45 protein-coding genes, 1 tRNA gene and 2 pseudogenes (2 of these 48 cut by a window edge) are annotated in these 57,671 nt (G+C 68.6%); 21 read left to right on the forward strand and 27 right to left on the reverse strand.

The window, feature by feature from the left end; all coding sequences use genetic code 11:
* A protein-coding gene (locus ACZ9GM_RS13115) for an acetyl-CoA C-acyltransferase (protein ID WP_291473938.1) crosses the window boundary here: on the forward strand, positions 1-676 show its 3' portion. Its footprint begins 515 nt before the window's first position; the window shows 676 of its 1,191 coding nt (coding positions 516-1,191); its start codon lies off the left edge, out of view; the stop codon is at positions 674-676.
* Positions 677-686: 10 nt separating this feature from the next.
* Positions 687-1,316 carry a TetR family transcriptional regulator gene (locus ACZ9GM_RS13120; protein ID WP_476038093.1) on the forward strand — a complete coding sequence of 210 codons (630 nt, stop codon included), beginning with the start codon at positions 687-689 and terminating at the stop codon, positions 1,314-1,316.
* 41 nt (positions 1,317-1,357) lie between these two features.
* Here ACZ9GM_RS13120 and ACZ9GM_RS13125 read toward each other — a convergent pair whose 3' ends face one another.
* The 6 genes and pseudogenes from ACZ9GM_RS13125 to ACZ9GM_RS13150 all read right to left on the reverse strand — a co-directional run bounded on the left by ACZ9GM_RS13125 (position 1,358) and on the right by ACZ9GM_RS13150 (position 8,017).
* Positions 1,358-2,461: a zinc-binding dehydrogenase gene (locus tag ACZ9GM_RS13125; RefSeq protein ID WP_476038094.1), complete on the reverse strand. Its 1,104-nt coding sequence runs from the start codon at positions 2,459-2,461 to the stop codon at positions 1,358-1,360.
* Positions 2,458-3,174, reverse strand: a complete 717-nt coding sequence (locus ACZ9GM_RS13130) for a phosphonatase-like hydrolase (protein WP_476038095.1) — start codon at positions 3,172-3,174, stop codon at positions 2,458-2,460. Before ACZ9GM_RS13130 ends, ACZ9GM_RS13125 begins: the two co-directional genes overlap by 4 nt.
* Before the next feature lie 47 nt (positions 3,175-3,221).
* Positions 3,222-4,880 (reverse strand): phosphonate ABC transporter, permease protein PhnE, encoded by a 1,659-nt coding sequence (gene phnE / locus ACZ9GM_RS13135; protein ID WP_476038364.1) that lies wholly within the window; start codon positions 4,878-4,880, stop codon positions 3,222-3,224.
* An 89-nt stretch (positions 4,881-4,969) separates the two neighbouring features.
* Complete coding sequence (gene phnC, locus ACZ9GM_RS13140) at positions 4,970-5,791, reverse strand: phosphonate ABC transporter ATP-binding protein (protein ID WP_476038365.1); 822 nt, start codon at positions 5,789-5,791, stop codon at positions 4,970-4,972.
* Between the two features lie 18 nt (positions 5,792-5,809).
* A pseudogene (locus tag ACZ9GM_RS13145) lies at positions 5,810-6,743 on the reverse strand (phosphate/phosphite/phosphonate ABC transporter substrate-binding protein).
* Between the two features lie 143 nt (positions 6,744-6,886).
* Positions 6,887-8,017, reverse strand: a complete 1,131-nt coding sequence (locus ACZ9GM_RS13150) for a TIGR03364 family FAD-dependent oxidoreductase (protein ID WP_291473933.1) — start codon at positions 8,015-8,017, stop codon at positions 6,887-6,889.
* A 246-nt stretch (positions 8,018-8,263) separates the two neighbouring features.
* On the opposite strand from ACZ9GM_RS13150, the gene ACZ9GM_RS13155 reads away from it, so the two are divergent.
* A complete protein-coding gene (locus ACZ9GM_RS13155) occupies positions 8,264-9,019 on the forward strand; it encodes a GntR family transcriptional regulator (protein ID WP_476038096.1) in 756 nt (251 codons plus the stop codon).
* A 69-nt stretch (positions 9,020-9,088) separates the two neighbouring features.
* Positions 9,089-10,201 (forward strand): alkene reductase, encoded by a 1,113-nt coding sequence (locus ACZ9GM_RS13160; RefSeq protein ID WP_291473931.1) that lies wholly within the window; start codon positions 9,089-9,091, stop codon positions 10,199-10,201.
* A 206-nt stretch (positions 10,202-10,407) separates the two neighbouring features.
* Here ACZ9GM_RS13160 and ACZ9GM_RS13165 read toward each other — a convergent pair whose 3' ends face one another.
* Together ACZ9GM_RS13165 and ACZ9GM_RS13170 are read right to left on the reverse strand one after the other, a co-directional pair.
* A complete protein-coding gene (locus ACZ9GM_RS13165; RefSeq protein WP_476038097.1) occupies positions 10,408-12,756 on the reverse strand; it encodes a heavy metal translocating P-type ATPase in 2,349 nt (782 codons plus the stop codon).
* A 24-nt stretch (positions 12,757-12,780) separates the two neighbouring features.
* Positions 12,781-12,984 (reverse strand): heavy-metal-associated domain-containing protein, encoded by a 204-nt coding sequence (locus ACZ9GM_RS13170; RefSeq protein WP_066585109.1) that lies wholly within the window; start codon positions 12,982-12,984, stop codon positions 12,781-12,783.
* 617 nt (positions 12,985-13,601) lie between these two features.
* On the opposite strand from ACZ9GM_RS13170, the gene ACZ9GM_RS13175 reads away from it, so the two are divergent.
* Positions 13,602-14,219 carry a YdhK family protein gene (locus ACZ9GM_RS13175; RefSeq protein WP_476038098.1) on the forward strand — a complete coding sequence of 206 codons (618 nt, stop codon included), beginning with the start codon at positions 13,602-13,604 and terminating at the stop codon, positions 14,217-14,219.
* 591 nt (positions 14,220-14,810) lie between these two features.
* On the opposite strand, the gene ACZ9GM_RS13180 is transcribed toward ACZ9GM_RS13175, so the two are convergent.
* Entirely contained in the window at positions 14,811-15,563 is a 753-nt protein-coding gene (locus ACZ9GM_RS13180) for a decaprenylphospho-beta-D-erythro-pentofuranosid-2-ulose 2-reductase (RefSeq protein ID WP_476038099.1), read from the reverse strand.
* 12 nt (positions 15,564-15,575) lie between these two features.
* Positions 15,576-16,991, reverse strand: coding sequence for an FAD-binding oxidoreductase (locus ACZ9GM_RS13185; RefSeq protein WP_476038100.1), 1,416 nt, complete (start codon positions 16,989-16,991; stop codon positions 15,576-15,578).
* Between the two features lie 126 nt (positions 16,992-17,117).
* Here ACZ9GM_RS13185 and ACZ9GM_RS13190 point away from each other — a divergent pair, with 126 nt between their 5' ends.
* A complete protein-coding gene (locus tag ACZ9GM_RS13190) occupies positions 17,118-19,148 on the forward strand; it encodes a hypothetical protein (protein WP_476038101.1) in 2,031 nt (676 codons plus the stop codon).
* Between the two features lie 315 nt (positions 19,149-19,463).
* Here ACZ9GM_RS13190 and ACZ9GM_RS13195 read toward each other — a convergent pair whose 3' ends face one another.
* Positions 19,464-19,832 (reverse strand): hypothetical protein, encoded by a 369-nt coding sequence (locus ACZ9GM_RS13195; protein ID WP_476038102.1) that lies wholly within the window; start codon positions 19,830-19,832, stop codon positions 19,464-19,466.
* 89 nt (positions 19,833-19,921) lie between these two features.
* Here ACZ9GM_RS13195 and ACZ9GM_RS13200 point away from each other — a divergent pair, with 89 nt between their 5' ends.
* The 5 genes from ACZ9GM_RS13200 (at position 19,922) to ACZ9GM_RS13220 (ending at position 23,525) form a co-directional block, all read left to right on the forward strand.
* Positions 19,922-20,470: a hypothetical protein gene (locus ACZ9GM_RS13200; protein WP_476038103.1), complete on the forward strand. Its 549-nt coding sequence runs from the start codon at positions 19,922-19,924 to the stop codon at positions 20,468-20,470.
* Positions 20,467-21,126, forward strand: coding sequence for an N-acetylglucosamine-6-phosphate deacetylase (locus ACZ9GM_RS13205; protein ID WP_476038104.1), 660 nt, complete (start codon positions 20,467-20,469; stop codon positions 21,124-21,126). Before ACZ9GM_RS13200 ends, ACZ9GM_RS13205 begins: the two co-directional genes overlap by 4 nt.
* Before the next feature lie 65 nt (positions 21,127-21,191).
* On the forward strand, positions 21,192-22,376 hold the full coding sequence (locus ACZ9GM_RS13210) for a hypothetical protein (protein ID WP_291473922.1): 1,185 nt from the start codon (positions 21,192-21,194) through the stop codon (positions 22,374-22,376).
* A 110-nt stretch (positions 22,377-22,486) separates the two neighbouring features.
* Positions 22,487-23,080: a GtrA family protein gene (locus ACZ9GM_RS13215; RefSeq protein ID WP_291473921.1), complete on the forward strand. Its 594-nt coding sequence runs from the start codon at positions 22,487-22,489 to the stop codon at positions 23,078-23,080.
* A gap of 1 nt (position 23,081) precedes the next feature.
* Positions 23,082-23,525, forward strand: a complete 444-nt coding sequence (locus tag ACZ9GM_RS13220) for a GtrA family protein (RefSeq protein ID WP_291473920.1) — start codon at positions 23,082-23,084, stop codon at positions 23,523-23,525.
* A gap of 13 nt (positions 23,526-23,538) precedes the next feature.
* On the opposite strand, the gene ACZ9GM_RS13225 is transcribed toward ACZ9GM_RS13220, so the two are convergent.
* Both ACZ9GM_RS13225 and glfT1 read right to left on the reverse strand, forming a co-directional pair.
* Positions 23,539-24,477 carry a hypothetical protein gene (locus ACZ9GM_RS13225; protein ID WP_476038105.1) on the reverse strand — a complete coding sequence of 313 codons (939 nt, stop codon included), beginning with the start codon at positions 24,475-24,477 and terminating at the stop codon, positions 23,539-23,541.
* A 194-nt stretch (positions 24,478-24,671) separates the two neighbouring features.
* Positions 24,672-25,589 (reverse strand): galactofuranosyltransferase GlfT1, encoded by a 918-nt coding sequence (gene glfT1, locus ACZ9GM_RS13230; protein WP_476038106.1) that lies wholly within the window; start codon positions 25,587-25,589, stop codon positions 24,672-24,674.
* 143 nt (positions 25,590-25,732) lie between these two features.
* On the opposite strand from glfT1, the gene ACZ9GM_RS13235 reads away from it, so the two are divergent.
* Complete coding sequence (locus tag ACZ9GM_RS13235; protein WP_291473917.1) at positions 25,733-26,935, forward strand: SAM-dependent methyltransferase; 1,203 nt, start codon at positions 25,733-25,735, stop codon at positions 26,933-26,935.
* A gap of 17 nt (positions 26,936-26,952) precedes the next feature.
* Here the strand turns inward: ACZ9GM_RS13235 and wzt are convergent, their stop codons facing one another.
* On the reverse strand, positions 26,953-27,741 hold the full coding sequence (gene wzt, locus ACZ9GM_RS13240; RefSeq protein WP_291473916.1) for a galactan export ABC transporter ATP-binding subunit Wzt/RfbE: 789 nt from the start codon (positions 27,739-27,741) through the stop codon (positions 26,953-26,955).
* Between the two features lie 20 nt (positions 27,742-27,761).
* Complete coding sequence (wzm, locus tag ACZ9GM_RS13245) at positions 27,762-28,634, reverse strand: galactan export ABC transporter permease subunit Wzm/RfbD (RefSeq protein ID WP_291473976.1); 873 nt, start codon at positions 28,632-28,634, stop codon at positions 27,762-27,764.
* A 246-nt stretch (positions 28,635-28,880) separates the two neighbouring features.
* Here wzm and ACZ9GM_RS13250 point away from each other — a divergent pair, with 246 nt between their 5' ends.
* The gene (locus tag ACZ9GM_RS13250) at positions 28,881-30,197 is read left to right on the forward strand and encodes an aminotransferase class V-fold PLP-dependent enzyme (RefSeq protein WP_291473915.1); all 1,317 of its coding nucleotides are present in this window, start codon (positions 28,881-28,883) and stop codon (positions 30,195-30,197) included.
* Positions 30,198-30,203: 6 nt separating this feature from the next.
* Here the strand turns inward: ACZ9GM_RS13250 and ACZ9GM_RS13255 are convergent, their stop codons facing one another.
* Positions 30,204-30,422 carry a hypothetical protein gene (locus ACZ9GM_RS13255; RefSeq protein ID WP_476038107.1) on the reverse strand — a complete coding sequence of 73 codons (219 nt, stop codon included), beginning with the start codon at positions 30,420-30,422 and terminating at the stop codon, positions 30,204-30,206.
* A gap of 437 nt (positions 30,423-30,859) precedes the next feature.
* Between ACZ9GM_RS13255 and ACZ9GM_RS13260 the strand changes: the two genes are divergently transcribed.
* Positions 30,860-32,092 carry a hypothetical protein gene (locus ACZ9GM_RS13260; RefSeq protein ID WP_476038108.1) on the forward strand — a complete coding sequence of 411 codons (1,233 nt, stop codon included), beginning with the start codon at positions 30,860-30,862 and terminating at the stop codon, positions 32,090-32,092.
* On the opposite strand, the gene ACZ9GM_RS13265 is transcribed toward ACZ9GM_RS13260, so the two are convergent.
* The gene (locus ACZ9GM_RS13265; RefSeq protein ID WP_476038109.1) at positions 32,061-33,044 is read right to left on the reverse strand and encodes an NAD(P)H-quinone oxidoreductase; all 984 of its coding nucleotides are present in this window, start codon (positions 33,042-33,044) and stop codon (positions 32,061-32,063) included. The two genes, ACZ9GM_RS13260 and ACZ9GM_RS13265, sit on opposite strands and share 32 nt — an antisense overlap.
* A gap of 141 nt (positions 33,045-33,185) precedes the next feature.
* Here ACZ9GM_RS13265 and ACZ9GM_RS13270 point away from each other — a divergent pair.
* Positions 33,186-33,270 (forward strand) — tRNA-Ser (locus ACZ9GM_RS13270).
* Positions 33,271-33,496: 226 nt separating this feature from the next.
* Here the strand turns inward: ACZ9GM_RS13270 and ACZ9GM_RS13275 are convergent.
* Positions 33,497-34,156: a L,D-transpeptidase gene (locus tag ACZ9GM_RS13275; RefSeq protein WP_291473911.1), complete on the reverse strand. Its 660-nt coding sequence runs from the start codon at positions 34,154-34,156 to the stop codon at positions 33,497-33,499.
* 58 nt (positions 34,157-34,214) lie between these two features.
* Positions 34,215-34,931 (reverse strand): hypothetical protein, encoded by a 717-nt coding sequence (locus ACZ9GM_RS13280; protein ID WP_476038110.1) that lies wholly within the window; start codon positions 34,929-34,931, stop codon positions 34,215-34,217.
* Between the two features lie 399 nt (positions 34,932-35,330).
* Between ACZ9GM_RS13280 and gltB the strand changes: the two genes are divergently transcribed.
* The 5 genes from gltB (at position 35,331) to ACZ9GM_RS13305 (ending at position 43,571) form a co-directional block, all read left to right on the forward strand.
* Positions 35,331-39,959: a glutamate synthase large subunit gene (gene gltB / locus ACZ9GM_RS13285; RefSeq protein WP_291473975.1), complete on the forward strand. Its 4,629-nt coding sequence runs from the start codon at positions 35,331-35,333 to the stop codon at positions 39,957-39,959.
* 2 nt (positions 39,960-39,961) lie between these two features.
* Positions 39,962-41,515, forward strand: coding sequence for a glutamate synthase subunit beta (locus ACZ9GM_RS13290; protein WP_291473909.1), 1,554 nt, complete (start codon positions 39,962-39,964; stop codon positions 41,513-41,515).
* 115 nt (positions 41,516-41,630) lie between these two features.
* Positions 41,631-42,281, forward strand: a complete 651-nt coding sequence (locus ACZ9GM_RS13295) for a LysE family translocator (RefSeq protein ID WP_291473908.1) — start codon at positions 41,631-41,633, stop codon at positions 42,279-42,281.
* A gap of 76 nt (positions 42,282-42,357) precedes the next feature.
* On the forward strand, positions 42,358-42,672 hold the full coding sequence (locus ACZ9GM_RS13300; RefSeq protein ID WP_291473907.1) for an RNA-binding S4 domain-containing protein: 315 nt from the start codon (positions 42,358-42,360) through the stop codon (positions 42,670-42,672).
* A complete protein-coding gene (locus ACZ9GM_RS13305; protein ID WP_291473906.1) occupies positions 42,672-43,571 on the forward strand; it encodes a VOC family protein in 900 nt (299 codons plus the stop codon). Before ACZ9GM_RS13300 ends, ACZ9GM_RS13305 begins: the two co-directional genes overlap by 1 nt.
* Before the next feature lie 143 nt (positions 43,572-43,714).
* Here the strand turns inward: ACZ9GM_RS13305 and ACZ9GM_RS13310 are convergent, their stop codons facing one another.
* The 8 genes from ACZ9GM_RS13310 to ACZ9GM_RS13345 form a co-directional block, all read right to left on the reverse strand.
* A complete protein-coding gene (locus ACZ9GM_RS13310; protein ID WP_291473905.1) occupies positions 43,715-45,004 on the reverse strand; it encodes a glycoside hydrolase family 25 protein in 1,290 nt (429 codons plus the stop codon).
* 221 nt (positions 45,005-45,225) lie between these two features.
* Positions 45,226-45,639, reverse strand: a complete 414-nt coding sequence (locus tag ACZ9GM_RS13315) for a hypothetical protein (RefSeq protein WP_291473904.1) — start codon at positions 45,637-45,639, stop codon at positions 45,226-45,228.
* Positions 45,640-45,802: 163 nt separating this feature from the next.
* Positions 45,803-46,993: a PrsW family intramembrane metalloprotease gene (locus ACZ9GM_RS13320; protein WP_291473903.1), complete on the reverse strand. Its 1,191-nt coding sequence runs from the start codon at positions 46,991-46,993 to the stop codon at positions 45,803-45,805.
* Positions 46,990-47,838 (reverse strand): hypothetical protein, encoded by an 849-nt coding sequence (locus tag ACZ9GM_RS13325; protein WP_291473902.1) that lies wholly within the window; start codon positions 47,836-47,838, stop codon positions 46,990-46,992. Before ACZ9GM_RS13325 ends, ACZ9GM_RS13320 begins: the two co-directional genes overlap by 4 nt.
* Positions 47,839-47,943: 105 nt before the next feature.
* The gene (locus tag ACZ9GM_RS13330; protein ID WP_476038111.1) at positions 47,944-50,025 is read right to left on the reverse strand and encodes a M13 family metallopeptidase; all 2,082 of its coding nucleotides are present in this window, start codon (positions 50,023-50,025) and stop codon (positions 47,944-47,946) included.
* Between the two features lie 57 nt (positions 50,026-50,082).
* Entirely contained in the window at positions 50,083-53,562 is a 3,480-nt protein-coding gene (locus tag ACZ9GM_RS13335; protein WP_291473900.1) for an arabinosyltransferase domain-containing protein, read from the reverse strand.
* Positions 53,563-53,618: 56 nt separating this feature from the next.
* Positions 53,619-55,691 carry a galactan 5-O-arabinofuranosyltransferase gene (locus ACZ9GM_RS13340; protein WP_291473899.1) on the reverse strand — a complete coding sequence of 691 codons (2,073 nt, stop codon included), beginning with the start codon at positions 55,689-55,691 and terminating at the stop codon, positions 53,619-53,621.
* Positions 55,692-55,873: 182 nt separating this feature from the next.
* Positions 55,874-57,229 (reverse strand): NYN domain-containing protein, encoded by a 1,356-nt coding sequence (locus ACZ9GM_RS13345; protein WP_291473898.1) that lies wholly within the window; start codon positions 57,227-57,229, stop codon positions 55,874-55,876.
* 191 nt (positions 57,230-57,420) lie between these two features.
* On the opposite strand from ACZ9GM_RS13345, the pseudogene ACZ9GM_RS13350 reads away from it, so the two are divergent.
* A pseudogene (locus ACZ9GM_RS13350) lies at positions 57,421-57,671 on the forward strand (GntR family transcriptional regulator); its annotated part runs 150 nt beyond the window's last position; the annotation flags it as partial.

Here is a 57,671-nt window from a genome sequence, read left to right on the forward strand (position 1 = left end):
GGAGTCCCAGCGTCGTACCGCCGCCGCCCAGGAGGCCGGTTACTTCGACGACGAAATCGTCCCTTTCACCGCCATCAAGCTTGTCGCCGGTGAGGACGGTCAGCCGGTCGAGCAGAAGGTCACCCTGACCCTCGACGAGGGCAACCGCCCTTCGACCACCGCGGAGGGGCTGGCCAAGCTCAAGGCTGTCCTGCCGGACTCCGACGGCCACGCCGCGACGATCTCCGCCGGTAACGCCTCGCAGCTCTCCGACGGTGCCGCCGCCGTCGTCCTCATGGAGAAGGAGGAGGCCGCCCGCCGCGGTCTCGAGCCGTTGGGCACCTACCGCGGCATCGCCGTCGCCGGCTGTGAGCCCGACGAGATGGGTATCGGCCCGGTCTTCGCCATCCCGAAGCTGCTGGAGCAGCACGGTCTCACCATCGACGACATCGACCTGTGGGAGCTCAACGAGGCCTTCGCCTCCCAGACGCTGTACTGCCGCGACACCCTCGGCATCGACCCGGAGAAGTTCAACGTCAACGGCGGTGCGATCTCCATCGGTCACCCCTACGGTATGAGCGGCGCCCGCATGGTCGGTCACGCCCTTCTGGAGGGGCGTCGCCGCGGTTCTCGCTACGTCGTCATCACCATGTGCATCGGTGGCGGAATGGGCGCGGCCGGGCTCTTCGAGCTGTAGAGTCCCGTCCATGGCTGACGGAGCAGGAACTCCCGGCGTCCGTGACACGGCACGGGCGCAGATCCTCGACGCCGCGGCCGTGGTCTTCCAGTCCCAGGGGTTCGAACGGACCACCGTGGACGATATCGCCGACCGGATCGGCGCGACCAAGGGGCGGATCTACTACTACTTCCGCTCCAAGTTCGACATCTACCTCGCCGTCTACGAGGCGGGGATGAACGGGGCCTTCCGCTCCGTCCAGCCGCTTTCCGAGGGGCCCGGCACCGGACGGGACCGGCTCACCGCCATGTCGGTCGGGCACCTGGTGAACCTCATGACCGATCTCGGCTACCACGACGTCATCTCCCAGGGCGTCATCGCCGGCCGCTCCACCGCGCTCAAGGAGCACCAGCGTCAGGCTCTCATCGAGCTCAACGAGGTCCGCACCCGCTACGAAGGACTGTTCCGTGGCGTCGTCACCGACGGGATGGCGGACGGATCACTGTGCGACGGGGACGCCCGGCTGGCCACCCGGTTCCTGCTGAGCAGCCTCAACAGCACCGCGATGTGGTTCCGCGTCCGCGAGAACCAGGACGCCGCGGAGATCCGTGACCTGGCGGAACAGATTGCCGACCAGGCCATCGGGGGTCTGGCGTCCTGAGTGGCAGTCTACGCAGCCGGGGTGTGGCCCTGCTTTCCGGTTCAGGGCAGCAGCACGGTGCGCAGCGTGCCGTCGGATGGGCCGGTGAACACCGCGCCGAGAGAGTCCGTCCCGTCCAGACCGTCCAGCCGCCGCGGTGCTGAGAGCATCCGTTCCCAGGGCAGGGTCGGGTGCGGGGCAGCGTCCAGGTCCACCAGCAGGTCCACGGCGCGGGCGAGGTGCCGGAGTTCGTAGTTGTGCACCCCGGTGACGGTGTTCCACCCCCGGACCAGGCGCTCCGGATCCAGATTCACCGTCCCGGCGGGGCTCACGCTGCCGGCCAGTACGGCGGTGCCACCCGTCGCCAGGGCATCGACGCAGGTCCGCACCCCTGCCGGTGCGCCGGAGAGTTCCAGGGAGACATCCACGGCACCGATTGCGGCTCTGATTGCGGAACCGGTGAAAGTACCGGCGTCCTCCCCGGGGCGCAGCGCCCGGTCAGCGCCCGCGGTGAGGGCCAGTTCCCGGGCCGTGTCCGCCGGGTCGACCGCGATGACCTCGGCCGCACCGGCATACCGGGCGGCGGCCACCGCCGTGATCCCGAGCATGCCGACACCGTTGACGAGGACGCTGCGTCCGGCCAGCGGACCGGCCTTCTCCAGCATCGCCATGACTGTCGCGACCGCACAGCCGGCGGTGGCGGCCCGGTCGTCCGGCAGGTCGTCCGGCACGGTCACCACGGCCAGACCGGCCGGGAGCAGCAGGTGGGTCGACCAGGTGCCGGAGAGCGGCCAGTCGCCGTCGAAGGACTCATGGCCGACCTTGCGGACCCGCTCACATTTGGCGGTGAGGCCCCGGCGGCAGGTCGCGCACTCCCCGCAGGAGGCGGTGACGCCGAAGACCACCCGGTCACCGGGGGTCAGCGGGGTGCCGTCGACGGTGGTCCCGCCGTCCGTCGCCACCACTGTCGCGGTGCCCTCGTGGCCGAGGACGGAGGGGCAGGCGGCGGGGCGTCGGCCGAGGACGCTGTGCCGGTCGGAGCCGCACACCGTCGCCGCCCGGACCCGCACCAGGGTCTCACCTGGTCCGGGGGTCGGCAACGGGACGCTGACCCGCTCGAACCGGGTGCCGCCCCGCCACACCGTGGCCGTCGCGGTATCAGTCACGCGTGGGCACCCGTGCCGGCCGTGGGAATCAGGCCGGGCAGGTCGGCCACGGAATCCAGGACCAGGTCCACGCCCTCATCCGTGAAGTCCGCGTCGGTGAGGTGCCCGGTGAGCACACCGACGGAGGTGACCCTGGCGGCCTGCGCCGACCGGACGTCGGAGGCGGTGTCGCCGACACTGACCACGGCGTCCGGGTCGGAGACCCCGACCTTCGCCATGACCGCCCGGATGAGGTGGGGCTCGGGGCGTCCGGCGGGGACCTCGTCACCGGCGGCGGTGGCGTCGATGAGCCCGTTGTCCACCCAACCCAGGGTGCCTAGGATGAGGTCGGTGATCTCACGGGAGAACCCCGTGGTCAGTGCGGTCCGGATGCCGCGGTCGTGCAGGATGCGCAGGGCGTCCTCCACACCGGGCAGCGGCACCGGGGGGTGCTGCGTGTAGGTGTCGGCGAGCTCGGCGCGGAACCAGGTCCAGGCCTCCTCGACGGTCTCCTCCTCGGTCCCGACACCGCCGATACGCAGCAGGTTTTCGATGGCCCAGTGCTTCTCGGTGCCCATCCAGCGCTGGAACTCCTCATCGGAGTAGACGGCGCCGGCCCGTTCGGTCGCCTCCCGCAGGACGCGGTACACCTCGTCGCGGTCGTCGATCGTGGTACCGGCCATGTCGAAGACGGCGAGGGCGGGGACGCTGGTCAGGGGTGTAGTGGAGATCACGGGGAAGATCCTTTCAGGAAACAGGGACAGAGGAACAGGGGACGGGGTCAGCGGACGATCCGGCGCAGCCACAGGGACAGCACCTCGACGGCGAGGACGACCGCGACCATGAGCAGGAGGATCATCGTGACGACATCGAACTGGTTGACCCGGGCCGCATTGAGCAGCAGGAAGCCGATGCCGCCGGCGCCGACGACGCCCAGCAGGGTGGCGGAGCGGATATTGGTGTCCAACAGGTACATGGTGTGCGCGACGATGGCCGGTGCCGCCTGGCGCAGCGTCGCACCGAGGAAGACCTGGGTGCCGGTCGCGCCGGTGGCCCGCACGGCGTCCTGCACGTCGGTGTCGGTCTCCTCGAGGGAGTCCGCGACGAGCTTCGAGAGCAGGCCGAGGGCGCCGACGGCCAGCGCCAGGGTGCCGGCCACCGCGCCGAGTCCGGAGATGACGACGAAGATGATCGCCAGGATCAGCTCGGGGATGCCGCGGAAGACGACGATGAGGACGCGGGCGACCGTACGCACCGCCCGGTTGGTCGTCACATTGGACGCCGCAAGGATGCCCAGCGGCAGCGCCGGGATCGCACCGAGCACCGTGGCGGCCAGGGCGATCTTCACGGTGACGCCGAGTTCGGTGAGCATGGCGTCCATCGCCCCACCGGAGGACGGCGGGAAGAACAGGGCGAGGGTGTCCGGCAGGTTCAGCAGGCCGTTCCACAGCGAGGACGCGGAGATGTCGACCTGCCGGACAGCCGCGACGGTGATGACGAGGACCACGGCGATGCTGGTGAACCGGCGGATCCGGTCGGCGGTCCACGGCGGGGTGAGCCGCTCAGGGGCGCCCTCTGCGGCGTCCTGCTGTGCCTGCTGTGCCTGCTGTGCCTTCTGTGTCCTCGTGGCGTTCTGCGGCATGTCGGAGGCGGCACTGGAACGCCACAGCCGGTCGGCCCAGGAGGTCCGGCCGGCGCTGCCACCGGTGCGGCCGAGCAGGGCGGCACGGGCAGCGCCGGAGATGAGCTCCAGGACCACACAGGCCAGCAGCACGATCAGGGCGAGGGCCATGCCCCGCTGGTAGTCGAGGGAACGCAGGGCGTCCGCGATGGCCAGGCCGATCCCGCCGACCCCGACGTAGCCCAGCAGCACCGAGGTGCGCAGGTTGATGTCGAAGCGGTGCAGGGCGGTGGCGATGAGCTGGGGCAGCAGAGGCTGCGGCAGAGCGGCGAGGAACTGCTGGCCACGGGTGCCGCCGGCGGCCTCGACGGACTGCCGGGGGCCGTCGTCGAGCTCCTCCAGGGCGTCGGCGTAGAGCTTGCCGATCATGCCCACCGAGTGGATGCCCATGGCGAGCACACCGGCCGCCGCGCCGAGGCCGAAGACGCGGAGGAAGAAGATCGCCAGCACGATGTCCGGGACGGCACGGGCCAGGACGATGATGGTCCGGGCGGTGCTGCGTGAGACCTTCCCCCGGGTGGTGGAGGACGCCGCGGCGAGCGCCACCGGCACCGAGAGCAGTACCGACAGGGCGGTGGCGAGGAAGACGACGGCGAGGGTCTCGGCGAGCAGGCTGGCGGTCTCCCCGAACGGCGGGAAGTCCAGCGGGAACATCCGCCGCACGAAGGTCACCGCGTTGTCGAGGGACTGTGCGATCGTCGCCAGGTTGATGCCCAGTGAGCTGACCGACCACAGGCCGGCGACCAGCAGCAGGACCATGGCCACACCGCCGGCCACGTTCGAGGGACGCGGCGCCGGGCGCGGCGGGAGTTCGGGGAGGGCGTCGGCGGGGCGCGGGGCGGTGAGCGTCACCGGACGACCTCCTCCGGCACCGCCGCCGGGGTGACCGCGGAGTAGATCTTCTCCGCCTCCTCGGCCTGCAGTCCGCCGGTGTGCCGGTCGAGGACGAGCCGGCCGGCACGCAGACCGATGATCCGGTCGGAGAAGTCGATGGCGAGCTGGACCTGGTGCAGGGAGCACAGGACGGTGAGGTTGTCCTCGACACAGATCTCCCGCAGCAGCGTCATCACCGATTCCGCGGAGACCGGGTCGAGGGAGGCGACCGGCTCATCGGCGAGCATGATGCGCGGCTTCTGCATGAGGGCGCGGGCGATGGCCACGCGCTGCTGCTGGCCGCCGGAGAGGGTGTCGGCGCGCTGGAAGGCGCGGTCGGCGAGGCCGACACGCTCCAGGTTGGCCAGGGCCTCCCGGCGGATCTGCTTCGGGTACATCATCAGGCTGATGCGGGGGCCGCGCAGCGAGCCGAGGCGTCCGGTGCAGACGTTCTCCAGCACGGACATCGGGCCGATGAGGTTGAAGTGCTGGGAGATGACGCCGACGTCGCGGCGCAGGGCGCGCAGCCCCTTGCAGTCGAGGTCGGCGAGGTCGGAGCCGAGGACGCGGATGCTGCCGGCGTCCAGGGTCTCGGTGCCGTTGACGTGCCGGAGCAGGGTGGATTTGCCGGAGCCGGAGAGCCCGAGCAGGGTGGTGATCTCGCCGGTACGGACACCGACGGTGACGTCGTCGAGACCGCGGACGGTGGGAGTGTACTGGCGGATGACGTTGTCGAGCTGGACGGCGTAGATGCCGTCGATCTCGCGCTGGAGTTCAGGCGTGGTGTTCACTGTGATGTCCTCTGGTGGCGTCCGTTATCCGATGTTCTTGCAGGCGTCGGCGTCGGTGCCGGCACAGATCTCACGGATGGAGTCGAAGTCGGCGTCGGTGACCGGGCGGTAGCCCCACTCGATCTCCTCGGGGAGGGTGCACTCCTCCTCCGAGTCGCAGATTCCCTCGGCGACCAGGGCGGGCTTGTTGGCCTTGGTCTGCAGGGCCTCGGTGATCGTGGCGATCACGTCGTCGTCGAGGCTGACGTGGTTCACGGCGATCGGGTCCTCGGTGATCGGGTCGGAGGTCCAGACCGGAGTCAGTTCGCCCTCCTTCACCTGCCCGCCGGACTCGAGGGTGGAGAGCATGGTGTCATGGGCGAAGGCGGCGTCGCACTCGCCGTTCCTCAGGGCGAGGAGGGAGGCGTCGTGGCCGCCGGTGAGCTTGCCGGTGACGTCCTCGTCGAGGGTGAGGCCGGCGTCCTTCAGGCCCTTCATCGGCACGAGGTAGCCGGAGGTGGAGGCGGCGTCGACCAGGCAGACGGTCTTGCCCTTGAGATCCTCGAGGCCTTTGATGTCGGAGCCGGCGCGGGTGTAGGCGAGTGCCTGGTAGGCGGGGGCCTCGTTCTCGTCGTGGGTGGGGGACGCCACGGGTGTGAGGTCGATGCCGGAGTCCTTGGCGATGACGTAGGAGAAGGGGCCGTAGGAGGCGATGTCGATCTGGCCGGGCGCGCTGACCCTCGATGACGGCGGCGTAGTCGGAGGCGTTCTGGAACTCCACGGTCCGGCCGGTCTCCTTCTCCAGGAGGGCGACGAGGTTCGCGTAGTCACTGTTCACGGAGGAGGAGGATTCCGCGGGCACGGCGGCGAAGGTGATCGCCCCGTCGGCGTCATCGGAAGAACCCCCGCAGGCGGCGAGGGCGGGCACGGTGGCGGCGGTGAGGAGCGCAGCGGCTGCGGCGCGGGTGTGGCGGAGCATGGCAGTCGGGGACCTTTCGGGTGGGGGTCGGGGTGTCCGGATGACCGGGGTTCCGGCATCTATTGTCGGCGGCGGCGAACAGCCTGTCTATACAAGAATGAAGAGTTCACCGAAGTGTCGCCGGGAGGACGGATGGCGGTCGTTCAGAAACCGGAGAGGGACTCTCCGGCGAGTGCGAGCTCGGCGACGCCGAAGGACAGTGTCATGCCGATACCGGAGGTGACCACGAGGACGGTCGTGTGCTCGTCCGGGTGCTCCAGTACGAGGTTGGTGTCGGGACTGTCGGCGTAGCGGCCCAGCCAGCGCTGTCGGACGCGCGGGGTGCCGAGGCCCAGCAGATCGGATGCCCGGTCCAGCAGGAGGCCGGCGATGTCCTCGTCGATGAAGGGCTCCGGGCTCAATGAGTAGGCGTGGCTGTCGCCGATGAACAGGTGGTCGGCAGTGCCGGTGGCCATGAGGTTGGCGACGCAGTCGACGAGGCCGGGTTCTCGGACGGCCAGTTCCTCGCGCAGGGCGGGGGCTGAGGGCATCGCGGCGAAGCCGTCGTAGCGGGCCAGGGAGGTGCCGGAGAGCATCGCCAGGTCGGCGGGGACCCCGGCCGGGCGGTCCACCAGGGACATCGCCAGCGAGCAGACCCTGACCTGCCGCTTCTCGGCGAGGTCGGGGAAGAGGGCGGCGAGCCGGTAGCCGGGACAGACGACAACTCGCCCGGCGTGGAAGTCTCCCCGGTTGGTGACCACGGTCCCGTCGGCGACCTCGGTGACCTGGGTGTTCCAGGTGAACTCCACGCCCTGCCCGGCCAGCCACCGGGCGAGGGCGGGGGCGACCTCCCGCGGGTTGACCCGGGCGTCCTGTGGAAGGACCGCACCGGCGACGGTGTCGAGGTCGGGGTTGCCGAGGGCGACCGCGACGGCATCCCCGGTCAGCAGGGTGACCTGGTCGGTGCCGCGGTGGGCGGCGAACTCGCGCAGGATGTCCGCCTCGGTCTCCGTGACGGCGGGGATGGTGGTGCCGGATTCGGCGATCCAGAAGCCGGCGTCCGCGGCGGCGGCGAGCCAACTGGCGCGGGATCTGGCGGCGACCGGCTGGACGATGTCGGCCTGGCCGGTGAAGCAGGCGTGGCCGAAGTTCTGGATGGAGGACCCGACCGGCCGGTCGGCGCTGTCGATGACGCGGACGGTGCGTCCGTCACGGTGGGCGTGCCACGCGGTGGCGAGACCGAGGATGCCGGAACCGACGACGATGAGGTCGGTGCGGGGTGCTGTGCTGTGCATGGACCCATGCCACCACGCGCCTCCGAGGTCCGCAACACTTGTATATACATTTGCCGCGAGATTCACGGGAAGTTCATGCTCCCGTCATGGTCGGGTCGGCTGGACGCCCGCGGGAAGTGGTGAACTGCGCTAGCCTGTATGGACAGCAAGGACGACCAAGGGCAACAGGAACAACCGGAACAACCGGCCAGCACGGACGGCACAGGCGACCCTGTACGACGCACCCGATGAAGGAGTGACCTGGCCATGACCACCACCCGCCAGCAGCACCAGGAGATCGCCGACTACCTGCGCGCCGCGATCTCGGGCGGGGAATTCGCCACCGGGGACGCCCTGCCCACCGAGTCGGACCTCTGTGCCCGGTTCGGATCCTCCCGGGGGCCGGTCCGGCAGGCTATCGCCACCCTGCGGGCCGAGGGGCTGCTCTCCTCGGGTCAGGGGCGTCGCACCACCGTGCTGGACACCGTCCCGGCGCAGTCCTTCGACGGCGTCATCTCCTACACCCAGTGGTGCCGGCAGTGTGGGTTCGTCCCGGGGCAGGACACCCGGAGTGTCTCCCGTCACCCGGCGGACGCCTCCCTGGCCGCCGGATTGGAGATCGCGGTGGGGGACGCGGTGGTCTCGGTGTTCCGGCTGAGGTTGAAGGACGGTGACCCCGCCATGGTCGAGCGACTAAACTATCCGCTGGATGTGGGCGTGCACCTGCTCACCTTTGACACGGACTCCGGGTCGATCTACCAGCGGCTGCTGGATTCGGGTGTGGACATCGACCACGTCACCCGTACCATCGACGCGGTCGGTGCGGACCCCGGCGACGCCGAACTGCTCGGTGTGGCCGAGGGGTCGCCGCTGCTCCGGGTCCGACGGCGGGCCTTCACCCGCGCCGGGACGCCGGTGGAATGCTCCGACGACCGCTATCTGCCCGGGACCGCGAGCTTCATCCTCAACTCCACCCGCGGGAACATCTCCCCGTTGTCCATGGTGCCTTCCCCGGCGGAGTGACTCCGGCCGAGGGACGGGGTCCCGGAGTAGGCCGGGAATGCCGCCGGCCGTCGCCGGGTTGGACGGGGAATGACATCTCTCTTCGACCCGCTGAATGCGGGAGCACTGCAACTGGACAACCGCGTCACCATGGCCGCACTCACCCGGCAACGCGCCGGAGAGGACGGTGTCCCCACCGACCTTCACGCGACGTACTACAGCCAGCGGGCCTCCGCCGGCCTCGTCGTGACCGAGGGGACCTTCCCCGCGTTCAGTAACCGGGCCTTCCCGGGACAGGCCGGGATCGCGACTGACGGGCAGGCCGCCGGCTGGGCCACGGTCGCAGAGGCGGTGCACGCCGCCGGCGGGACCCTCGTCATGCAGATCATGCACGGCGGCCGTACCAGCCACCCCGACCTCCTGCGCGGCGGTGAACCCGAGGCGCCCAGTGCGCTGGGTACCGGTGCGCCGGTCCGCGGCTTCTCCGGCAAGCTCGACGGTGTGGTGCCCCGTGAACTGGGCCTTGAGGAGATCCCGCGGATCATCGCGGAGTTCGTCGCCGGTGCGCGGCGGGCGGTCGATGCCGGAGTGGACGGCGTGGAGATCCACGGTGCGAACGGTTATCTGCTGCACGAGTTCACCGCGGCATCCTCCAACCACCGGACCGACGTCTACGGCGGGTCCCCGGAGAACCGGGCCCGACTGACCGTCGAGGTGGTGCGGGCCGTCGCCGAGGAGATCGGTGCGCAGCGGACTGCGCTGCGCATCTCCCCGGAGCACGGCGTCCAGGGGGTGCCGGAGGACGACCGGGCCGATGTCCTGGCGACCTACGGCGCCCTCATCGACGGCCTGCCCGAGATCGCCTACCTCTCGGTGCTGCACGCCGACATCGACGGTGACCTGGTCGCGCACCTGCGCGAGCGCTTCGGCGGCGCCTTCCTGCTCAACAGTGGTTTCGGACGCGTCACGGAGCTGCCGGAGGCGCGGCACATCGTCGAGGACGATCTGGCGGACGCCGTCGTCGTCGGCCGTGAGCTCATCGCCAACCCGGACCTCGTCCGCCGGTGGCAGGAGGGTCTGGAGCTCAACACGCCCGACCAGCCCACCTTCTACGTCGGTGGGGAGCACGGGTACACGGACTACCCGTTCGCTGGGTCGTCGGAGGCCTCGGAGGCCGCGTCCCTGTCGCCCACCGAGGCCTAGGCGCTCCGGCGTCCCTGCCCGTTCGGCGAGGACACTGGACCGGCCCTGAAAAGTGTTACCACGCCGGTGGTCCGTAAAGTGACATTGTCCCAGGTCGCGAAAAGTGTTACCAGTCGGAACCGGTAACACTTCCGGAGCCTGGCACGGAGCCCGGCCGGAAAGTCGGAGAGAACGGATAACCCCTTATCCATTACTCTCGTCGTCGATCAGGAACGGCTCGAGCGGAAACCGCGCAGCCGCAGCGAGTTCGAGACCACGAATACCGAGGAGAACGCCATCGCCACACCGGCGAGCATCGGGTTCAGCAGTCCGAACGCCGCGACCGGGATGAGGGCCACGTTGTAGGCGAAGGCCCAGAACAGGTTCCCGTGGATGGTGCGCAGCGTACGCCGTGACAGCCGGACGGCGTCCACCGCGGAGCGCAGGTCGTTGTTCATCAGGGTGATGTCACTGGCCTCGATCGCCACATCCGTGCCCGCACCCATCGCCAGGCCCAGGTCGGCCTTGGCCAGCGCGGCGGCGTCATTGACACCGTCACCGACCATGGCCACATTCCTGCCGGCGTCCTGCAGCGAGGAGATCTTCTGGACCTTCTGCTCCGGGCGCACCCCGGCGATGACATTGTCCGGGTCGATGCCGACCTCGGCGGCGACGACCTTCGCCGCACCGGCATTGTCGCCGGTGAGCAGGTACGGGGTCAGACCCAGATCGCGGAAGGCGGCGACGGCGTCGGCCGAGTCCTCCTTCACGGTGTCCCGCACGGTGACGACACCGGCCGGCTCACCGTCGACGGTGACGAGCACCGGGGTGGCACCGTCGTCCTGCGCGCCGGTGAAGGCCTCACGCAGCTCAGCCGGCAGATCGTCGGCGGACGCCGGGCGCCCGACCTCGACAGTGCGTCCTTCCACGGTTCCGGTGACGCCGTGACCTGCGGTGGACGCGAAGTCGGTGACCTCAGGGATCTCGCCCTGCTCTGCCGCGACGGTGACGATCGCCTTCGCGATCGGGTGCTCGGAGCCGGACTCCACTGCGGCTGCAAGGCGCAGGGTCTCGTCGGGACCCGTGACCCCGGTGACCGCCATGACGCCCGTGGTGACGGTGCCGGTCTTGTCCATGACGACCGTGTCGACACGCCGGGTGGATTCCAGCACCTCCGGCCCCTTGATGAGCAGCCCGAGCTGGGCGCCGCGACCGGTACCGACGAGCAGTGCGGTCGGCGTGGCCAGGCCCAGTGCGCACGGGCAGGCGATGATGAGCACGGCGACGGCGGCGGTGAAGGCGTTGGTGACATCGCCCTCGACGATGAGGTGGGTAATGAGCGTGAGGACCGCGATGACCATCACGACCGGCACGAAGACCTGCGAGATCCTGTCGACCAGACGCTGCACCGGGGCCTTGGTGGCCTGCGCGTCGGAGACGAGCTTCGCCATCTGCGCCAGGGTGGAGTCTTCACCGGTGCGGGTCACATTCACGAGCAGGCGCCCCGAAGTGTTCACTGTCGCACCGGTGACCTTCGACCCGACGGTGACCTCGACCGGCACCGATTCGCCGGTGAGCATGGATTCGTCGACTGCCGAGGTGCCGTCGGTGACCTCACCGTCGGCGGCGATCTTCTCGCCGGGACGCACCACCACGATGTCGCCGACCTTCACCTGGTTCACGGGGACGCGGATCTCCGCGCCGTCGCGGAGCACCGCGGCGTCCTTCGCACCCATGTCGAGCAGGGCGCGCAGTGCCTCGGAAGAGCGTCCCTTCGCCCGGGTCTCGAACCAACGTCCGAGCAGCAGGAAGACGATGACCACGCCGACGGACTCGAGGTAGATCTCGTCCATGCCGCTATGGGCACCGGAATCGACGGCGGGGAAGAGGTGCATCTCCATCGTCATGCCAGTCATACCGGCGTTGCCGAGGAAGAGTGCCCACAGGCTCCACAGGTAGGCGGCGGTCGTGCCGAGGGACACCAGCGTGTCCATCGTGAAGGAGACGTGCCGCAGGTTGACCAGCGTGGCGCGGTGGAACGGGGCGCCGCCCCAGAAGTAGACCGGGGAGATCAGGGTCAGGGCGGCCCACTGCCAGTTGTCGAACTGGAGGGCGGGGACCATGCTGATCAGCACGACGGGGAAGGCGAGGATCGCCGAGAGGATCGTGCGGTGGAGCAGGTCGGCGGCCTCGGCGTCGCGGGCGGCGTCCACCTTGGCCTGGCCGGTCTGTGGGCCACTCTTCGGGGAGGACGCCGCGCCTACGTTGTCCGTGTCTGTGTCGCTCTCATCGGCTGAGCTGTCGGCCATGGTGAAGGCGTCGTAGCCGGTGTTCCGGACCGTCTGGATGACCGCATCGGGGTCGGTCTTCGACGGGTCGTAGTCCACCTTGGCGGATTCGGTTGCGAAGTTGACGGTGGCGTCCACCCCGTCCATCCGGTTGAGCTTGCGCTCGATGCGGGCGGAGCAGGAGGTGCAGGTCATCCCGGTGACGCCGAGGTCGAGCTGCACAAGGTTGACCGGGTCGACCGGGTTGACCGGGTCGACCGGAGGGGTGGTCCCTACCTGCTGTGTCATTGCTGGTCAGTCCTTTGTGGGGTGTTACTTGACGATGTCGTAGCCGGCTTCGTCGACGGCGGCGGCGACCTGCTCGTCGGTGAAGCCTTCGCCGGTGACGACGACGGCGCCGGTGGCCGGGGTGGCCTCGACAGCGGTGACGCCCTCGATGGTGCCGACCTCCTTCTCGACAGCCGCCTTGCAGTGTCCGCAGCTCATGCCGGTGACGGTGTAGTTCTTCGTGGCCATGGTGGTGATCCTTCCGTGTTGTGTGGCGTGCGCGGGGCCCGTGTGGTCCTGCCGTTCGTCCGATTCCGACGATATACCCCTAGGGGGTATATTTCAAGGGCGTCGGGAGGGGTGGGGGTGCCGACGGGCAGAGGTGACGCGCAATGATGGGGGACGTGCGGGGCGCCGCGTTCCGCACCTGACTTCTGAATCTTTCAGACGAGAGGAACATCATGTACGGCGAACCTGCATCTGCCGTTCGCACGACACGCTCCGGATCCGCGCAGAGCGCCCGCAGGCGACACGGCCTGCGTCGCAGGGTGGCCGCTGTCTCGGCTGCCACACTGCTCGCAGTCGGTGGAGCGACCGCCGTCGCGCCGTCCGCTGCCGCCCAGGGCCTTCCGGAACCCATCCAGACCTCGTACGACGCTCTGCCTCCGAGCGCGCAGTCGATCGTCGGCAGCATCGTCTGGAGTGGCCCGCTCGCCCTGGCGGCGCTCTACTATTTCGTCTGGTGCCCGATCGTCAACAGTGACAATCCCACTCCCGGCGTCTGCTCGTTCTGACGGCTTTCCCGGGTGGGAGGGGGAGTCTCTGAGGGGTGCCTCAATACCCCGCGGGGGTATACCATCGGCGGCATGAAGATCTCACGTACCCCTGCCCTGGCATCGCTGGTTCTGGCGTCCGCCCTCACTCTCGCGGCCTGCGGAGACGATTCCGACAGTGGACATGACGGCCACGAGGGTCACGACATGGCGGACATGACCGGCATGACCACCGAGGACGCTGACGACGGTGGCATGGGTGACATGCACGACCACGCCATGGACGGCGGTGAGGCGCCGGCCGGTATCGAGGACGCAGTGAATCCGATGTATCCGGTCGGTACCGAGGTGACCGTGCTGGCCGATCACATGGAGGGGATGGAAGGCGCGACCGGCACTGTGACCGGCGCCTACTCGACCACGGCCTATTCGGTGAGCTACACGCCGACCGACGGCGGCGCACCGGTGAGTGACCACCGCTGGGTCGTCCAGGAGGAGCTGGAGAACCCCGGTGACGCCCCGCTCGCCGACGGCACCGAGGTCACACTCGCCGCCGACCATATGAGCGGAATGGAGGGAGCGACCGCCACCATCGACTCCTCGACGCAGGAGACCGTCTACATGGTGGACATCACCACCGATGACGGGATGACGATGACGAACCACAAGTGGGTCACCGAGAGCGAGCTCGCCCCGGCGGACGCGGAGTAGCGCGGAGTAGCGCGGAGCAGGGGCCGTCCCCTCGCCTCTTCCCCTCCTTCCGCCTGATGTCCGCAACTCACCCTCACCAGCAGGATGAGCAGCGATTTCTGCTCCGGTGAGGGTGAGTTGCGGGATGTGGAGGAGGCGCATGTCGAGAAAGCACCCCCACCGGCAGCTGAACAGAGTTACGGCACCGCCAGCTTTCCCGTGTATTCGATCGGATAAGGATGTTGGAGGAGAACGCGGCGTCCCCATTCGCGGACGCGGCGAGGTCGGGCTCGATGTGGTCGCTGGTTCGATCAGGAAGTCCAAGCAGTTTGTCCGACCGAGGACCGTCGATCTCGTGGAACGTGGGCTGGTGGAGCAGACTTCCGGAAAGCCGCTGCGGTTCCGGTTGACCGGACAAGAGCGGGAATCGCTGGGGCTCTCAGACGAAGAGTGACCCTGCATGTCGGGAAAGCACTCTCACAGGCAGCCGCCGGGGGGTCGCCGGGGGTTCGACGACTGGTGAGGGTGCTGATTCGACGGTGCTGATTCGACGGTGCTGATTCGACGAGGGGGCGGGCGGGGCGTGGTGCCCCGCCCAGACCGGGTACCGCCCTAGATCGGGAGTTTGCGCACCACGAACTGCGGCAGGTTCTTCAGGATCAGCATCACCCAGCGGAACAGCGGGTGGATCCAGATGACGGTCTTCTTGCCGTCCACGCCGGCGGCGATGGCCTTTGCGGCGTCCTCCTTGTCGACGGTGAGCGGGGCATCGTCCAGCCCGGCCGTCATATTGGTGCGCACCTGACCGGGGCGCACGGTGAGCACGCGCACGCCGGTGCCGCGCAGGGCCTCACCGAGCATGCGGTAGAAGCCGTCCACGCCGGCCTTGGTGGAGCCGTAGACGAAGTTCGAGCGGCGGACCATCTCGCCGGCGACGGAGGAGAAGACCACGATCTGACCGTGGCCCTGCTTCTTCATCCGGTCGGCGAGCAGCACGCCCACCGAGACCGCACCGGTGTAGTTGACCTGCGCGGCGAGGACGGCCTGCTTCTGGTTCTGCCACTGCACCTCGTTGTCACCGAGGACGCCGAAGGCGACGATGGCCAGGTCGATGTCACCCTCGATGGAGTCGATGATCTCCTCGTGGGTGTCGAAGGCGGTGGCGTCGAACCCGACGGTCTCGACCGCGGACGCACCGGCGGCCTCACACCGGGCGATCGGGGAGGACATGTCCTCACCGGCACGGGCGGCGAGCACGACGCGGGCCGGGCCACGCGACAGGAACTGCTCGACGACGGCGAGGCCCATGTCGGACGCACCGCCGAGCAGGAGGATGGACTGGGGCTTACCCACAGCGTTGATCATGGAAAAAGTCTCCTAGTTGAGCTCGAGGCGGCGGGACATGTCGGACGCGAAGACGCCCGTCGGGTCGATGGACCGGCGGGTCTCCAGCCAGCCCGGAAGGCCCGGGTACATCCGGTGGAAGTTCTCCGCGGTGGTGCGGGACTCCTTTGCCAGGTAGAGGCGTCCGCCGAACTCCATGACCTGTCTGTCGAGACGGTCGAGGAAGTCGCCCAGGCCCGGACGGATCGGGAAGTCGACGCAGACGTTCCAGCCCGGCATCGGGTAGCTCAGCGGGGCGCGGTTGCCCGGGCCGAAGAGCTTGAAGACGTTCAGTGCCGAGTAGTGGCCGGAGGACTGGATGTCCTTGATGATCTGCTTGAACGGCTCGACGGCCTCCACCGGCACCACGAACTGGTACTGCAGGAAGCCCTTGGAGCCGTAGCCGCGGTTCCACTCACCGATGAGGTCGAGCGGCTGGTAGAACTGCGTGAGGTTCTCGATCTGGTTCCGTGCCGGCTTGCCCATGGCGTAGTAGGCCATACCCACCGCCGACAGCGTCAGCTTGTTGAGCGTGAAGGACGGGAAGATGTCCGGCACGGTCATGAGCTGGGGGGCGTTGAACTTCAGCGGGTCCTTGGCCAGCTTCGGGGCGAACTCCTTGAGCTGGTCGAGGGTGGCCAGCGAACCACGGGAGATCGTGGAGCGTCCCAGCTTCGGCTCCGGCGAGATGCAGTCGAACCACGCCGAGGAGTAGGTGTAGTTGACTTCGGAGCCGTCCGAGTGCGCGGCGATGGTCTCGTCGAGGGTGTTCGTCCGGTCGACGTCGCAGAGGAAGTACGCCGTCTCGGTCTTCGTCATCTCGATGGTGGCGCGCAGGATGACACCGGTCAGGCCCATGCCGCCGACGGTCGCCCAGAACAGGGTGCCGTCCGGGTCGTCGGAGGAGCCTTCCGGCTCCAGGTGCAGGACGCGACCGTCGGCGACCAGCAGCTCTATCGAGCGGACGTGGTTGCCGAAGGAACCGGCGGAGTGGTGGTTCTTGCCGTGGATGTCCGGGCCGATCGCGCCACCGATGGTGACCTGGCGGGTACCGGGCAGGACGGGGACCCACAGGCCGTAGGGCAGCGCGGCCTTCATGAGCTGGTCGAGGGTCACGCCGGCGTCCACGTCGACGATGGCGGTGTCCGGGTCGATCGAGTGGATCGTGTTCAGCGCCTGCATGTCGATGACGAGACCACCGCCGTTCATGGCGGGGTCGCCGTAGGAGCGGCCCATGCCGCGGGCGATGACGCCGCGCTTGAGGTGGTCGGGCTTGTCGGCGTTACTGTCGGCGACCTGTGCGACGGCGGCGGCGATGACGTCGACGTCCGGGGTGGACAGGACCTCTGCGGTGGTGGGGGCGGTGCGTCCCCAACCGGTGAGAGACCGGGTGTGCGTCTGCAATTCCATGCGGACCACACTACAGCCGGGACCGGACGCCTCAGGGACTCTTCCCGGCGGACGGGTGCGGATAGTGACGCATCTTTCACTGCCGTTGATGTACGGATGCCACCACAGGTATGCCATAGTAAGGACATGCTTGGTTATGGCGGCCTCAGTCGTGCTGAGGGTAGGGTTGCCCGGATCGCCCACGAATGGGAGACGCTGCGTGCGGCACATGCACGCGGCGAGATCCCGGTCCCGGTGCTTCTCAGGCGCTTCACCGCCATGGCCGACGAACTGGCCTCCGTCGAGGCCTCACCGCAGCATCCCTCGCTCACTGCGGCCCGAGAATCGGCGGCTGACCTGCGGCACCGCATCATTGTGCACACGGTCACCCTCGCGCCGCGTCCGCTGGTGCTGCCCGGTGTCACGCCGTTGCCGCCTGCCGGGCACCCGGTCAGTGGACTGCCGGAGTTGTGGCACCGGCACCGGCATGATCCGGTGCGGCGTCCGTCCCACCAGGACGCCGTGGGTCATCCCGGGCCTGACGGTGCACCGCTCGACGGGGAAGGCGGACGGCTGACCGATGAGTTCCGCGGCCACTGGGTGGATGTCCCCCTGGCCGCCGCCGCGGATCCGGAGACGTCGCTGGCCGAGATCGACTCCCTCACCGACCGCAGCGTGGCCGTGCTGCGCCGGTACGGGGCGGAGACCGTGGAGATCGCCGGGCTGCGCTCCCGGGTCCTGCTCGCGACGGGACGCCTGGAACAGGCCCGTGAACTGCTGGAACTGGTGGGGGAGACTTCGTGCGGGGCGGAGGAACTGGCGGTGGTCAGGGGGACCGTCGCGCTGCTGCGCGGGGACCTGGACACCCTGCTGCGGGTGCTGTGCCACGGGGAGGACACCGGCCGGGCCGATTCCGTGCAGTGGACGCTGCTCACCGCTGCCTCGCTGGTCCCGCTGGCGCACATGGTCGACACCACCACCACGGTCGACCGGATCGCCGGCATCGTCGCCACCGCCACCGGTGTGCCTGAACTGGTGCCCGCCCTGCTGCATGTCGCCGGCTACCTCGCCCTCGCGGGCGCTCCCGAAACCGCCCTGTCGCTGCTGGTGCGCACCGTCGACGTCGTCGACCCGCCGGCGGTGGCCGCCCCGGTACTGCGCGCGGTGGTCGAGACCGGCTGGTCCGCGGATTCCGCCTCCGATCTGGGAGGACGCCGCCTCGTGACCGGTGGCCCGACGGTCCGCGAGCTGGCCGACGAGCTGTCGGAGCAGCTGCGTGAGCAGGCGGTACGCTGTGATACCCGCAACGGCCGGGCGATGTGGACGACGTTGGTGCCGGAGACCCTGGAGTACCCGGTCCCGCTCATCGACGCCGCCGACCTCGCCGGCATCCCCGCCCTGCGCGGTCTGGCCCTGCCGGCGGCCCTGCCCACCGCCTTTCCCTCTGATCCGGCGGATCTGGCGGAACTGCCCGGTGTCGGACCGGTGGACCTGGCGTCCTTCGATGCGACGGACGCACTGTGCGCCACCGTGATGTACACCCTGCTCGGGCTGACGGACGCCGCGGACTGCGTCGTCGACCGGATGCGCGTCCTCACCGCCGATGACGGTGACCCGGTGGTGCTCGATGTCGCCGCGGAGTTCGTCCGTCGTTCCGACTGCGCCGCAGGCCACGGAGTGGGCTGCTTCGCCTGTGCCCGCCAGATCGCCCCCTCCTCCAGCGGACTGCTCGCCGAGGTCGACCGCATGGTGCGGGAGTGCGCCTGCGCCGGTACCGCCCACGACGCCCCGGGCCGGGTACGGAACATGACCCGGCTCCGGTCGGGATCCCACCCCCTGGTCAGACGCCTGATCGACCTCGACATCCTGCTCTCCGGTGCACTCCCGACCCGCCCGTCGGTGGAGTACGCGGTGCAGGGGCTGTGGGCCGTGCTGCGGCTGCTGCCCCGGGCCGTCCCGCTGACCGGTGGTGCCCTGGTCGGGGCGGTGACCGGGGAAAACGATGATGAACCCGGTGTCGGGCCGGGGCATCGTGGACGCCACCGTCATCACGGCGGTGACGGCATCCGCCCGGTCCCTGCCCGCCCCGCCCTCGGCGTCCCCGCTGGGTCTGGTCGACCATGTCGCCGACCTCGCGGATCTCGCCGACGCCCTGGTCGTCGCCGGTGCCTGCCATGAGGCGTGCGCGGTCTCCGCCGCGGGACTGGCCGCGGTCGGCGGTAACTGGGTGGACACCGGCGTGGCGTCCGGCTGCGCCCCCGGGGAGGCAGGGGCGGACGACGACGGTCCGGTGCGTCTGCTGCGCGCCCGTTCAGCGGCCCTGTCGGCACTGGGGAACACCACCGGTGCGGACCGCTGCGCCGAGGCCGCCGCGAAGGCCGCGGAGTACCGCGGGCGCTGGCGGCTGGCCGAAGCCTGTCGTGGGGAGGCGGCGACGAGGCGCAGCTAGAACGCCAGAGCGTCGGAGTTCTAGAGCACTAGAGCGCTAGAGCGCTAGAGCCCCATGATCTCGCGGATCTCCTCGGGCAGTTCGCCCACACAGGTGATCTGCGGCTTACCGGCCTCCTTGTGCTCCCGCAGTGCCGCATTGACGATCGAGCGGCTGGTGGAGTCCAGGATCGGCAGTTCCTGGGCGATGAGCCGGCCCATGAACTCGTTGACCGGCGCCTCGATGTGCCGCGCCGCCTCGTAGTGGGCCTCCGGGTCGGTGCCGCCGACCACCGCGGTCTGTGCCATGGAACCGCGTTCGCCGGCGGGCCTGCCGTCGTTGGCCTTGGCGATGTTGCGCCGCATCCGGTCCTTCAGCTTGTCCTTCCCACCGCTGCCGTCGCCGTTGCTGCCTGTGTTTCTCCTGCCGAACATGCAGCTCAGCCTACTCCGGCGCGTACGGCCAGGGAACCTGCAGCGGAACCGGCATTGCGCGGTCAGGTGCGTCCTCTACGCTGGGCTCCATGAGTGCCGCACCAGACCTGAACCGAACGCCCGATCTCACCGTTCTGGGAACGACGACCGTCGGCTACTACCTCGCCCATGACCTCGTCACGACGCCGTGGAAGCGACGACTCGTCAGCCTCGGGGTCCTGGCCGCCGGCGGTGGGACCGCTGTCGCGACGAACCAGGTGCCCCTCCCTGTTCCGCAGCAGGCCGGCACGGGTGCTCCGGCCGCCACCGGTCACGGTGAGACCCCGGCCGCGGGGGCGGGACTGCGGAAGCACCTCGTCCCGGTGACCGTCGGCATTGTGGCGGTCGTCGTAGGGTCCTGGTTCAATGCCAGGGTCGACCGTGTGGCCACCGGCGTCATCACCCGGACCCTCGGCCGGCTCCCGCTGCTCGGGGGCATCTTCCGCCGCCTGCCGTTCACTGTCTGGGGCATCGCCCAGGTAGGTGCCGTCGCCGTCGTGGCGAGACTGTCGGAGCAGAACCCCGCCGTCGCCGCCGACTCCGGTGCCACCACCGGTGCGAAGACACCGGTGACCTCGACCGCGAAGGACGCGAAGTGACCGCTGCCGAGACCGCTCCCGTTACCACGGAGACCGGCACCCGACCACAGGATCCGCCGGTGCTCGTCGCCGCGACCGTCGGTGAGGTCACCGCGGTCTGGCAGGTCGAGGTCGACGCCCGCGTCGTGCTCGGCGAATTCTCCGGCGCCTGGCTCGTCGACGCCGACGGTATCCGTGGATTCGCCGCCGACGCCGACTGGATCGACCGGCGCGGGTCCCGTGACGGGATGCTGGAACTTCTGCTCGCCCGCCCGACCGTCGTCGTCGGCGAGGGCGGGGAACCGCTCACCGGGGACGCGGCCCGCGACTCCTTCGGTTTCCCCACCGACACCGCCGGGACACTGCGGACCGTCGACGTGGCCGCCACGGTGGCTCAGGCCGCTGAGGCCGTCGAGGAGAACAAGGCCACCTTCGCCGAGGCCAACCCCGGCAAGCGGCAGCCTGGCTGGGGCGGTGCCTGGGCGGATGCCGACTTCACTCCGCAACCCGGCCGTGCCCCCGAGGGCATCACCGGGGACACCGCCGAGGCCGTCGTCCGTGCCATGGCGGCGGCCCGTGGCCTGCGCGATCTGGTGCAGAGCTGGAACGCCCTGGACAAGCTCCGGGTGCAGCGTCTCGGCGGCGAGTTGCGTGCGCTGCCGCTGGTCATGAACTGATACGGCCTCAGAAATCGGTCCGCCGTCCCCGGCGAGCTGTCGCGGACGGCGCTACGCTGGGTCGCATGAATGCCCAGCACCTGCCGCAGCGTCGGGGATCCGGACGGGGAGTCGTCCGCGACACCACCCCGTCCGGCGACCCCGGCGGCCTCGCCGCGGTGCTCGAACTGCCGGGGATCGCCCATGCCGCTCGACCCGTCCCACCGGCGGACGCCGCCGACCATGAACTGACCCTCCTGCTCCTGGCCGAGCACCACGTCCCCGGTCTCGGCTGGTTCACCCGTGCGCTCGGACTCAACGGTGCTCTCTCCGTCGCCGAGACCGTCCGTGCGGTCCTGTTGTCCCTGGACTGGCCCGGGGCGTCCACCATGCTCAACGGCGCCGACGGTTCCGAGGCTGCCGACCGGTTGCCGGCGATCACCACCTGGTCCCTGCAGGCCCGGCGCAACGACCGGCTGCGTGTCTACTCCCGCACCGCCGGTCCGATCGGCACGCCGCTGCGTGAGGCACTGGGTCGCGACGGTACCGGCATCCTCGTCGTCGACGGGTACACCGTCACCGTCACCACGGCCGGTGCGATGCCCCGTGACGACCACACCCCCGACGCGGTCTGCCTCGCCGGTGGTTTCGCGCCCGACGGGGACGCCCCGGCTGATCCTGAGTCCTTCCCCGTCCCCGGCACAGTGGACCACCCCGTCGGACTACCGCGCGACGTCGACCTCGCCGCGGTGAATGTCGCCCTGACCGGTGAGGAGACCGTCGCCGAGATCCTCGGTGAGCTCGGCCCGGAGCTGCGTGCCCTGCTGCTCAGTGGGGACCTGTACGAGTTCACCCCGCTGCTCCAGGCCCTCGATCTGGGGCGTCCGGCCCAGGTGGGGGAGGCGACGCGCCGGGTGCTGTCGGGCTTCCCCGTCGAGACGACCCCGGTAGGACGCGCCGCCGCCTGGTCGCGGGTCGTGGCTCTGTCGACTCTGTCGGACCGGGAGACCGTCGACGAGGTCACCGCGATGCTCATGGCGGCTCTCGGATTCACCCGGGCGGACGCCGGCCTCGGTGCCACCGACGACCACCGGTCCTGCGACCCGTTGAGCGCCGAGGAGATCCGTGACCTGTCACGGGAGTCCGGTCATCTGCTTGCGACCTGCGGTGCCGACGTGTGGGAGGGGACCGCGTCCGCCGTCATCCCGCTGGTGCCGAAATGCAGTCTCGTCGACCGGTTGGAGATGTACCGCTTCCTGCTCCAGGCGTGACGCGCCGGGGAACTGACAGGGACGCGCCGGTGTGACGGTTCGGTGAATCAGGGGGCCGCTGAGTAGCGTAGAGCGGTGATTCCCTTTTCCTGCAGCAAGTGAGGACTCCCGTGACCGATGCCGTCACCGAACGGCCGCCCGAGCAGCCGCCCCGGCCTGTCGGGCGCAAACGCCGCATCCTGAAGCAGTTCATCACCTTCGGGATCGTCGGCGCGTCCGGCTTCGTGGTCAACCAGGGCGTCATGGTGCTGTCGAACAAGTTCACCCAGGCAGTGTGGGATTTTGACCAGTACCACCCGTTCGTGAACCTCTTCGGTTCGGCGTTCCACGTGCGCTGGTACCACGTCTTCAGTGTGCTCGCCTTCATCGTGGCGAACATCTGGAACTTCTTCCTCAACCGGCACTACACCTTCAAGGCGAAGAAGGGGACGCCGTGGGTGCGTCCCATGTTCAGCTTCATGCTGGTGGGCATCTTCGGCCTGCTCATCACCCTGCTGGTGCAGACGGCGCTGGTCAACGATGACTCACCCATCGCCCTGTCCCACGCGATCTGGGATGATTCGACGGGGCTGAGGACGCGGGCCTACTGGGGTAACTTCATCGGCGTGATCGTCGCGATCCCGGCGAACTTCCTGTTCAACAAGTTGTGGACCTTCCGGCACAGGCCCGGGAAGGGAGAGGTGAAGGTGAAGAATGTCGGCTGAGGTGACTTCTGTCGCATCCGGTGAACAACCGGGGACGATGACGGTCAACGTCCCGCTGAAGACGCAGCTCTTCCGCTTCATCTGTACTGGTGTCATCGGTGCGGTCGTCGACTTCGGGTCGACGTATCTGCTGCACCTCGCCGGACTGGGCGACGGCCTGTCGAAGACCATCGGCTTCATCCTGGGGACGCTGACCGCGTACTTCATCAACCGGCGGTGGACCTTCCAGGCGGCTCCGTCGACCAAGCGGTTCATCGCCACGATGTGCTCCTACCTGCTGACCTATGTGGTGCAGCTGGGCCTGTACGTGGTGTGCATCCCCTGGCTGGAGGACAACGACTTCTCCGGCTTCTGGGTCCGAGCGATCAGTTTCGTCATTGCCCAGGGCACGGCGACGGTGCTGAACTTCATCATCCAGCGCTGGGTGATCTTCCGGGTGGTGTGACCGGGCCAGGAAGTCACGGACGTGGGTGCCAGTCCTTCATCGGCCGGTCGGTGTCGATCGCCTCGTCCTCCCGGCGGTTACGTCGCAGCCGCTTGAGCAGGTGGCGCACCGTGTCCGCCACCTCGGTCGCGACATACTCCGGTGCTTTGTTGACGCTGAGGTCGGAGTACCGCAACAGGTGGTAGTCCCATCGTGTCGCCTGGTTCCCTTTGCATCTGTCGTTCGTGAAGGTGGTTCGCCTCGCATTCCCTCCTCCGTGGTAGGTGTAGCTGTCGATCTCGATGAGGAGCCTGACCTCCGGGATCACGATGTCGAAGCAGTAGCCCCTGACCATCACATTCGTCTCGATCGTGATCTCACCTCTGTCGCGCTCGGCTTTCAATGACTTCCTGATCAGTAGTAACGCCTTCTTCTCCAGCCCGCTGGCCGTGCCGATGACTGATCTGTTCCGGATGCTCTCCAGCTTCGCCCGCCCGGTGCCACTGAGGTCTTCCAGGTCCTCCGTCAGTCGAGCACTCCCCGTCAGCCCGGAGTAACCGGTTTCCAGTACCTTGATCGCAGCGTCCTCATCGTCGGTGACCAGGGACGCCGCGATGGCGGCGGGTGTGCTGACCCGGAGGTCCCCCAGGTCGAGCGAGGGTCTGGGAATGCGGCGACGGATGCGGATGCGTGGATCTCTGCGGGTGGAGCTCGGGTGGTCCGCTTCCGCCGGCCACCGCATCGGACCCACCCCCAGCAGGAAAGACGCAGTGTTCCCCGTGTAGACCAGCTTCGGATACGCCGTCGCGTAGGCGGCGAGAGTGAGCCGCGGGGAGGGATCGGTGACGTACCACCCGTTCATCAACTTGTAGAGTGCCTTCTTCGTGACGGCGGCGGCGATTCTCCGGTCATCCCACCCGGCGTCCTTCAGTTCGGCGGTTGTCCAGATCTGCTTGGTCTGCTGTGTGCCCATGTGTTCCCCTCCGCCACGACCCCCTGCCGCGTGCCTCTGCAGTGTAGCGGCGTTGAGTAGAACGTTCCAGGGGTAGCTGTGCGGAATGTTGGTCTGATTCGGGCGTTCCGGATGTGTCGGCAGTTCCGAATCGGGGCAGTTTTCTGCACCGGCCCCGGCCGGCCCTGCACCAGCCGCGCGAGGACGCGGCCCGCCTACGGACGGTAGAACTTCTCCTGCTGACCCTTGCGCAGCAGCCGCAGCCACTCCTTGAAACCCTTGATGTCACGCTGCTGGACCAGGAAGTACCAGCCGAAGCGTGCGTACTCCTGGGGCAGCAGCCGACGCATCCCCGGCTGGTTCATGAGGAAACCCCGGTTCCGGTAGGTGAAGTAGCGCTTGAACTCACTGTCCGGGTACTGGGTGTGCATCTTCCCACCGAGGATCGGACGGAACTCGTCGGAGCCGTCCGGGTGCAGGTAGGAGGTGGTCAGGCAGGTTCCGAAGGGCAGGCCGGACCGGACGATGCGGCGGTGGTACTCGACTTCGTCACCACGGATGAACAGACGGTAGTCCGGCACACCGATCACATCCATGGCCCTGGCGCTGATCAGTGCCCCGTTGAACAGGCTGGCGATGCCGGGGAGGAAGTCGCCCTGCAGCTCGGAGAGGTAGCGTCGCCAGACCACACCCTGGCGCAGCGGGAAGGCGAGCCGGGCCGGCTCATCGATGTTGCAGACCACGGGAGAAACTTCAGCAAGACCGTTCGCTTCGGCGACGCCGTAGAGCGTCTCCAGCACGTTCTCGTCGGTGGGGCGTCCGTCATCGTCGGCGCACCACACAGCGTCCATCCCCAGGGACAGTGCGGTGAGGAAACCGAGGGCGAAGCCCCCGGCGCCGCCGAGGTTGGTCTTCGACGGGACGTAGACGGCACGGTCGCCGGCCACCTCCTCAACGAGAGCACGGACGGCGTCATCTGCACCGTTGTCCACCACAATCACCTTGTCCACCGGGTGCGTCTGGGAGCAGACGATGCCGAGGGACCCCTTCAGCAGCTCGACCCGGTTGTGGGTGACGATGACCGCGGCGGTGGTGCCGGTGCGGTCCAGGAGTGCTGCTGACGGTTCAGACATGGTGCTCATTGTGCCATGCAGGTGGCGGAGACCAGGTCGCCGGCCGGGTGACGCGGTTCCCACCCGGCCCTGACCCGGAGACAGGGTTACGCTCGGAGAGGTACCAGTTCAGGTTCAGACCACCCGTTTCGGAGGACAGCACCGTGAGCCAGACGCCCACCACCGACCAGCCCATTCTCTACCCGGCCGCCCCGTCCGGCGCCTACGCCGCCCTGGCCGGGAAAGTTGCGAGGAGGGTCTGTGCCCGGGCCGCGGCGATGTGCGGGATCACGGTGGGGGAGCGGGAGGACGCCGACCTGGTGCTGCACCGTCCCGGGGACTTCTACGCCCGGCTCGGCGTCCAGGGACTCGTCGGCTTCGGGGAGTCCTATGTCGCCGGGGACTGGGACGCCGCCGACCTGGCGGGCACACTGACGAAACTGTGCCGGAAGATCACCGGGCTGCTGCCGCCGTGGCTGCAGAAGCTCGGCGGGCTGTACACCTCGCGGCGTCCGCTCGGGCAGAAGAACACGGTGGCCGGGGCGAAGCGGAACATCAGCGCCCACTACGACCTGTCGAACGACTTCTTCGCGACCTTCCTCGACGAGGGACTCAGCTACTCCTCGGCCTTCTTCGACAAGCACCCGGAGTATGACCTCGCCACCGCGCAGGACGCCAAGGTCGAGCGTGCCCTGGACCGCGCCGGGGTGGGCGAGGGAAGCCGCGTCCTCGAGATCGGCACCGGCTGGGGCGAACTCTCGCTGCACGCTGCACGGCGCGGGGCACAGGTCACCTCGGTGACGCTGTCGACCGAGCAGGCGGACCTGGCGCGGGAGCGCATTGCGTCAGAAGGGTTCGCCGACCGGGTCGACGTGCAGCTGTGCGACTACCGCGAGGCCACCGGCACCTATGACGCGGTCGTCTCCATCGAGATGATCGAGGCGGTCGGCGCGGAGTACTGGGACGAATACATGCAGGTCGTCCATGACCGGCTGGTGGACGGCGGGCGCGCGGTCATCCAGGCGATCACCATGGAGCATGCGCAGATGCTCGCCACGAAGGACGCCGCGACGTGGATCACCACCTACATCTTCCCCGGCGGGGTGATCCCGAGCGTGCGGGCGCTCAATGAGTCGGCATCGCGTGCCGGACTGTCACTGGGGATGCGGAACAGCTTCGGACACGACTACGCGCGGACGCTGGGGGAGTGGGATGCGGCGTTCCTGGACGCCGCATCCACCGGGCAGGTCGATGCCCTGGGCTTCGGCCCGGACTTCCAGCGGCTGTGGCATTTCTATCTGGCGTACTGCCAGGCCGGCTTCGCCTGCGGCTACATCGACGTGGGGCAGCTGGAGTACGTGCGGTAGGGGGCCGTTCGCCCGACCTACAGCCGGCCGAGGTCCCGCAGGACGTTGCGGACGTGTTCCTGCGCACCGGGCCCCTCGTAGGCGCCGACGATCTCGTCGACGGGACCGCAGGCCTTGATCTCGCCGTGGTTGACCCACAGGGCCGAATCGCACAGCTGAGCCAGGAACTCATTGGAGTGGGAGGCGAAGACCAGGATGCCGGACTTCGCGACCAGGGCGGACAGCCGTTCACGGGCCTTCGCCATGAAGGCGGCGTCCACCGCGCCGATACCCTCGTCGAGCAGCAGGATCTCCGGCTCGATCGAGGTCACCACGCCCAGGGCCAGGCGCACACGCATGCCGGAGGAGTAGGTGCGCAACGGCATGGAGAGGTAGTCGCCCAGCTCGGAGAATTCGGCGATGTCGTCCATCTTCTTCTGCATGGACCGCTTCGACTCACCGAGGAAGAGTCCGCGGATGATGATGTTCTCCCACCCGGAGATCTCCGGGTCCATACCCACACCGAGGTCGAAGACCGGGGCGACGCGGCCCTTGACCACCGCGGAGCCCCGGGTCGGCTCGTAGATGCCGGAGAGCAGCCGCAGCAGGGTCGACTTGCCGGCACCGTTGTGACCGACCAGCCCGATCCGGTCGCCCTCCTTGAGGTGCAGGTTCACGTCGCGCAGTGCCTCGACGACGACGGTGTTTTCGGAGTTGCGGCCGATCGCACCGCCGGCGGCGCCGAGGAAGGCCTTCTTCAGGGAACGGGTCTTGGCATCGAAGATCGGGAAGTCGACGCAGGCGTTGTAGGTGTCGATGGAAACCATGGGATAACTCCTGTACTCGATTAAACCCAGTAGCTGACGCGGGAGCGCCACTGGCGCATGAAGATCATGGCGAAGAGGGTGCCGAGGACAGTGAGGACGCAGACGATCAACCAGGAACGCCACTCCACCGGCTCGTTGATCATCGGTCCACGGACGATGGCCATGTAGTGGTACAGCGGGTTGATCTCCGCGAGGTAGGCCTTGTTGCCGAGGTCACCGATACGGTCCTTCAGGGTGGAGTCCATCCACACGATCGGCGTCATGTAGAACAGCAGCTGCACCAGGGACTCCAGCAGCGGGGCGACATCCCGGAAGCGGGTCGCGATGATGCCGAAGAACATCGTCACCCACACACCGTTGGCGACGAGCAGGGCCAGGCCGGGTACGGCGAGGATGACCTCCCAGCCGACCGGGATCTGGAACACGGCCAGCAGGATCAGCCAGATCGCCAGGTTGTGCAGCAGGAAGAGGAACTGCTTCCACACCAGGCGGTAGACGTGCACGCTCAACGCACTGGGCAGCTGTTTGATCAGGCCCTCGTTGGCGATGAAGACCTGCGAACCCTCGTTGATGCAGCCGGCGATGAATCCCCAGAGGATGAGGCCGACCGCGACGTGCGGCAGGAAGGTCCTGATGTCGATGTCGAAGAGCAGTGAGTACAGCAGACCGAGGGCCGTGGCCATCACACCGGTGGCGATGGTGATCCACAGCGGGCCCAGGACGGAGCGGCGGTAGCGCTGCTTGATGTCCTGCCAACCCAGGGTGAGCCACAGTTCGCGCTGGCCGAAACCGCGCTTGAGATCGTCCCAGGCGGCCCCGTAGGTCTGCGAGGTGGACGCCGGGATCTTGTCTTCGTCGACCCGGGCGACGTAGCGGTCGAACTCCGGGGTCAGCGCGACCGACGGGGCGGTGCTGCTCTCGTTCTCTGAATCTGACACCCGACAAAGGTACCCCGGTCTCCCTCCCCCGGGGCAAAGACGCGGCAGAGGCGAGGTGAAGTCGCGCACGAACGGGGGACGTTTCCAGGGGGGTTTCACTGTGGGATCGAGCACGGCTCTCCGGGGCTTGCGGTGCTGTCAGCCCGGCGCTGTAGGATCGTGCAGACGAGTGACTGTCATAGATTAGAGGTGCGTACAGGCGTGTTCGATTCCGCGAGGGTCCGAGGGCTCTATGTCTCCCAGTCCGACGGGTGGACCTACCTCAACGGCGGAGCGCGTGCCCAGGTCCCGGAGAAGGTGAGTTCCGCAGTGACGCGGGCTTTCCGCACCGCGCCGCTGCAGGCGGACCCCGGCGCCGGCAACGGCACCCGGGGGGACGCCTACATCGACGCTGCCCGTGAGGCCGTCGCCGACCTGGTCGGCGGTACTCCGGAGTGTGTGGTGCTGGGCCCCAGCCGTGCCGTCCTGCTCAACACCCTGGCGGCCTCGGTTCCGGCGAAGCTGCGGATCGGCCGCGAGGTCGTGCTTTCCCGCGTCGACGACCCGGTGAGCAACGCCCCCTGGGAACTGGCCGCAGACCTCTACGGCGCATCCCTCCGCTGGGCCGAGGCCGAGCTGACCACGGGTTCCCTGCCGACGTGGCAGTTCAGTGAGCTCATCGGCACATCGACCTCCATCGTCGCGGTCGCTGCGGCGAATGAGCACATCGGCACGGTGACGGATGTCCGTGCCATCGCCGACCTGCTGCACGCGAAGTCCAACGGGTGGCTCGTGGTGGATGCGGCATCCTACGCCCCCTACCGCTACATCGACATGGCGGAATGGGGTGCGGACGTCGTCGCCCTGGACCTCGCCCCGCTGGGTGGTCCGGAGGTCGGGGCACTGGTCTTCCGTGATCCGGCGATGCTCGCCGAGCTGCGGTTGGCGGAGGTGAAGACCGGTCGGCACTCCACCCCTGATCTGCTGGCCCTGGCGCAGCGCCGGGTCGCGGCCCTGGAGCGTGGTGGGCTGGCCCCCGGTCTGCTCGGTGCCGTCCCGGCGACAGTCGACTTCCTCGCCGGACTGGACGAGGACGCCACGGGAGACCGCCATGAGCGGCTGCGGACCTCCCTGCCGGCCGCGGAGGCGTACATGCACACCCTGGCCCGGCACCTGGTCGACGGGCTGCGGGACTTCGGCGTGGTCCACGTCATCGGTGTGACCGGCGAGGACGACGGCTACGGTCACTCCGGCAGCCACGGGGCCGCCGGTTCCTTCGACAGCGACGGCAGCGGCTACAACTCGGTCGACCGCGTGCCGCGGGTGAGCTTCCTGGTGCCCGGTGTGACGGCGTCCGGCGTGGTCGGGCGGCTGCTCGACAACGGCGTGGTCGCCGAGGTCGTGGGCCTGGAGGACAGCGCCCTCTTCGACCAGATGGGGGTCGCGGAGATGGGTGGCGCCGTGTGTGTCGGCTTCGCACCGCACAACACCCGCTACGACGTCGACCAGCTGGTCCGCGTCGTCGGCGGGATGGTGTAGCGGAGCCTAGCTGGCGTCCTCGTCAGCGACGGTCACCCCGCCGGGGGTCTCCGCGTCGAAGGCGCAGGTGACCCTGTCGCCGTCAGCCATCTCCAGCACGTACTTCCCGGCGTCGACGGTGGTCGGCATGGTCTTGCCGAAGAAGAGGTGGAGCAGGGCGTATCCGCCGATGATGACCGCCAGGGGAATGGCGAGGGTGAGTGTCCAGGCGGCGGCCCCGCTCATCTCCCGGCGCTTCGGTGGGGTCTGCGTGGGCTGCTGGGCTGCACCGTTCGGCTGCTGTCCGTTCTGTGGCGCCCAGTCGGGCTGGCCGGTGAGGGCAGCCCCACCCTGCTGGGGTGGGAACGGGAGTTCGCGTACGGTCCCCGGGTGGTCATGCGGGGCTTCTCCTTGACGGTCACCGGTGGCTGCGCTGCCGTCGGCGGTGCCGGACGCAACACTGACAGTCTACCCGGAAGATGAGGTTTGCCTGAGTGCGCGCCACACCCCTTTTTCGAGGGGAAGGATCGCCCGCAGGCGGGACGACACGCGGGAGAGTCCGGCCCACGGTCGGCGTCCTGCCGACGGGTACGGTGTGCGAGGTAGGTTCCGCAGATGTCGGGGACAGGCCTGAAGACAGGCACGGAACCCGCACAGACCCAGGCACGGAGGCAGGAGAGGTCATGACTGCGTCACAGCCACCGGTACCGGCGGGGACCGGGGACACAGTGGAAACAGGGGAACCGACAGCCTCAGCGCGTGACCTGTGGAGCGTCCGCATCGGCGAGGTCGTCGAGCTGGCCGACGCCGACCGGCGGTCTGTCGTCGTGGCGGGCCGGGTCATTCCGCTGGTCTACCGCTCCGGCACGCCGGATGCCCGCGGCAGGCACGGTAGTCAAGGCAGCCCCGGCGAAGTCCCGGGACGCCAGATCAGTGACCATGACCGGAAGCGACTCGAGGGTCTCGTGGAGTACCTGCGGGTCCGTCCCGACATGGTCCGGGTCGCGGTGCTGCGGCAGTCGGACTGGCCGGTGGCACTGGTCCGTGACCGGGGACTGGTCTGTGGCGTCCTCGTCGTCGATCTCGCGGCGTCGCACACGGCTGCCCAGGTCGCGGCCCGGGCGGTGGGGCCGACCATGTCCCTGGCGGAGATGGCAGACACCCCGGTCGAGTCCGAGGTGTCACTTCGGCAGCGCTACCGCGCGCTGGCGCAGCTCTGCGTCCTGCTCGACACCTTCCGCAAGAACGGTCGCGATCTTGTCGGACTCACCGGGGACGCCGTCCGGGTCGGTGAGCGGGGACGCGACGTCGTCCTCACCGGTGCCGCTGACCTGCAGGTGGGCGTGCTGCTCGCCACCGGGACGGCGGAGCCGACATTCCTCAACGACGCCTCCGTCTTCGCCGGTCTGGTCGTCCGGGTCCTGGTGGGACGCCGCGACGTCTCCGTCGGTGACCTGGACAACCTGCCGCCGGACGTCAGGGCACTGGTGCGTCAGTCCCTGGATGCCGGGGACGGCCCGGCGACTGATGTGGATGACAGGGTACCGGATTTCCTCAGCTGGTGGTCGGTGCTGAAGACCGTGGCGACGGGCGTGATCCGGGGTCCCCGACCGGCTCCCCTTCCGGAGCCGGCCCCGGTCGTCCCGGTACCGGTGGAGTCTGCCCCGCCTGCCCCGCGCCGAGTGCGGGTCAGGGACATGCTGCCGGGCATGGTCACGGTCCTGGGGACATTGCTGCTTCTGGTCGGTGCGCTGGGCCTGCTGGCCGGTGCCCCGGTCTGGGCGTGGGCGCTGGAGGGCGGAGGTGTCATGCTCGCCGTCGGTGGACTGGTCACCGGCGTCCGGGCGATGCACCGCCGTGAGGGGCTCCGCCTCACGCCCCCGTCTACTCCACCGACAGCACGATTGTCCCGGTGATGTCCCCGGCGAGCAGTGCCTGGTGCGCGGCCGCGGCGTCCTGGACCGGGATGACGCGGTCGATGTGGTGGCGGATCGTCCCGTTCTCCAGCAGCGGCCAGACGTGTTCGACGGTCGCGGCGACGACGCGGGCCTTGTCCTCCCGGTCGCGGTAGCGCAGGCCGGTCGCCGAGATACTGCCCCGCTTGTTGAGCAGCCTGCCGATATTGAGTTCGCCCTTCACACCGCCCTGCATGCCGATGATGACGAGGTGGCCGTCCTTCGCCAGGGCCGAGACATTCCGGTCCAGGTACTTCGCACCGATGATGTCGAGGATGACGTCTGCCCCGCCCTCCTCCTTGACGGCCTCGACGAAGTCGTCGTCGCGGTAGTTGATGAGCATGTCAGCGCCGTAGCCGCGGCATACCTCCAGCTTCTTCTCACTGCCGGCAGTCACCGCCACCTGCGCCCCGAGGGCCTTCGCAACCTGGATGGCGAACAGGCCCACACCGCCGCCACCGCCGTGGATGAGCACCAGGTCGCCCTTCCCGACCTCAGCGGTCATCATGAGGTTCGACCAGACGGTGCAGGCGACCTCGACGACGCTGGCGGTGTCCGTCAGACTGTACCCGGACGGCACAGGAAGCAGCTGACCTGCGGGGACGGCGACGTACTCGGCGTACCCGCCGCCGGAGAGCAGTGCTCCGACCTCGTCGCCGGCGTACCAGGGGGTGCCGTCCGGGCGGACGCAGCCGTTGGCGTCCTCGATGACGCCGGACGCCTCGAGGCCGATGATGTCGGTGTCCCCCTTCGGTGGTGGGTAATGGCCCTGGGCCTGGAGAGTGTCGGCCCGGTTGACACCGGCTGCGGTGATCCGCAGCAGGACCTCGCCGTCGGTGGGGGTCGGGGTAGGGGTCTCCTGCCAGGTCAGGGAGGTGGGGTCACTGGTGTCTGTCTGGATGATCGCCTTCATGCCTCTCCAGCGTAACTGCGTCTGCCCCGGTCGGGGTGGGGGAGCGGTCACGCACCAGCGGGGGAGTCTTTCGGCGGGGACTCGGTGCGCTACACTTGTCCCGCTGTGTCGGCGGCCCCTGCAGGACCGTCCGGCGCACGAGGAGATGTGGCAGAGCGGCCGAATGCACTGGTCTTGAAAACCAGCGACGAGAAATCGTCCGGGGGTTCAAATCCCCCCGTCTCCGCCGTTCACGAAGAGAGATCTGCCACCCCTCAGGTCGCCGGACAGTCCGGAAAACGACCTGAGGGGTGGCAGATCTTGTGTGTGACCGACGCTGTGCAGCTGGATCTGCGGCCTGTGTCGCGATGGATGTCAGCATCACGCAGTCTGAGGTCGGCCCAGCCCCCTCCCGAACAGCCTGACGCTGCATGATGCGTACACATGTCCCCGGAGCCCACCCCGGTCCCCTCCTACGCCACCACGTCGACGTAGTCCCCGACCTGCAGGGTGTTGAAGAAGGCCACGGCGTCGTCATGGTTCAGGTGGATGCAACCGTGGGACATCACGTCAGGGGAGCCCTCGTGGAAGGCGATGCCGATGTCGCCCGGGTAGGCGGTGCCGGCCGAGAAGTACACCGAGTACGGCATCGGCGCATCATAGGTGTTCGACCACTCATCGATGATCTTGCGCGTCACCTGGGTCAGCCCGGCCGGGGTCTCGTAGCCGGCGCGTCCGGAACTCATCGGCACCGGACCGCGGGTGATCGTGCCACCGGACTGCAGCCATGCGGTCTGGTTGGTGAGGTTGATGCAGGCCTTCGCCTGGGCGGAGCAGCCGGTCGACGGTCGCGGTGCCGGCTGCGGGGTCGGCGACGGGGAGGGCGCCGGTGCAGGTGCCGGACTGACACCGGGGATGTCCGGCAGGTGCCCGAGGGTGTCGTCGACGGCTCCGTCGACGGCATTCTGCGCGTCGGAGAGGGCGTCCTCCGCCATGCCCTGGAGATCGGTCGCCGACGGCACTGAGGGTAGTGCCGGAGCGGGGCCGGTCTGGGCGGTCGCCGCCGGAGCGAGGGCCAGGGAGCCCGCGACGAGGATGCCGAGTGCAGTGAGAATCGTGCGCATGAACTTCATGATCGAAAACCTCCTGAGTCCCTTCCCAACCTACCCGCCGGAATGCACCCCCGCCCGGCTACTCCAGGACGGTGATCCGCCGCAGTTCCGGCAGTTCCCTCACCTCACCGCCGTCGAGCGCGATCCGCAGCGGCGCTCCGACCGTGCAGTCCAGCAGTCGTGCCCAGGTCAGACGCTCGCGGTGCAGCTCGCGGCGTCCGGTGGTGAACAACCAGGCCGACCGGTCGAGCAGCAGGGAAGCGTCCTCCAGCTCCAGCAGGTAGACGCCGTCGAGCGTCCGGCGGCGCAGCCCGTCCAGTGAGGTCACCGGGGTGTCCTCCCCGGGTGCGGCGATGACCCGGATGGAGGAGACGAGCCCCATCCGGTGCGCGATCCCCTCTGTGTCGGTGATGACCAGGGGCGCTGCGACGTTGCAGCTGCGCACTCCGGAGTGCTCCCACACCACCGGCTGCGGCAGGTCATGGACGGCATCGGTGCGGGACGCCGGGATCCGTCGCACGGCCACCCTGTCGGCCCCGACGGTCACCAGCTGGGTGGCGGTACCGGCGGAGTTCTCGGTCGTGACGAGGTAGCGTCCCGTCGGATCGTCGAGCCGCGCCGGAGTCTCCTCGGCCAGTCGCCGCAGCACGGCGAGCGTCTCCTCGTCGGTGGCGTTCCAGTCGGCGCCGTGGGTCTCGAGGAGCCCGAGGAGCCGGGTGAGAGTCAGGTCGGGGCGGGCCTCCCAGAGTCGGATGAGGGCGTCCGTCACCACCGGGATGCGTCGGGGATCTTTCACGCCGCCATCGTACGACCCCCACCCTTCCCACCTATCGGGAAACCCTGGTGAAACTGCGGTGAAATACGTCCGTAACAATAGTTCTGATATGTGAGACTCTAAGTTTTATACAGTGGGACACAACAGATGGAACGATATGCGGTCTCCTGGGCGCTAAGATACATACACAACTTCATGTGGAGACCGCACCCGCGTTCACCTCAGAACTGTGGCATCCGTCACAGTGCAGAGTGGGCACCTGCGGGGGTGAGGAAACCCTGATTTGGCGGCCCCTGACGACGGCCGTATCTGTGAGGGAAACCCACCGGTCCGATGACGGTCCACAGGCAGCGACGCACCACCTCCGTGTCCCGCCCGGACCTCATGCCCCACCACGACTACCCGGAGGCTGACGACCCCATGACTGACGAACAGATCCGTTCCAACTACCCCGCACCGCAGGGCCTCTACCACCCTGCCTACGAGCACGACGCCTGTGGCGTCGCCTTCGTCGCGGACATCCACGGCCGAGCCACCCACGACATCGTGAAGAAGGGCATCCAGGCCCTGGTCAACCTCGACCACCGCGGTGCCGCCGGTGCGGAGAAGAACACCGGTGACGGTGCGGGCATCCTGCTGCAGGTCCCTGACCGGTTCCTGCGCGAGGAAATGGCGGCCGAGGGTGTTGAGCTGCCCCCTGCCGGTGCCTATGCCACCGGTATCGCCTTCCTCCCGGCGTCCCGCATGGCCGCCCTGGACGCCATGCGCGCCGTCGAGGACATCATCGCGGAAGAGCAGCTCGACCTGCTCGCCTGGCGCAAGGTTCCTGTGGACGACTCCTCCCTCGGCGCCATGGCCCGCGACGCCGAGCCGATCTTCTACCAGCTCTTCCTCGCCGGTAAGGACACGGAAGGACGCCAGCTCGAAGGCATCGAACTCGACCGTCGCGCCTGGTTCGTGCGCAAGCGCGCCGAGCGTGAACTCGGCTCCAAGGGTGCCGGTGCAGGCTCGGGTGCGGACACCGTCTACTTCCCGTCACTGTCCGCCCGCACCATCGTCTACAAGGGCATGCTGACCACCCCGCAGCTGCGCGAGTTCTACCTCGACCTGCAGGATGAGCGGATGGAGTCCGCCCTGGCGGTCGTCCACTCCCGGTTCTCCACGAACACCTTCCCCTCCTGGCCGCTGGCCCACCCGTTCCGCCTGCTCGCGCACAACGGTGAGATCAACACCGTCCGCGGTAACGAGAACTGGATGCGGGCGCGTGAGTCCCAGATCCGTTCCGGGATCCTCGGCGACATCGACCGCGCCCTGCCGGTCTGTGACCCCGACGGCTCCGACACCGGGCGCTTCGACGAGGCCCTGGAACTGCTCCACCTCGCCGGACGCTCCCTCCCGCACGCCGTGATGATGATGGTCCCCCAGGCCTGGGAGCGGAACCCCCACATCGATCCGGACGTCAAGGCCTTCTACGAGTACCACTCCTCGATGATGGAGGCCTGGGACGGCCCCGCCGCCCTCGTCTTCACCGACGGCACCGTGCTCGGCTCCGTCCTCGACCGCAACGGTCTGCGTCCCGGACGCATCTGGGTCACGAAGGACGGCCTGGTCATCGGTGGCTCCGAGGCCGGTCTGCTGCCCGTCCCGCCGTCCGAGATCATCGACCGACGACGCATCGAGCCGGGCAAGATGTTCCTCGTCGACACCGCCCAGGGCCGGATCATCCCCGACGAGGAGATCAAGGCGACCATCGCCGACAAGCCCTACCGGCAGTGGGTCGACGACAACATCGTCCGCTTCTCCGACCTGCCCCCGGTGCACTACGAGCCGATGACGCACGAGCGTGTCGTGCTGCGTCAACGCGTCTTCGGGTTCACCGAGGAGGATGTCGACCTCTTCATCCGGCCGATGGCCGCCGCCGGCCACGAGCCGCTCGGCTCCATGGGTACCGACACCCCGGTCGCCGCCCTGTCCGACAGGCCGCGGATGCTCTTCGACTTCTTCGCCCAGCGCTTCGCACAGGTCACGAACCCGCCGCTGGACTCTATCCGTGAGAAGATGGTCACCAGCCTGTTCACCCAGCTCGGTGCGCAGCTCGACATCACCTCCGAGGTACCCGAGGCAGCCCACCGCATCCAGCTCGGTAAGCCGCTGCTGCTGAACTCCACCTTGGCCACCCTGCGTGAGGCCGGGGAGCACGAGGGCTTCGAGGCCTTCCGCTCCGCCGTCATCTCCGGGCTCTACCCGGTCGCCCACGGCGGCCGCGGCATGCGACAGGCCATCGACCGGGTCCGTCGGGAGGTCTCCGCCGCCATCAATGACGGTGCGACGCTGATCATCCTGTCCGACCGTGAATCCAACGGCCGGCTCGCACCGATTCCCTCCCTGTTGCTCGTCTCCGCCGTGCACCAGCACCTGGTCAAGGAGAAGACCCGCACCCGCGCGTCCCTGATCGTCGAGGCCGGTGACGCCCGCGAGGTCCATCACTTCGCGATGATGCTCACCTTCGGCGCGGATGCCGTCAACCCCTACATGGCGATGGAGACCATCGACGAGCTCGGCAAGGACGGACGCCTCGGCGGTCTCGACGTCGAGACCGCCTGCCGCAACTACATCGACGGCTCCTGCGCGTCGGTGCAGAAGATCATGTCCAAGATGGGCATCGCGACCGTGGCGTCCTACCGCGGCGCGCAGCTCGCCGACGTCACCGGGCTGTCCCAGGCCTTCCTCGACGAGTACTTCACCGGTGCGGTCAGCCCGATCTCCGGTATCGGCCTCGACGAGATCGCCGACGACGTCGCCGTGCGTCACCGTTTCGCCTTCCTGCCCCGGCCCGAGGAGGCTGCGCACCGCGAGCTCGAGATCGGCGGCGAGTACAAGTGGCGTCGCGAAGGTGAGTACCACCTGTTCAACCCGGAGACGATCTTCAAGCTCCAGCACGCGACCCGCACCGGAACCTACCGGATCTTCAAGGAGTACACCGAGAAGGTCGACAACCAGGCGAAGAACCTCGCCACCCTGCGCGGCCTGTTCGAGCTGCACTCCGACCGCCCGTCCATCCCCGTCGACGAGGTCGAGCCGGTCAGCGAGATCGTCAAGCGGTTCTCCACCGGCGCGATGAGCTACGGCTCCATCTCCGCCGAGGCACACGAGACCCTCGCCATCGCCATGAACCGGCTGCACGGCAAGTCGAACTCCGGTGAGGGAGGCGAGGACCCGAAGCGCTTCGAGCCGGAGGCCGACGGAACCTGGCGCCGCTCCGCGATCAAGCAGGTCGCTTCGGGACGCTTCGGTGTGACCAGCCATTACCTCAACAACTGCACGGACATCCAGATCAAGATGGCCCAGGGTGCCAAGCCCGGTGAGGGCGGCCAGCTGCCGCCGCACAAGGTCTACCCCTGGATCGCCGAGGTGCGCGTCACGACCCCGGGCGTGGGACTGATCTCCCCGCCGCCGCACCACGACATCTACTCCATCGAGGACCTCGCCCAGCTCATCTACGACCTGAAGAGCGCGAATCCGGACGCCCGTATCCACGTCAAGCTCGTCGCCGAGCAGGGTGTGGGCACCGTCGCCGCCGGTGTGTCCAAGGCCCACGCCGACGTCGTCCTGATCTCCGGGCACGACGGCGGTACCGGCGCGTCTCCGCTGAACTCGCTGAAGCACGCCGGCGGGCCCTGGGAGCTCGGCCTCGCCGAGACCCAGCAGACCCTGCTGATGAACGGCCTGCGCGACCGCATCACCGTCCAGTGTGACGGCCAGATGAAGACCGGCCGCGACGTCATCATCGCCACCCTGCTCGGCGCCGAGGAGTTCGGTTTCGCGACCGCGCCGCTGGTCGTCGAGGGCTGCATCATGATGCGCGTCTGCCACCTGGACACCTGCCCGGTGGGCGTGGCCACCCAGAACCCGGAGCTGCGTAAGCGCTTCACCGGCCAGGCCGACCACGTGGTGAACTTCTTCACCTTCATCGCCCAGGAGGTCCGCGAGTACCTCGCCGAGCTCGGGTTCCGCACCCTGGAAGAGGCCGTCGGCCACGCCGAGTGCCTGCGCAAGGGTGAGGTCGACCCGGCGCACAAGACCGCCGCCGCCCTGGACCTCGACCCGATCTTCGCGATCCCGGACAGCCCGTTCATGCACCAGGACCGCTACCGGACCAGGGCCCAGGAGCACGGCCTGGAGAAGGCACTGGACAACCGTATCCGTACCGACGCGGAGGAGACCATCCGCCGCGTCGCCGCCGGAGCCACGGGAGAGGACGCCACCATCGACCTGGCGTACCCGATCACCAACGTCGACCGTTCCGTCGGCACGATGACCGGGTCGATGGTCAGCCGGGTCGCCGGACGCGACGGCCTGCCGGAGAACACCGTCAACCTGACCTTCACCGGCTCGGCCGGCAACTCCTTCGGCGCTTTCGTACCGAAGGGCATGACGCTGACCCTGGTCGGCGACGCCAACGACTACGTCGGCAAGGGTCTGTCCGGCGGCATCATCGCCATCCGGCCGGATGCCCGCGACGGTGCGGTCGGCCCGCACCAGACCATCGCCGGCAACGTGCTCGGCTTCGGTGGCGTCTCCGGTGAGATGTTCATCGCCGGAAGCGTCGGCGAGCGGTTCTGCGTCCGGAACTCGGGCCTCACCGCCGTCGTCGAGGGCGTGGGTAACCACGGCTGCGAGTACATGACCGGTGGACGCGTCATCGTGCTCGGCCCGGTCGGCGAGAACTTCGGCGCCGGCATGTCCGGCGGTATCGCCTACCTGCTCGACACGGGCGAGGAGGGCTACCGCGAGGAGGTCAAGGGCAGGGTCAACCCCGAGCTGGTGGACGTCGAAGACGTCACCGACGCCGAGGAGATCGACTGGCTCATCGAGACCATCAGCAAGCACCGGCGCCTCACCGGTTCGACCGTCAACGTCAACCCGGCAGCGCTCATCAAGGTCATGCCGCGGGACTACCGCCGCGTGACCCTCACCATCGAGGCCGCGCGTGCCGCCGGACTCGACGACGACGGCGTTGCCGCCGCGATCATGGAGGAAGTGAAGTAGCAATGGCTGATCCGCAGGGTTTTCTGAAGTTCCGCCGCGAAGAGGCGACCCACCGTCCCGTGCCGCTGCGTCTGCTCGACTGGCACGAGGTCTACGACGAGTTCCCCGACGGGAAAGTGCAGACCCAGGCCGCCCGCTGCATGGACTGCGGCGTCCCGTTCTGCCATGACGGTTGCCCGCTGGGCAACATCATCCCGGAGTGGAACGACCTGGTCCGTCAGGGCCGCTGGCGTGAGGCCTATGACCGGTTGCACGCCACCAACAACTTCCCCGAGTTCACCGGACGCGTCTGCCCCGCCCCCTGTGAGGGCGCGTGCGTCCTCGGCATCGGGGATGACCCGGTGTCCATCAAATCGGTCGAGCTGCAGATCGTCGAGCACGCCTTCGACAAGGGCTGGGTGACGCCGGTGAAGGCGTCCTTCTCCACCGGCCAGTCCGTGGCAGTCGTCGGTTCCGGCCCCGCCGGTCTCGCTGCCGCCCAGCAGCTCACCCGCGCCGGCCACGACGTCACCGTCTTCGAGCGTGCCGACCGGATCGGTGGCCTGATGCGATACGGCGTGCCGAACTACAAACTCGAGAAGAAGTGGCTCGACCGTCGTCTCGCCCAGATGGAGGCCGAGGGCACGACATTCCGCACCAACACCTCACCGACCGCTGAGGACCTCGCCCGGTATGACGCTGTCGTCCTCGCCCTGGGCGCCACCATCGGACGCGATGTGCCGGTGTCCGGCCGTGACCTCGATGGCGTCCATCAGGCGATGGACTACCTGCCGCTGGCCACCAAGGTCCAGGAGGGCGACTTCGAGGTCTCCCCGATCGATGCCAGGGGCAAGAAGGTCGTCATCATCGGCGGCGGTGACACCGGCACCGACTGCTTCGGTACCGCGCTGCGTCAGGGTGCTGCGTCTGTGCACCAGTTCGACATCAACCCCGCCCCGACCAAGGACCGACCCGCCGACACCCCGTGGCCGACCTGGCCGCGGATCTGGCGGGTCGCCTCCGCACACGAGGAGGGTGAGTACACCGTCACCGGCAACGAGTCCGCCGACGAGATCGAGGCCCTGGGTCTGGCGTCCCGCGTGGCGGGTGACGCCCTGGGCGAGCGTGACTTCAAGATCAACACCGTCGAGCTCACCGGCAAGGACGGGCACGTCACCGGGCTGAAGGCGGCGCGCTGCGAGCGTACGGACCACGGCCTGGCGAACATCGAGGGCTCCGAGATCGAGATGGACGCCGACCTGGTGCTGCTCGCCGTCGGTTTCGCCTCGGTCGATTCCAAGGGCATCGTCGACGAACTCGGCCTGCGCATCGACGGTCGTGGCCGCGTGGTCCGCGACGACTCCTACCGTGCCCGCTGGATCGAGACCCCCGCCGTGCAGGACGCCGGCTTCGACGCCCCGGTCTTCGTCGCCGGTGACGCCGGTCGCGGCCAGTCCCTGATCGTGTGGGGTATCGCGGAGGGACGCGCCTGCGCCGCCGCCGTGGACCGCCAGCTCATGGGCGAGACCGCCCTGCCGACCCCGGTCGCCCCGACGGACGTGCCGCTGCGGGCGTAGTTCCGCTTCGACGCGCCGGGTCGGGCGCTGCAGGTTGGCCTGAGCCACTGAGAGACCAACCTGGAGCACCCGACCCACGTCTGTATGCCGTCGACCGGTCACTAGAATCCCTCACGTGACCACCGGCGCCCTCCTCAGCATCCTCGTGGCGTGGCTCCTCGCCATCGCCTCGCCCGGCCCCGACCTCGTGCAGCTGCTGCGTGTCGGGGCCGTCCGCCGTAACGGCGTGGCCTGTGCCTTCGGCATCATGAGCGGCAACCTGCTGTGGATCGTGGCCTCCATGCTGGGCCTCTCCGCACTGGTCGACAACGTTCCCGGGATCCTCACCGCACTGTTCCTCGTGGGTGGCTGCGTCCTGGCATGGATGGGGCAGGGCGCACTGCGCGGTGGACTCGCCGCCAGAAGGAAGGACGCCGTGCTGCCCGACGCGGCGTCCTCCCTGCTCTCCACCACGATGGGCACCGCCCAGGCGTGGCGGCTGGGCCTCGTGACGAACCTGTCGAACCCGAAGGCGCTGGTGTTCTTCGGCGCGGTCTTCGCCGGCTTCGTGCCGCCGGACACCTCTTGGGCGATGCGGACCGTGGTGCTGGTGATGATGATGGTCACCGGTGTGGCGTGGTTCGTCTTCGTGGCTGTCGCGGTGTCCGTCCCGGCACTGTCGAAACGCCTGCAGGCAGCCGGAGCGTGGATCGACATCGTCGCCGGAACGGTCTTTCTCATCCTCGCTGCGGTGCTGGTCATCGAGGGTATCGCCCGGTTGCTCTGACCTGCGCTGTAACACTCTGGTCACGATGTGCACCGTCAGTTAGTTAACGCGCGGCACCGGGCATAGGATGGTCCGCATGCACATTCAGGACGTCCCTGTCCGCGGTGACGACATCCGTCTCGGCCAGTTCATCAAGCTCGCGAACCTCGTCGAGTCCGGTGGCACCGCCAAGGAAGTTATCGCTGCAGGTCAGGTGGCGGTCAACGGTGAGGTCGACACCCGCCGTGGCCGCCATCTCCACGTCGGTGACGTGGTGAGCCTGCGTGACCCCGAGGCCGGTGACACCGGCTCTGCAGCACGTGTCGCAGCACCCGTGGACGGCGAAGACGACTACTTCGACGAAGCCACCGCTGATGACGATTTTGACCCGGAAAAGTGGAGGAACCTCTGATGCCCGCTCTCGTTGCCGAACCCGGCATGCCGATCTGGATTGATCTGGCGACGACGGACCTCGAGTCGGCGAAGGACTTCTACGCCGAAGTCCTCGGCTGGGAGTACGACGACCCGTGCGGTGGCTACACCATCGCCAAGAAGCAGGGGATGCCCGTCGCCGGCCTCGGCGAGGTCCCGGACGACAAGTCCTCCCTCTGGGGCATGCTGCTGTTCACCCCGGACATCGACGCCGCCCACGACGAGGCCGTGAAGGCCGGTGCCACCTCGGTACTCCCCCCGCGTGACGTGGGCAAGCGTGGCCGGATGGCTGTGCTGGTCGACCCCTCGGGCGCGACCGTGGGTCTGAAGCAGCCGAAGGAGAACGAGCCCTTCTTCGCCGCCGGCGAGCCGGGGACCCCGGTCTGGCACGAGCTGCTGGTCGGCGGACACTTCGACGAGACCACCGCCTTCTACCACGAGCTTGCCGGCTGGGACATCCGCGTCCACAACGACACGGACCGCTTCCGCTACGCCACCGGCGAGTACGACGGCGCCCCGCTGGTCGGGCTGTGGGACACTTCCGAGCTCGACGAGAACCCCTCGATGTGGACCCTCTACCTGGGCTGCGTTGACGTGGATGCTGCAGCGAAGAAGGTCAAGGCCGCCGGTGGACGCCTCGTGCGTCAGCCCTGGGACTCGGAACTGGGCCGGATGGTCACCATCGTCGACCCGACCGGTGCGCTGGTGAACCTCTGCGAGATCGCCGAGCCGGAGCCGGAGACCCTGGCTGACTGGCACGAGCCGGACCTGCTGGACCCGGAGAACATGCCCCAGGAGCTCAAGGACGCCATGGACGCCGCCCGAACCGCCGGTGAGACCGCCGCGGAGCAGATGAAGCGCGGCGCCGACTGCGAGTAGTCGGGCACCAGCCGGGTACCCACCCGTCGTACACGAAAACCCTCACCAGCTGAGGTACGTCCGGAGATCCGGGGTGTACCTCAGCTGGTGAGGGCTTTCTGACTGCGTTCTGTGTATGCGTCCTCAGTGCTGCAGGCCTGTGGCTACAGGGCCGGTGCAGCCTCCGCCTCGGGTGCGGTGGCCTCTGCCGGAGCCTCTGCCGGAGCCTCCGCCGGTGCGTCCTCGACCGGGGCGACCTTGTCGGCGCCGTCGGCGATGAGCTGGGCGATGTAGTCCTGTGCGCCGAAGGCGTTGAGCAGGTCCAGGACGTTCTGGAGGGTGATCTTGCCCGAACTGTCGCCGAGGACGCCGGACACCAGCTGCGAGATCTCGGACTCCGGCAGGGTGACGTCGGAGTCACGGGCCTCGGTGCCGGCGGAGGTGATCGCCTCGGAGGTCTCGGCGTCGAAGCCGGCCTCGGTGGCGGAGCCGAACACGGCCTCCGGTCCGACCTCGCCGGCGACCAGGCCGAGCAGGTTGACCAGCATGTCGGTGGTCAGGGGGATGTCGGGGATCGGGATGCCGAGCCCGGCAGCACTGTGTTCCACGGTGTTGGTCAGGCCTGCCTCGGCGACCGCGGCGTCCCGGATCGGGCGCAGTGCGTCGGAGGCGTTGCCCACGGCGGTGCCGGCGGAGGCGGAACCGGCCAGGGCCTGGAGCTCAGCGTCCGACCCGTAGTAGGTGTTCAGGTCGACGTCGGTGATGACGCCGTCCACCTGGCCACTGCCGCTGTACTGCCAGAAGGTCGGGGCGTCCCAGCCTCCCGGGGTCTCCTCGGGCAGCTCGTCGGTGTAGTACGCCAGCCACAGGGGGTACTCGGAGAACTCGGTGGTGTTGCCCATCGAGCCGATCCAGAAGGAGTAGTAGGTGTAGATGATCGGATCGCGACCGGTGAGGGTCTTGATCTCGTCGATCCAGTCACGCACCCAGTTCTGCAGCTGCTCCGGACCCAGGCCGCCGGTCTCCTCGAGGTCAAGGGTCGGGGGGAGGGACGGGCTGACGCCGGTGGAGAGGACCGAGGCGTAGTAACGGGCCTGGGAACGGGCGTCGTACTCGGGACGGGCGTAGTGGTAGCTGCCCGGGGTGACGCCGGCGGCGGAGGCTTTGGCGGAGTCCGAGGAGAAGTAGGGGTTGGTGTAGCCGGTGCCCTCGGTCGCCTTGATGAAGGCGAACGACTGGCCCGAGTCGGCGACGGCCTGCCAGTCGATGGAGGCACCTCCCGGGTGCTGGTGGCCGGCGACGTCGATGCCGTCCAGGTCGGCCCAGGAGGGGGAGGGGAGGACGTCCGTGGCGACAAGCGCGGCGACGGTGGCTGCCGAGCCGAAGAGGACGGTGGCGGTCAGTCGGGCGGGAGTGGTGGTGCGCACGTGGCGGCGCCAGGGAAGAGAACGCATGAGCCACACCATACACACAAATCACGTTAGTCACATCAGTAACATCGGCGTGTCGCGACCATCATCACACCAGGTCATCGAATAACAGGAGTGTGATTTGTTTCCGATGGTGGAGGAAACGCCCAGCGTCCGGACAGGACCGTGGCATGAGAGAGCCCGGCCTGCCGCGGGAAGCGGCGGACCGGGCGGGGGAGAAAAGTTTTCGGTGAAGCCTGACCTGATCAGACGGCGGCAGCGAGGGTGTCCGCTGCCCAGACCACGTCGATGCCGGCAGCCTGGGCGGCGCCGAGGGCGGCACCCGGGTTGGCCAGTACCCAGTCGATGGTCTCGGCGGGGACGCCGTAGTTGAGGGCCGCGGCGTAGGTGGCTTCCGGGTTGGCGGTGAGGGTGGCGATGGTCTCCGGGCTGACACCGGCGGCGAGGGCCACAGCGGCGGCGCCGGAGAAGTCCTGGATCTTGTTGGTGGAGGCGGCCGCGGCGGGGGCTTCGGGGGAGGCGCCGGCGGTGGACGCGATGCCGATACCGGCACCGGCGACAGCGAGGCCGGTGAGTCCGACCATGGAGGCGCGGACCAGTCGGGAGGGGGAACGACGGGTGGACGGGGAACGGTGGGAACCGTGAGGCTGGAGAGACATGGCAGCCATGCTATCGGTTCTTCCTGTCAGCGCAAGCCCGGTATGCAGGTTGAACCTCCGTCCGGATCTCCGTGATGCAGCTACCGGTACCGGGAGGCGGAATTCAGGTACCTGATCTCCGCACCTCGGTACCGGTGGTTGATCTGCTGCACTGTCGGCGCTGCTACTGACGCGGATCCGGCCACTGCGGGGGATGTTCCGGTCCCTGCTGAGGGCCTTGCTGCGGGGCCTGGGGGAACTGCTGCGTCGGCACGCCCGGGTAGCCGGGGAGACGGGTAGCCGGCGGATACCCCGGCATCACCGTCGCACCCGGATAGCCGGGCAGACCAGGCAGGCCGGGCATCCCCGGCACCCCGGCCACAGCCACCGGACGTTTCCGGTAGACGGTCACCACCGGGTACATCCCGGCATCCGCGGCGGCACGGGCCTCCCGGTGACTGTGCACCCAGATGGACGCCAGGACCGCCATACCGCCGACCCACACCAGGGCCATGCGGACCAGGGCGGCCGCAGTGGAGTCCTTCTCCCAGTCCGGCATGAGGTTCCACAGGGCGTGCACCGCGAAACCGGCACCCCAGCCGCCGAGGACCCAGCCGGCCCGCTGCATGCCGGTGAGGTCGGCCCGCAGCAGGGCGACACCGATCGCGTAGCCGACCAGCCCGGTGCACAGCGCGTGCAGCAGCGGTCCGGCGACCAGGCGGATCAGCCACATCTCCAGTACACCCTGCACGTCCGAGACCGCATGGGTCGGGGCGAGGGATATCGCGTACAGCGCATTCTCGAAGGCCTCGAAGCCCACGCCGACCAGTACGCCGGCGACGAGCCCGTGCCACGGGCGGTTCCACCAGGTGCGCCCGGCGAAGAGCAGGAGCACCACACCGAGGGCCTTGGCGGTCTCCTCCGGCCATGCGCCGGCCAGGGACCAGGCGATCTGTGGCATCCCCCACCCGACGGCGAGCTCCGACAGGTGCTCCGAGGACGTGAACCCGCCGAGCACCACACCGCCGGTCACTCCCCACAGAATCGCTGCGAGGGCGAGCAGGACCGGCGTCCCGCGGTAGAGCAGTGTGCGGGAGACGATGAACCAGACCACGGCGGCGAAGACCACGCCGAGGCCGAGGGCGAGCATCGTAGGTCCCGGCCCGGGGAAGAGCATCCCGCCGAGCAGGGTGAATCCGATGACCAGTGCGCACAGGACGGTCACCACCAGCAGGGAGACGGTGAAGACGTCCCAGAAGAACTTCAGACGCGGACGCGCTGTCGGCGGGTGGGAATCGTGCCAGGCGCGTGGTACGGAGACGATCTCCCAGTCGGGTGCCCCGTTCCCGGTCGGCGGAGTGGTCATCGTACTCATCGCATCCTCCACAGCAGGTCAGGCAGCGCAGCGGACACCTGGTGGGGCGAGGCCCCGCTGACCACGAGGGTGTACATCACGTCATTCGGTCCGGTGAAGGCCGCCGCCTGCGCGTAGATACTGTAGCGGGCGACCCGGTGGTAGCCGGAGAACGCGTCGGACGCCGTATCCGGCGCATCATCCGACGCACCACCCGGCGTGTAGTTCACGTCCTGGACGTTACCGCCACCGCCGGCTCCACCGAACCCGCCGAAGCCGTCCTCCGGCGACCAGTCGTTCCAGTCGTCGTCGGAACCGTCGTCGTAGTCGTAGACGAAGGTGTCACTGACCAGGACGTTCTCCACGGAGGACGCCAGATCCGGGTGGAACAGGGAGCTGACGTCCTCACGGACGAAGTCCATCGGGTCCTGGTCTTCCGACCAGGCAGCCCGGACCGCGCGGTCGGCGGAGTGGGCCAGGTCGGAGTCCGTACCCGAGGCGTCCACCCCGGCGGTGCCGACGAGGTCGACGAGTACGGAACCGCAGTCGGCGTAGAGGCTCGCCATGCCCGGCTGCATCCGCGGGGCACTGCAGGAAGAGTCGAGGTCGGACAGGTCCGGAGCCCAGTCGCCCCAGGTCAGGACGGTGTCATTGGCGGCGTCCCCGAGGGTGTCGTAGTCCCCGTCGACGACATCACGGTCGACGGGCAGCGCGAAGGGGACACAGAGGACCAGCAGCGCCACCCCGAGGACACCGAACCACGCCGAGGTACGGCGGGTGCCGGTGGGCAGGGTGAGGTACCGGCCCTCGGGATCAGGGTCCGGGGTCAGGCCAGGGGTCAGACCAGAAGTGGGCGGCGGAGGCACCGGGCCAGGGGACCCGGGCGGGACAGGGGGTTCAGGCGGAACGGCGGCGATCGGCACGGTGAAGTCTCAGTACAGGGTTATCTCGGTACAGGGTTGTCGCAGCCGTCACCAGATGGTGACGCGCTGCTCCTCATCGAGCCACATGCCGTCACCCGCGGAGACCCCGAAGGCCTCGTAGAACTCCGCCACATTCGAGACGACCACGTTGCAGCGGTACTCGCCGGGGGAGTGCGGGTCGATGGCGACGTACTGCGCCGCCATCTGCGGGCGGATCGCGGTCTGCCAGATCTGCGCCCAGCGCAGGAAGAACCGCTGCAGCACCGTGAACTCACCCTCGAGTCCCTCGACCGGGGCCGTCGGTGCGGTCTCCACGGTGAGCCCCTGCTCGGCGAGCCAGCGCTTCAGCGCGACCACGGCGATCCCGAGACCGCCGAGGTCACCGATGTTCTCACCCAGGGTGAACTTCCCGTTGACGGTGTGCTCGGTCTGGCCGCGCTCGGCCAGACCGGTGGGAACCAGACCGTCATACTGGCCGACGAGTCTGTCGGTCAGCGCGGTGAACGCCGCCCGGTCTTCATCGGTCCACCAGTCGTTGAGGTTGCCTTCGCCGTCGTACTTGGAACCCTGGTCGTCGAAGCCGTGACCGATCTCGTGACCGATGACCGCACCGATCGCGCCGAAGTTGCCGGCCATGTCCGCATCCGGATCGAAGAACGGCGGACGCAGGATCGCCGCGGGGAAGGTGATGTCATTGCGGACCGGATTGTAGAAGGCGTTGACGGTCTGCGGAGTGGCGAACCACAGCTCCGGGTCGGAGGGCTTGCCGAGCTTGCCGACCTCGAATTCGTGGTTGAACCTGGTGATCCGCCGGTAGTTGTCCATCAGGTCTGCACCGCGCGGGCTGAAACTGATCTCCGAGAAGTCACGCCAGACCTCCGGGTAGCCGATCCGGGCGCGGAAGGTCGACAGCTTCTCCAGCGCCTTCTCACGGGTGGTGGGCGTCATCCACGCCAGATCGCTGATGCGCTCACGGTAGGCGGCGAGCAGGTGGTCGACGAGGTCTACCATCTTCGCCTTGTACTCCGGCGGGAAGTGCTTCTCGACGAAGACGCGTCCCACATCCTCACCGATCGCGCCGTTGACCAGGGTCAGGGCGCGCTTCCAGCGGTCACGCTGCTCGGTGGCACCGGAAAGCGTCCGGCCGTAGAAGTCGAAGGACGCCTCGGAGAACACCCGCGGCAGTTTGCCAGCACGGGCGGTGACGACGTGCCAGTAGGCCCACAGCTTCCACTCGTCCAGGTCGTGGGCGGAGTATCCCTCGCCGCCGGCCGCGCCGGGCACGAGGGTGGCGACGTGGTCCAGGTAGCTCGGTTGGGAGACGATCACCGAGGGTGAGTTCTCCTCGGTGATGCCCACGCCGTCGAGCCAGGCGGCGAAGGGGAAGCCGGTCGGCAGGTCCGCGTGGGTGGTGGGGTTGTAGGTCTTCTCCGCGTCCCGACTGGCGACCGTGTCCCAGTGGCCCTTGGCCAGGTCGGTCTCGAAGGCGATGAGGGCGTCGGCGGCCTCCTGGGCGGCGGCTGCGCCCGTACCGGCGAACCGGCCCGGACGCTCCTGGGCCTCGGTGAGTTCCAGGTAGCGGGCGACGAAGCCGCGGTAGGCCTCGCGGGTCCCGGCGTGCTGGTCCTCGCGGTAGTAGGCCTCGTCCGGCAGTCCCAGGCCGGTCTGCACCAGGTAGGGGACCTCGATGCCGTCACCGGAGCGACCGGCGTCCTTCTCGGTCCAGAATCCGAGGACACCGCCCACGCCGCTGCGGTCCAGCTGCGCCAGCACATCGACAAGCTCTCCGATAGAGGATGCCGCGCGCACCGGGTCGAGGTCCGCGTCGAGTACCCCGAGGCCCGCGGACTCGATGCCGTTGTCACCGTCCTCGTCCATGAAGGAGGAGTACAGCGCGCCGATGCGGGTGTCCGGGTCGGCCCCCTCGACGATGGCCTTCACATCCAGTTCTGCACGGTCGCGCAGCGCGTGGAAGGTGCCGTCGACGGCGCGGTCGGCGGGGATCTCGTGGGTCGCCAGCCAGGTGCCGTTGACGTGCCGGTAGAGGTCGTCGGCGGCCGTGGGGGTCGGCCGAACGGCCTCGGTGATGTTCTCGGGGAGCTGGTGGGCGGCCTGGGCAGATTCAGTCATGCCCACCACTCTAAGGACGCCGCGACGCCCGCGCTCCCGGAGGGGCCACCGAGCCGGTCAGCTCATGGTGAACTTCATCGGCCCCTCGGACCACAGACCCGAGCGGGTGTGCTCCTCGGTGGTGAGCTCGGCCTCCTTCGGCAGCTCGCCGGTGGAGGACTCGAACGGGGTGAGACGCATGAGGATGCCCCAGTCACGCTGCCAGTCATCCTGGAGGTAGGTCGGCATCTCCTCGCTCGTGGTGGTCATCTGGACCAGGCCACCGGCACCGCCGCCGTAGTAGTCCTGCACCGGGGAGTGACCCTTCTCGGCGGAGTGGTCCGGGGCGATGCGGAAGGTCGGGACCTCGGCGACGCCGGCCCAGTGATCGTAGGGTCGCTGGCAGGGGAACTGCAGCGGGGTGGCCCAGTCGATGAGGGTGGGCTCGTCCGGTCCGACGACGTCATTCATGCTGACCAGGGTCGGGACACGCGGCGGGGTGACCGCCAGCCACTGGTCGGCGGTGACGTTCTTGTCCTTGGCGACGATGCGGACGACGTCGGCGTCCTCCGGCAGCCACTCCATCGGGACGCGCAGGTTGCGCCACTGCGGAGAGGTCTCGATGTCGAGCGGGACGATCGAGCCCATCGGCTCGAAGGAGTCGTCACCGGTACCGCCGGTGGACTTCCCGTACTCGATGGTCAGCTCCTGGCCGTACTGGAAGACACCGTTGAGGTCGTCGTGGGCGATCTCGCCTGCGGCGGAAACGACGAGCAGCGGGGCGTCCTCCCGGCGTTCCGGCAGGGAGTACCAGGAGCTCGTGGTGTTCGCGACCTCCTGCAGGCCGTCGGTGTAGGAACCGACGACCGGGACGCGGGTCGGGTCGATGCCGAAGGGCAGGGTGGCGAAGGAGCCGTTGATACCGGCCTCGGTCTGCAGACCACCGGCGGTGCCGTCGGTGGTGGCGTCATCGTCGGAACTGCCGAAGGTGTTTCCGGCGGTGGCGGAGGTCGCCGGGGTGCCGGTGCCGTCGTCGTCGCCGGAGTCCTGGATGCGGTCCGGGATGTTGTTCGAGGCGAAGCCACGGGTGGAGTCGCTGACGAGGGAATCCTTGAAATCGGTGCCGTCGGCGGGGGTGAGGAAGGAGTCGTTCGTGTCGGACTCGACGCGGACGTCGGAGGCGGCATTGCACTTGTCGCCGGTCAGCGACATGAGATTGCCCTTGCCCACCGAGTACGCCGGCCACTGGGAGATGAAGCCCTTGCCCAGCGAGCCGAGGTTGAACACCACGACCAGGGCGGTGAGCACGGCGATAGGGGCGGCGGCGACACCGCCGAGCTGGCGGGCACGGTCCCGTTCCTTGTCGGTTGCCTCGGCGACCTCGGCGGCGGTGGTGGCCTTCGCCTCACGGATGTCGGCGAGGAAGCCGATGACCACACCGACGAGCATGACGACGACCGAGCCGATCATCATCACCGTGGAGATCTCGATTCCGGCGATCTGCACCGGCTTGTCGAACCACGGCACGCCGAAGCTGGACATGTACCACCAGCCGTTCGTGCCGGACAGGGAGAAGGCGAACAGCAGCAGGCAGGCACCGATGAACAGGATCCGGTTGCGGGCCGAGCGCATCGCCATGGTGGACGCCGCGACCGCCGCCAGGGCGGCCAGTCCGGCGGCGATGCCGGCGTACACGCCGAAGTGGTGGGTCCACTTGGTGGGCGTGAAGGTCATGAAGAACATCGTTCCGATGACCACGAGGGTCAGCCGGACGGCCGGGCCGTTGGCGGTGCCCGGGACGCGACGGTTGCGCAGCATCGAGGCGACGACGACGCCGAGGCAGAGCAGCATCATGAGGACGCTGAACCGGCGGGGGAAGGAACCGTCGACAGTCTGCTTGAGGAGTTCGGTGTAGCGGGAAGGCTCGTCGTACCAGGACAGGGACGGGCCGACCGCGCCGCGGACGCGGATCGACTCGATGACGGTCGACAGGGTCTGGTCGCCGAAGACACAGATGAGCACGGCAGTGCCGGCTGCGAGGAAGGGGGCGATCTGTGCCATGACGGCGCCGAAAATCTTCTTCTTCGGGGATCCCTTCGGCGCACCCAGGGCAGGCAGCCGGCGGATGACGATGCGGATGAGCCCGGACAGGGCGGCGAGCAGGGCGGCGACGGCCATGAGGCCGGTCGGGCCGGCGGCCAGGGACAGCGAGGCGACGATGACGCCGAACGCGGCGGGCAGCAGTCGGCTCGTCGCGATGGCGCGCTCCATACAGACCCAGGTCAGCAGTGCGCCGAGGGCGATGACCGGCTCCGGACGAAGTCCGTTGTTGAAAGTCATCCAGAAGACGAGGAAGACCGCGGCAGCGGTCCAGTGCGCGACCCTGCGGTTGTTCAACGGCGCGCCGAGGCGAGGCAGGACCTCACGGGACAGCAGCATCCAGACGAGGAATCCGGCGAGCAGACCGGGCAGACGCATGAACGTCGAGGCGTCGGAGATGCGGGTCATCACAGCGAGCAGGTCGTAGTACGGGGCGCCGAAGGGGGACTCCGGCACACCGAACCAGCGGTAGTAGTTCGCCATGTAGCCGGATTCGTGGCTGGCCCGGGCCATGGTGAGCAGGTAGCCGTCGTCAGAGGTGTTCGCGCCGATGAAGTACCAGATCAGCAGGATGCCGCCGACGATGCCGTCGAGCCAGCGCGGTCGCCACCAGTTCGCCGGCAGGAAGCGGCGGTGGGTGCGGGTCCGGCCGTCGAGGCAGTCGATGCGGTGGAGTGACCACAGGGCGATGACAGTGAATAGGAGGCCGAGGACCGCGGCGGCGATCTTCATGGCAGAGGGGGATGAGGTGAATCGGGAGTCGATCGTGACATCCACGTTCAGCCCGGCGTCCACGGCAGCCTGCGTGTTCTCCGGGGTGTCCGTCAGCTCGGTGTAGATACCGGTGAGCATCGGACGCATGTCGTCGGGTGCGAGGCCGTCGAGCACCGCGCCGTCGGAGGATTCCCGGGCGGCACCGGAGACATCGGCGATCTCCGCGGCGCCGGTGGCGTCCGGGACCCAGGCACGGGTGCCGTCGGCGGAGGAGGAGATGCGCAGCACCGCGTCCGAGGGGAGGTCGGTGAGGGTGGCGTTGTCGATCGACAGCAGGACCGAGTTGCGGTTGATGACGTCGAGGCCGTTGTCCGTGGAGCGGACGAACAGGCCGCGCAGCGTCTGGTCCTCGGAGTCCTCCGGGACGGTGGACAGCACCGTCGTCTGGCCGTCGTTGAGGTCACGGACCTCGGAGACCGGGATGGTGATGTCCAGGTCCTGTGCCTGGTAGGAGACCAGCGGGGAGGTGACGCTGCGCAGGTCACCGCCCTGCGGCCAGGAGTAGCTCGACTGGACCTGCTGCACCGGGAGCAGCGGGATCAGGCAGAACATCAGCAGGCCGAGCAGGCCTGACACGATCGCTGTGAGCTTCAACCTGGAAGGGTTCACCGGGGTGGCCGGCGTGCCGGTCGGGTCCTGTGGCGAATGGGACGCGTCGGGGGCTGCTTCATCGACTCGTGACATAGGTGCACATGTTACGTCAGTACCGCAGTGCGTCCTAAGTGGTTGGTGCTATTGCGTCACTCTCGTACCGCCAGCACGAACGGTCCGATCTGACGCAGCGTCCACCCCTCGCTGAATGCGCTGGCATGGAAGCTGACCGGGCGGAACCGGACATTGGGGTCGTTGGGGTAGATGTCCTCGGAGATCCGGTAGGAGAAGGAGTCGATCTCACCGCTGCCGTCGTCCTCGAGCTGACCGCGCAGCAGCAGGGCGTCCGGTGAGCGCCAGCCCCGGTCACGGTCCGCGGCGTCCATCGCCTCACGGAGTTCGGTCGGGTCGTCGATCTGCGTCCACCGCTCGATCTCCGCGTTGCGCTCCTCGTACTCACCCAGCGGGTTGGCGTAGTGCGAGGAAATCGCCTGGAAGACCGGGTAGGAGTTGTAGGCCACGAAGCTCTGCTCGTCGGTGAGGACGACGGTGTCCGCCGGGTTGTCACCGCGCAGTTCGCGGATCGCGGCGTCGACCTCGTTGAAGTAGACGGTGGAGTCCGCCGGGAGGGTGTCGCCACGCTCGGCATCACCGTCGGTGTCGGTGTACGCCAGGTCGATCTCGTCACGCAGGTGCAGCGGCACGGACACGGCGTACACGGCGGTGGCGAACACCAGCAGGACGCCGAGCACTGCGGTGACCTGCGGCGCACGCTGCGGGGTGACGAGAACGGGGTAGGCCTTCGCCACACCCGAGCGGCGCAGCTGCTCCAGGGCGAGGACGCCACCGGTGACGAGGAACAGGGAGATCGGCAGTTCCATACGGAAACCGAGGAGGGTCGTCCCGCGCAGCGGCATGATCATCGACAGGACCACCCAGGCGTAGGCCACGACCAGTCCGGAGAGCAGGCACTGCACGGTGCGGTCACGGAAGTTCAGCACCATCCACACGATGCAGACCAGGGACAGGGCGCCGACGACCGAGAACTCGAAGAACGGGGTCGGGAGTTCGGTGCCGATCTCCGGGAGATAGTGCTGGGCGCGGCCGGTGGAACCGTGGGAGGAGGTCAGCAGGGAGTAGAGGTACGGGCCCCAGCCGATCAGTGCGATGATGCCGGAGCCGACGCCCACGGTCACCAGGCGTAGCAGGGGCGGCCAGGGGGAGGTGCCGGCGTCGGCGCGGCGTCCCTTCCAGGCCTGCCAGGCGATGACGAGGGCGACTAGCGTGACGGACGCCGCGGAGATCCCGGTGTAGAGGGTGTAGAGGTTCGCCGAGACACCGAGGTAGATGATGAGTCCGGCCATCGCAGCCCGGGAACCGCGCATCGCACGGCCCGCGATCGCCGCGGCGGCGGGCATGCCGACGGCGACGATGGCGGCGTAGGGCTCCTCGGGGGCGACGTAGAGGAGGGTCACGGTGGTCGCCGCCGCGATGATGCTGGCCAGCGGCAGGGAACCGGTGATCCGGTGCCACACGGGGACGAGGACGGACGCCGCCACCGCGAGGGTGATCAGGGCCCAGGGTTGGAAGGCTGCCCAGCCGGAGAGGCCGGCGAGCTTCGCGAACATCCCGCCGGTGAGGAACCAGAGGCGCGGGTAGAAGCTCGGCATGTCCGGGTAGGCCATGTCGCCGAAGCCGGGGTCTTCGGTCATGCGGGTGAGGAACTGGGTGCGGAACGCCTGGTCGACGCTGATGCCGCCGAGGTAGAGCCGGGTCGCGGCCAGGGGGATGCCGATCAGGGTGATGACCAGGGCGGCAGGGGCGAGCCAGCAGACGAGGGTGCTGAGGACGGTCTTCCACCGGGGTGTCGCGGCGCCCGAGGTGCCCGGGGTACGCGGGTGGAGCATCCGGTAGATCACCAGGCCGAGGACCGCGAGCACGAGGATCGCCCCGGCGCTGGCGAGCGCCTTGGTGACGTTCGAGTTGGAGAACGCGGGCAGGTGGGTGCGGGCCAGGACGATCCACGCCGCCAGCGTCACCAGGGCGGCGAGGACGCCGGCCCCGACAACCTGACCCACGAAGTTCAGGGCACCGGGACGGGGCGAACCGGTCCGGGTGGTCGCCGGGGTGCTCTCCGTGGCACTGTCCGGGACGGTGTCCGTGGCACTGCCTGTATCGCTGCCCGGGGAATTCGACGCGCTGGTGGAGGCGGAGTCTGTCATGGTCGTGATTGTTCCACACCGCGCTGGGCTCCCGGGGTAGGGGCGCGTTCCGGTACCTGCCGGATGTCAGGACCGGTATCGGGTGAGCTCCACTGTCGCTACCGGTACCGGGGTGCGGTGATCAGGTACCTGAATTCAGCGCCCCGGTACCGGTGGCTGCACGGGGCGCAGAAAAGCCGGGCTCAGTGACCCCGCGGATTGTGCAGGATGCCCCGGATCCCGGAGTGGAAACCGTCGCGCAGGTGGATGCGCTGGTTCTCCGACAGGGTGACCTCGTGGAGGGTCTGGCAGGCGAACTGCACGAGCGGTTGGTTGATGGCCTGGGGCAGGCCGCCGCCGGAGAGGGTGTGGACATCATCGCGCTGGTCGGCGGTGGCGGCGTGCTCGTACCACCACACCGCGTACTGCTGGCCGACGTCGAAGGGGCTCTGCTCACCGGTGCTCTGCCAGATCTCGTTCGGCAACGGGACATAGCGGCTGCGCATCCGACGCCGCGGCGCCATCATCGACGGGTTGGGGCGCGCCGCCGGGGTGTCGTCGGCGGATTCCGGGGCACCGCCCGGGGTCAGCGGGGCGGGTGCAGGGTCTTCGACCTTCGGCGCAGCGTCCCTGGGGCCCCTGGCTTCGGCATCTTCGGTCTCGGCGCCCTTGGTCCCGGACGCCGCGTCGGTTGTCGCGGCAGCGTCTGTCGCGGTGCCCGGGACCGGCTTCTCGGCGACCTCGGCGACTGCGGCGAACTCAGTGTCCTCCACTGGTGCGGGGGCGGCCGGATGCCGCTTCTTCTTCCTCAGGTCGGGCACGACTGAGGTGCCGCTGAGATCTTCGACGGGCTGGGCGTCCCCCAGGGGCTTGTGCCGTGCCTGGCTCTCCGGTGCGGGTTCAGCGGCGGCCGTGTCCGGGGTGGCGCCCCCGGTGGCCCCGGTGCACTCCGTGGCGTCGGCCGCGTCCTTGTCCTCCCCGGCGGTGCCGCAGACGGAGGTGGGCAGCGGGCCCTCGAGGATCTGGAGGCGCATGCAGTCGCGGAAGTCCTCGCGCGGATCGAGGATGGTGGTGGAGTCGCAGGCGAAGCGCAGGTTGGAGGACATGGAGTCCCAGCCGAAGCCGTAGAGGTGGACGCGCACGCCGGCGTCGACGGCCTCCTCGACACCGGGGATCATGTCAGCGTCACCGGAGACGAGCACGATATCGCTGCAGGTGCCGGTGAGGGCGGCCTTGACCATGTCGGCGACCAGGCGGGTGTCGACGCCCTTCTGGGTGCGTCGGTCGCCCCACTCGATCAGCTGGCCGGTGCGCAGCTGCACGCCGGGTTCGGAGCGCAGTGCGCGCTGGTAGCGGTGGGGACCGGAATCGGGGATGCCGTCATACCAGTTCTGCCGGTGAACGGGCTGGTCAAACTGGTTGACGGCCATCCGTTGGATGACGCTGACCACCTCAGGTAGGTCTATCTCCAACTGTGATCTCGCTCCAGTCTCCCAGGAGTTGTAGAAGCTCGCGAGAAGGTAGGAGGTGTCCACGAAAACAAGGGTTCGCTCAAGCATGACTGTCAGTCCTCAATCACAGTTATCGGAAAATGTGTAGGCCCCAGTGTGCCCCAAGGGGGACGGGGCAGGGGGAACACCGGTCCACCGAACCCTTGTCACGGGTACGTGTTGCGCTCTGGGTTGGTTACTGGAGTAACCAACCCACTCACTACCGCTCACCACAACGAGGACGCGCCGGGAGGACGGTCATGGACGAGACCACCGCACCGCTGTTCCGGCAGATCGCGGACCTTGTCGAGGACTCGGTCGTCGACGGTTCCCTCGCCGAGGGGGACCGTGCGCCGTCGATGAATGAACTGGCGTCCTTCCACTCCATCACTCCGGCGACCGCCCGCAAGAGTCTGCAGCTGCTGGTGGACCGCGGCATCCTCGCGAAGCGGCGTGGCCTGGGAATGTTTGTCGAACCGGGTGCCCGCGACCGTGTCCTCGACCGTGTCCT

Source organism: Corynebacterium sp. UD i78 (assembly GCF_056280545.1).

Coding starts and splice junctions, on each gene's coding strand:
- ACZ9GM_RS13120 (WP_476038093.1), top strand. CDS start 687: ATGGCTGACGGAGCAGGAACTCCCGGCGTCCGTGACACGGCACGGGCG.
- phnE (WP_476038364.1), bottom strand. CDS start 4,880: ATGGTCCTGCTGCTGGTCGCCGGCCTGTGGTCGGTCAGCTCACTGGGC.
- ACZ9GM_RS13150 (WP_291473933.1), bottom strand. CDS start 8,017: ATGCACAGCACAGCACCCCGCACCGACCTCATCGTCGTCGGTTCCGGC.
- ACZ9GM_RS13155 (WP_476038096.1), top strand. CDS start 8,264: ATGACCACCACCCGCCAGCAGCACCAGGAGATCGCCGACTACCTGCGC.
- ACZ9GM_RS13160 (WP_291473931.1), top strand. CDS start 9,089: ATGACATCTCTCTTCGACCCGCTGAATGCGGGAGCACTGCAACTGGAC.
- ACZ9GM_RS13165 (WP_476038097.1), bottom strand. CDS start 12,756: ATGACACAGCAGGTAGGGACCACCCCTCCGGTCGACCCGGTCAACCCG.
- ACZ9GM_RS13170 (WP_066585109.1), bottom strand. CDS start 12,984: ATGGCCACGAAGAACTACACCGTCACCGGCATGAGCTGCGGACACTGC.
- ACZ9GM_RS13175 (WP_476038098.1), top strand. CDS start 13,602: ATGAAGATCTCACGTACCCCTGCCCTGGCATCGCTGGTTCTGGCGTCC.
- ACZ9GM_RS13180 (WP_476038099.1), bottom strand. CDS start 15,563: ATGATCAACGCTGTGGGTAAGCCCCAGTCCATCCTCCTGCTCGGCGGT.
- ACZ9GM_RS13185 (WP_476038100.1), bottom strand. CDS start 16,991: ATGGAATTGCAGACGCACACCCGGTCTCTCACCGGTTGGGGACGCACC.
- ACZ9GM_RS13190 (WP_476038101.1), top strand. CDS start 17,118: ATGCTTGGTTATGGCGGCCTCAGTCGTGCTGAGGGTAGGGTTGCCCGG.
- ACZ9GM_RS13195 (WP_476038102.1), bottom strand. CDS start 19,832: ATGTTCGGCAGGAGAAACACAGGCAGCAACGGCGACGGCAGCGGTGGG.
- ACZ9GM_RS13200 (WP_476038103.1), top strand. CDS start 19,922: ATGAGTGCCGCACCAGACCTGAACCGAACGCCCGATCTCACCGTTCTG.
- ACZ9GM_RS13210 (WP_291473922.1), top strand. CDS start 21,192: ATGAATGCCCAGCACCTGCCGCAGCGTCGGGGATCCGGACGGGGAGTC.
- ACZ9GM_RS13225 (WP_476038105.1), bottom strand. CDS start 24,477: ATGGGCACACAGCAGACCAAGCAGATCTGGACAACCGCCGAACTGAAG.
- glfT1 (WP_476038106.1), bottom strand. CDS start 25,589: ATGTCTGAACCGTCAGCAGCACTCCTGGACCGCACCGGCACCACCGCC.
- wzt (WP_291473916.1), bottom strand. CDS start 27,741: ATGGTTTCCATCGACACCTACAACGCCTGCGTCGACTTCCCGATCTTC.
- ACZ9GM_RS13255 (WP_476038107.1), bottom strand. CDS start 30,422: ATGAGCGGGGCCGCCGCCTGGACACTCACCCTCGCCATTCCCCTGGCG.
- ACZ9GM_RS13260 (WP_476038108.1), top strand. CDS start 30,860: ATGACTGCGTCACAGCCACCGGTACCGGCGGGGACCGGGGACACAGTG.
- ACZ9GM_RS13265 (WP_476038109.1), bottom strand. CDS start 33,044: ATGAAGGCGATCATCCAGACAGACACCAGTGACCCCACCTCCCTGACC.
- ACZ9GM_RS13275 (WP_291473911.1), bottom strand. CDS start 34,156: ATGAAGTTCATGCGCACGATTCTCACTGCACTCGGCATCCTCGTCGCG.
- gltB (WP_291473975.1), top strand. CDS start 35,331: ATGACTGACGAACAGATCCGTTCCAACTACCCCGCACCGCAGGGCCTC.
- ACZ9GM_RS13290 (WP_291473909.1), top strand. CDS start 39,962: ATGGCTGATCCGCAGGGTTTTCTGAAGTTCCGCCGCGAAGAGGCGACC.
- ACZ9GM_RS13300 (WP_291473907.1), top strand. CDS start 42,358: ATGCACATTCAGGACGTCCCTGTCCGCGGTGACGACATCCGTCTCGGC.
- ACZ9GM_RS13305 (WP_291473906.1), top strand. CDS start 42,672: ATGCCCGCTCTCGTTGCCGAACCCGGCATGCCGATCTGGATTGATCTG.
- ACZ9GM_RS13310 (WP_291473905.1), bottom strand. CDS start 45,004: ATGCGTTCTCTTCCCTGGCGCCGCCACGTGCGCACCACCACTCCCGCC.
- ACZ9GM_RS13315 (WP_291473904.1), bottom strand. CDS start 45,639: ATGTCTCTCCAGCCTCACGGTTCCCACCGTTCCCCGTCCACCCGTCGT.
- ACZ9GM_RS13320 (WP_291473903.1), bottom strand. CDS start 46,993: ATGAGTACGATGACCACTCCGCCGACCGGGAACGGGGCACCCGACTGG.
- ACZ9GM_RS13330 (WP_476038111.1), bottom strand. CDS start 50,025: ATGACTGAATCTGCCCAGGCCGCCCACCAGCTCCCCGAGAACATCACC.
- ACZ9GM_RS13335 (WP_291473900.1), bottom strand. CDS start 53,562: ATGTCACGAGTCGATGAAGCAGCCCCCGACGCGTCCCATTCGCCACAG.
- ACZ9GM_RS13340 (WP_291473899.1), bottom strand. CDS start 55,691: ATGACAGACTCCGCCTCCACCAGCGCGTCGAATTCCCCGGGCAGCGAT.
- ACZ9GM_RS13345 (WP_291473898.1), bottom strand. CDS start 57,229: ATGCTTGAGCGAACCCTTGTTTTCGTGGACACCTCCTACCTTCTCGCG.